Source organism: Bradyrhizobium sp. MOS001, from assembly GCF_004634465.1.
GTDB classification, from domain to species: domain Bacteria; phylum Pseudomonadota; class Alphaproteobacteria; order Rhizobiales; family Xanthobacteraceae; genus Bradyrhizobium; species Bradyrhizobium barranii.
In genome coordinates this window covers 1-55,873 of sequence record NZ_SPVJ01000046.1, presented here as the reverse complement: position 1 = coordinate 55,873, position 55,873 = coordinate 1, and the positions used below count along the sequence as shown (strand labels likewise).

The 55,873-nt window shown below is 64.9% G+C and carries 53 protein-coding genes and 1 pseudogene (1 of these 54 cut by a window edge); 30 read left to right on the top strand and 24 right to left on the bottom strand.

Annotated features, from left to right (window positions below):
• Positions 1-516, bottom strand: partial view of a DUF1036 domain-containing protein gene (locus CT676_RS35335; RefSeq protein ID WP_085400831.1) — the 5' portion only. 84 nt of this gene lie to the left of the window's left edge; 516 of the gene's 600 nt are visible here — the first part of the coding sequence; its start codon is at positions 514-516; its stop codon lies beyond the left edge, outside the window.
• Positions 517-696: 180 nt separating this feature from the next.
• Between CT676_RS35335 and CT676_RS35330 the strand changes: the two genes are divergently transcribed.
• The 3 genes from CT676_RS35330 (at position 697) to CT676_RS35320 (ending at position 2,049) form a co-directional block, all read left to right on the top strand.
• On the top strand, positions 697-999 hold the full coding sequence (locus CT676_RS35330) for a DUF1244 domain-containing protein (RefSeq protein WP_028154102.1): 303 nt from the start codon (positions 697-699) through the stop codon (positions 997-999).
• Between the two features lie 199 nt (positions 1,000-1,198).
• Entirely contained in the window at positions 1,199-1,471 is a 273-nt protein-coding gene (locus CT676_RS35325) for a DUF2312 domain-containing protein (protein ID WP_094976882.1), read from the top strand.
• 152 nt (positions 1,472-1,623) lie between these two features.
• Positions 1,624-2,049 carry a DUF1801 domain-containing protein gene (locus CT676_RS35320; RefSeq protein ID WP_135216423.1) on the top strand — a complete coding sequence of 142 codons (426 nt, stop codon included), beginning with the start codon at positions 1,624-1,626 and terminating at the stop codon, positions 2,047-2,049.
• Positions 2,050-2,994: 945 nt separating this feature from the next.
• Here CT676_RS35320 and CT676_RS35310 read toward each other — a convergent pair.
• From CT676_RS35310 to CT676_RS35300, 3 genes are all read right to left on the bottom strand, one after another.
• Positions 2,995-4,617, bottom strand: coding sequence for a DUF882 domain-containing protein (locus CT676_RS35310; protein WP_244623365.1), 1,623 nt, complete (start codon positions 4,615-4,617; stop codon positions 2,995-2,997).
• Positions 4,618-4,902: 285 nt separating this feature from the next.
• Positions 4,903-7,113 (bottom strand): L,D-transpeptidase family protein, encoded by a 2,211-nt coding sequence (locus tag CT676_RS35305; RefSeq protein ID WP_135216421.1) that lies wholly within the window; start codon positions 7,111-7,113, stop codon positions 4,903-4,905.
• A 366-nt stretch (positions 7,114-7,479) separates the two neighbouring features.
• Positions 7,480-8,976 carry a sigma-54 dependent transcriptional regulator gene (locus CT676_RS35300; RefSeq protein WP_135216420.1) on the bottom strand — a complete coding sequence of 499 codons (1,497 nt, stop codon included), beginning with the start codon at positions 8,974-8,976 and terminating at the stop codon, positions 7,480-7,482.
• A 127-nt stretch (positions 8,977-9,103) separates the two neighbouring features.
• On the opposite strand from CT676_RS35300, the gene CT676_RS35295 reads away from it, so the two are divergent.
• The 10 genes from CT676_RS35295 to CT676_RS35250 all read left to right on the top strand — a co-directional run bounded on the left by CT676_RS35295 (position 9,104) and on the right by CT676_RS35250 (position 21,054).
• Positions 9,104-11,011, top strand: a complete 1,908-nt coding sequence (locus tag CT676_RS35295; RefSeq protein WP_135216419.1) for a M3 family oligoendopeptidase — start codon at positions 9,104-9,106, stop codon at positions 11,009-11,011.
• A gap of 223 nt (positions 11,012-11,234) precedes the next feature.
• Positions 11,235-14,222, top strand: coding sequence for a cell division protein (locus tag CT676_RS35290; protein ID WP_063981114.1), 2,988 nt, complete (start codon positions 11,235-11,237; stop codon positions 14,220-14,222).
• Positions 14,223-14,362: 140 nt separating this feature from the next.
• Positions 14,363-14,515, top strand: coding sequence for an aa3-type cytochrome c oxidase subunit IV (locus CT676_RS35285; protein ID WP_008136857.1), 153 nt, complete (start codon positions 14,363-14,365; stop codon positions 14,513-14,515).
• Positions 14,516-14,653: 138 nt separating this feature from the next.
• On the top strand, positions 14,654-15,781 hold the full coding sequence (locus tag CT676_RS35280) for a Re/Si-specific NAD(P)(+) transhydrogenase subunit alpha (protein WP_135216418.1): 1,128 nt from the start codon (positions 14,654-14,656) through the stop codon (positions 15,779-15,781).
• An 11-nt stretch (positions 15,782-15,792) separates the two neighbouring features.
• The gene (locus tag CT676_RS35275) at positions 15,793-16,110 is read left to right on the top strand and encodes a proton-translocating transhydrogenase family protein (protein WP_014492434.1); all 318 of its coding nucleotides are present in this window, start codon (positions 15,793-15,795) and stop codon (positions 16,108-16,110) included.
• 39 nt (positions 16,111-16,149) lie between these two features.
• Entirely contained in the window at positions 16,150-17,547 is a 1,398-nt protein-coding gene (locus tag CT676_RS35270) for an NAD(P)(+) transhydrogenase (Re/Si-specific) subunit beta (RefSeq protein ID WP_135216417.1), read from the top strand.
• Positions 17,548-17,759: 212 nt separating this feature from the next.
• Complete coding sequence (locus CT676_RS35265; RefSeq protein WP_135216416.1) at positions 17,760-18,560, top strand: alpha/beta hydrolase; 801 nt, start codon at positions 17,760-17,762, stop codon at positions 18,558-18,560.
• A gap of 60 nt (positions 18,561-18,620) precedes the next feature.
• A complete protein-coding gene (locus tag CT676_RS35260; protein WP_063981119.1) occupies positions 18,621-19,718 on the top strand; it encodes an ionic transporter y4hA in 1,098 nt (365 codons plus the stop codon).
• Between the two features lie 13 nt (positions 19,719-19,731).
• A complete protein-coding gene (locus CT676_RS35255; protein WP_038954861.1) occupies positions 19,732-20,016 on the top strand; it encodes a cupin domain-containing protein in 285 nt (94 codons plus the stop codon).
• Positions 20,017-20,109: 93 nt separating this feature from the next.
• Positions 20,110-21,054: a hypothetical protein gene (locus tag CT676_RS35250; protein WP_135216415.1), complete on the top strand. Its 945-nt coding sequence runs from the start codon at positions 20,110-20,112 to the stop codon at positions 21,052-21,054.
• 86 nt (positions 21,055-21,140) lie between these two features.
• On the opposite strand, the gene CT676_RS35245 is transcribed toward CT676_RS35250, so the two are convergent.
• Together CT676_RS35245 and rpsU are read right to left on the bottom strand one after the other, a co-directional pair.
• The gene (locus CT676_RS35245; protein ID WP_135216414.1) at positions 21,141-21,794 is read right to left on the bottom strand and encodes a tetratricopeptide repeat protein; all 654 of its coding nucleotides are present in this window, start codon (positions 21,792-21,794) and stop codon (positions 21,141-21,143) included.
• A gap of 128 nt (positions 21,795-21,922) precedes the next feature.
• Positions 21,923-22,225 (bottom strand): 30S ribosomal protein S21, encoded by a 303-nt coding sequence (gene rpsU, locus CT676_RS35240; protein ID WP_071909764.1) that lies wholly within the window; start codon positions 22,223-22,225, stop codon positions 21,923-21,925.
• Positions 22,226-22,489: 264 nt separating this feature from the next.
• On the opposite strand from rpsU, the gene aqpZ reads away from it, so the two are divergent.
• Positions 22,490-23,212: an aquaporin Z gene (aqpZ, locus tag CT676_RS35235; protein ID WP_071909765.1), complete on the top strand. Its 723-nt coding sequence runs from the start codon at positions 22,490-22,492 to the stop codon at positions 23,210-23,212.
• Positions 23,213-23,248: 36 nt separating this feature from the next.
• On the opposite strand, the gene CT676_RS35230 is transcribed toward aqpZ, so the two are convergent.
• The 3 genes from CT676_RS35230 to CT676_RS45540 form a co-directional block, all read right to left on the bottom strand.
• Positions 23,249-24,355: a 5-(carboxyamino)imidazole ribonucleotide synthase gene (locus tag CT676_RS35230; RefSeq protein ID WP_014492444.1), complete on the bottom strand. Its 1,107-nt coding sequence runs from the start codon at positions 24,353-24,355 to the stop codon at positions 23,249-23,251.
• On the bottom strand, positions 24,352-24,840 hold the full coding sequence (purE, locus tag CT676_RS35225) for a 5-(carboxyamino)imidazole ribonucleotide mutase (protein WP_071909766.1): 489 nt from the start codon (positions 24,838-24,840) through the stop codon (positions 24,352-24,354). Before purE ends, CT676_RS35230 begins: the two co-directional genes overlap by 4 nt.
• Before the next feature lie 92 nt (positions 24,841-24,932).
• Positions 24,933-25,136, bottom strand: coding sequence for a hypothetical protein (locus CT676_RS45540; protein ID WP_244623367.1), 204 nt, complete (start codon positions 25,134-25,136; stop codon positions 24,933-24,935).
• Between CT676_RS45540 and CT676_RS35220 the strand changes: the two genes are divergently transcribed.
• Positions 25,069-25,695, top strand: coding sequence for a GGDEF domain-containing protein (locus CT676_RS35220; protein ID WP_244623366.1), 627 nt, complete (start codon positions 25,069-25,071; stop codon positions 25,693-25,695). The genes CT676_RS45540 and CT676_RS35220 overlap by 68 nt on opposite strands.
• Before the next feature lie 62 nt (positions 25,696-25,757).
• Here CT676_RS35220 and CT676_RS35215 read toward each other — a convergent pair whose 3' ends face one another.
• The 3 genes from CT676_RS35215 to CT676_RS35205 form a co-directional block, all read right to left on the bottom strand.
• Positions 25,758-26,009 (bottom strand): hypothetical protein, encoded by a 252-nt coding sequence (locus CT676_RS35215; RefSeq protein ID WP_063981128.1) that lies wholly within the window; start codon positions 26,007-26,009, stop codon positions 25,758-25,760.
• 21 nt (positions 26,010-26,030) lie between these two features.
• Positions 26,031-26,249 (bottom strand): hypothetical protein, encoded by a 219-nt coding sequence (locus CT676_RS35210; protein ID WP_014492449.1) that lies wholly within the window; start codon positions 26,247-26,249, stop codon positions 26,031-26,033.
• A 127-nt stretch (positions 26,250-26,376) separates the two neighbouring features.
• Positions 26,377-26,583 (bottom strand): DUF465 domain-containing protein, encoded by a 207-nt coding sequence (locus CT676_RS35205; RefSeq protein WP_063986093.1) that lies wholly within the window; start codon positions 26,581-26,583, stop codon positions 26,377-26,379.
• Positions 26,584-26,912: 329 nt separating this feature from the next.
• Between CT676_RS35205 and CT676_RS35200 the strand changes: the two genes are divergently transcribed.
• The gene (locus tag CT676_RS35200; RefSeq protein WP_008131172.1) at positions 26,913-27,095 is read left to right on the top strand and encodes a DUF465 domain-containing protein; all 183 of its coding nucleotides are present in this window, start codon (positions 26,913-26,915) and stop codon (positions 27,093-27,095) included.
• Positions 27,096-27,236: 141 nt separating this feature from the next.
• On the opposite strand, the gene CT676_RS35195 is transcribed toward CT676_RS35200, so the two are convergent.
• The gene (locus CT676_RS35195) at positions 27,237-28,340 is read right to left on the bottom strand and encodes an NAD(P)/FAD-dependent oxidoreductase (protein WP_135216412.1); all 1,104 of its coding nucleotides are present in this window, start codon (positions 28,338-28,340) and stop codon (positions 27,237-27,239) included.
• Positions 28,341-28,542: 202 nt separating this feature from the next.
• Here CT676_RS35195 and CT676_RS35190 point away from each other — a divergent pair, with 202 nt between their 5' ends.
• The 6 genes from CT676_RS35190 (at position 28,543) to CT676_RS35160 (ending at position 36,290) form a co-directional block, all read left to right on the top strand.
• Positions 28,543-31,221 (top strand): EAL domain-containing protein, encoded by a 2,679-nt coding sequence (locus CT676_RS35190; protein ID WP_063981130.1) that lies wholly within the window; start codon positions 28,543-28,545, stop codon positions 31,219-31,221.
• A 136-nt stretch (positions 31,222-31,357) separates the two neighbouring features.
• Positions 31,358-32,818, top strand: a complete 1,461-nt coding sequence (locus tag CT676_RS35180) for a glycerol-3-phosphate dehydrogenase (protein WP_135216411.1) — start codon at positions 31,358-31,360, stop codon at positions 32,816-32,818.
• Between the two features lie 75 nt (positions 32,819-32,893).
• Positions 32,894-34,051, top strand: coding sequence for an ABC transporter ATP-binding protein (locus CT676_RS35175; protein ID WP_135216410.1), 1,158 nt, complete (start codon positions 32,894-32,896; stop codon positions 34,049-34,051).
• Positions 34,048-34,962, top strand: coding sequence for an ABC transporter permease (locus CT676_RS35170; protein ID WP_135216409.1), 915 nt, complete (start codon positions 34,048-34,050; stop codon positions 34,960-34,962). Before CT676_RS35175 ends, CT676_RS35170 begins: the two co-directional genes overlap by 4 nt.
• Before the next feature lie 4 nt (positions 34,963-34,966).
• The gene (locus tag CT676_RS35165) at positions 34,967-35,779 is read left to right on the top strand and encodes an ABC transporter permease subunit (RefSeq protein ID WP_135216408.1); all 813 of its coding nucleotides are present in this window, start codon (positions 34,967-34,969) and stop codon (positions 35,777-35,779) included.
• A 13-nt stretch (positions 35,780-35,792) separates the two neighbouring features.
• On the top strand, positions 35,793-36,290 hold the full coding sequence (locus tag CT676_RS35160; protein WP_135216407.1) for a DUF6622 family protein: 498 nt from the start codon (positions 35,793-35,795) through the stop codon (positions 36,288-36,290).
• Here the strand turns inward: CT676_RS35160 and CT676_RS35155 are convergent, their stop codons facing one another.
• From CT676_RS35155 to CT676_RS35130, 5 genes are all read right to left on the bottom strand, one after another.
• Entirely contained in the window at positions 36,291-37,283 is a 993-nt protein-coding gene (locus CT676_RS35155; RefSeq protein ID WP_135216406.1) for a hypothetical protein, read from the bottom strand. It lies immediately after the preceding gene.
• A 211-nt stretch (positions 37,284-37,494) separates the two neighbouring features.
• A complete protein-coding gene (locus tag CT676_RS35145; protein WP_028151662.1) occupies positions 37,495-38,361 on the bottom strand; it encodes a carbohydrate ABC transporter permease in 867 nt (288 codons plus the stop codon).
• The gene (locus CT676_RS35140; protein ID WP_028151661.1) at positions 38,358-39,230 is read right to left on the bottom strand and encodes a sugar ABC transporter permease; all 873 of its coding nucleotides are present in this window, start codon (positions 39,228-39,230) and stop codon (positions 38,358-38,360) included. Before CT676_RS35140 ends, CT676_RS35145 begins: the two co-directional genes overlap by 4 nt.
• A 97-nt stretch (positions 39,231-39,327) precedes the next feature.
• Positions 39,328-40,713 (bottom strand): ABC transporter substrate-binding protein, encoded by a 1,386-nt coding sequence (locus CT676_RS35135; RefSeq protein WP_071909773.1) that lies wholly within the window; start codon positions 40,711-40,713, stop codon positions 39,328-39,330.
• A gap of 208 nt (positions 40,714-40,921) precedes the next feature.
• Complete coding sequence (locus tag CT676_RS35130) at positions 40,922-42,811, bottom strand: AsmA family protein (protein WP_167768272.1); 1,890 nt, start codon at positions 42,809-42,811, stop codon at positions 40,922-40,924.
• A 272-nt stretch (positions 42,812-43,083) separates the two neighbouring features.
• On the opposite strand from CT676_RS35130, the gene CT676_RS35125 reads away from it, so the two are divergent.
• From CT676_RS35125 to CT676_RS35115, 3 genes are read left to right on the top strand one after another with little or no spacing between them, the layout of a single operon-like run.
• Positions 43,084-43,791 carry a CoA transferase subunit A gene (locus tag CT676_RS35125; protein ID WP_028151658.1) on the top strand — a complete coding sequence of 236 codons (708 nt, stop codon included), beginning with the start codon at positions 43,084-43,086 and terminating at the stop codon, positions 43,789-43,791.
• 15 nt (positions 43,792-43,806) lie between these two features.
• Entirely contained in the window at positions 43,807-44,457 is a 651-nt protein-coding gene (locus tag CT676_RS35120; protein WP_011089829.1) for a 3-oxoacid CoA-transferase subunit B, read from the top strand.
• A 22-nt stretch (positions 44,458-44,479) separates the two neighbouring features.
• Positions 44,480-45,115 carry a GNAT family N-acetyltransferase gene (locus tag CT676_RS35115; protein ID WP_135216403.1) on the top strand — a complete coding sequence of 212 codons (636 nt, stop codon included), beginning with the start codon at positions 44,480-44,482 and terminating at the stop codon, positions 45,113-45,115.
• A 98-nt stretch (positions 45,116-45,213) separates the two neighbouring features.
• Here the strand turns inward: CT676_RS35115 and CT676_RS35110 are convergent, their stop codons facing one another.
• The 3 genes from CT676_RS35110 to CT676_RS35100 form a co-directional block, all read right to left on the bottom strand.
• Positions 45,214-46,092, bottom strand: a complete 879-nt coding sequence (locus CT676_RS35110; protein WP_135216402.1) for an SUMF1/EgtB/PvdO family nonheme iron enzyme — start codon at positions 46,090-46,092, stop codon at positions 45,214-45,216.
• Between the two features lie 53 nt (positions 46,093-46,145).
• Positions 46,146-47,243, bottom strand: a complete 1,098-nt coding sequence (gene nirK, locus CT676_RS35105) for a copper-containing nitrite reductase (RefSeq protein WP_063986094.1) — start codon at positions 47,241-47,243, stop codon at positions 46,146-46,148.
• Positions 47,244-47,480: 237 nt separating this feature from the next.
• Complete coding sequence (locus CT676_RS35100; RefSeq protein WP_135216400.1) at positions 47,481-47,687, bottom strand: hypothetical protein; 207 nt, start codon at positions 47,685-47,687, stop codon at positions 47,481-47,483.
• A 159-nt stretch (positions 47,688-47,846) separates the two neighbouring features.
• On the opposite strand from CT676_RS35100, the gene hemN reads away from it, so the two are divergent.
• Entirely contained in the window at positions 47,847-49,199 is a 1,353-nt protein-coding gene (hemN, locus tag CT676_RS35095) for an oxygen-independent coproporphyrinogen III oxidase (protein ID WP_135216399.1), read from the top strand.
• Between the two features lie 339 nt (positions 49,200-49,538).
• Positions 49,539-49,736: a DUF1858 domain-containing protein gene (locus CT676_RS35090; protein WP_014492467.1), complete on the top strand. Its 198-nt coding sequence runs from the start codon at positions 49,539-49,541 to the stop codon at positions 49,734-49,736.
• 86 nt (positions 49,737-49,822) lie between these two features.
• Here CT676_RS35090 and CT676_RS35085 read toward each other — a convergent pair whose 3' ends face one another.
• Complete coding sequence (locus CT676_RS35085) at positions 49,823-50,533, bottom strand: Crp/Fnr family transcriptional regulator (RefSeq protein ID WP_038954878.1); 711 nt, start codon at positions 50,531-50,533, stop codon at positions 49,823-49,825.
• A gap of 141 nt (positions 50,534-50,674) precedes the next feature.
• On the opposite strand from CT676_RS35085, the gene CT676_RS35080 reads away from it, so the two are divergent.
• Positions 50,675-51,886, top strand: a complete 1,212-nt coding sequence (locus tag CT676_RS35080) for an NnrS family protein (protein ID WP_135216398.1) — start codon at positions 50,675-50,677, stop codon at positions 51,884-51,886.
• A 2-nt stretch (positions 51,887-51,888) separates the two neighbouring features.
• On the opposite strand, the gene CT676_RS35075 is transcribed toward CT676_RS35080, so the two are convergent.
• On the bottom strand, positions 51,889-52,926 hold the full coding sequence (locus tag CT676_RS35075) for an AraC family transcriptional regulator (RefSeq protein ID WP_135216397.1): 1,038 nt from the start codon (positions 52,924-52,926) through the stop codon (positions 51,889-51,891).
• A 202-nt stretch (positions 52,927-53,128) separates the two neighbouring features.
• Here CT676_RS35075 and CT676_RS35070 point away from each other — a divergent pair, with 202 nt between their 5' ends.
• Together CT676_RS35070 and CT676_RS35065 are read left to right on the top strand one after the other, a co-directional pair.
• Positions 53,129-53,749 carry a response regulator gene (locus tag CT676_RS35070; RefSeq protein WP_063986095.1) on the top strand — a complete coding sequence of 207 codons (621 nt, stop codon included), beginning with the start codon at positions 53,129-53,131 and terminating at the stop codon, positions 53,747-53,749.
• Positions 53,750-53,934: 185 nt separating this feature from the next.
• Positions 53,935-55,611: a mucoidy inhibitor MuiA family protein gene (locus tag CT676_RS35065; protein WP_135216396.1), complete on the top strand. Its 1,677-nt coding sequence runs from the start codon at positions 53,935-53,937 to the stop codon at positions 55,609-55,611.
• Between the two features lie 111 nt (positions 55,612-55,722).
• Here CT676_RS35065 and CT676_RS35060 read toward each other — a convergent pair.
• Positions 55,723-55,873, bottom strand: a pseudogene (locus CT676_RS35060) (IS110 family transposase); the annotation flags it as partial.

Sequence of the window (55,873 nt, the reverse complement as noted above, 5' to 3'; positions counted from 1 at the left end):
CAAACCCGGAACGCCACCACCCGGGCCGACAGGGCCCGGCAGGCCGGGCACGCGCTGCTGCTGTGACGGCTGCTCGTTGGCGTCGGTGAGCTGAACCGTCCAGGCCCGCTGCTCGCCGGTATCGACCTCGAAATAGCCGGTCCGGTCGTAGCCGCGCGCGAGGCAATCCTCGGTGCCGCGGATGGTGAATTCCTTGTCGCGCGAGCACATGAAGGCCTGGCCCGACCATTCGCCGCCGCGGTCGTAGTCGATCGCGTAGATGTAATAGTAGCGGGCGACCAGCGTTCCCCGCAGCAGGGTCTCGCAGGAGCGGGACGAGATGTTCCACCAGCCCTCGGTGGTCCAGCCCTCGGCGTCCTTGTAGCCGAGCGCAATGCCGACCCGGCTCGAGGTGTTGTTGCAAAGCCGGAAGTCGGCGGAGGCCGGGCTGGCCCAGAGGCACAGCAGGCCAACCACCAGCACCGGGACCAACCGGGCTAGCAGGCGAAGGGGGACGCGGGGAGATTCGGCGATCATTGTCGCGGAACGTATACCAGATGATTGACGATTTGGCGTAGGGCCGGGGAACCGGCCTTCGGGTTGGCTCTGGCGCCGTTTGCGCCGTGATATGGCAAAATCTGTGACAAGGGCCCACCTGATCCCGTAAGGGTGACCCCCATCGGGGGCAGAACCAATTCAGGCCGAAGGGATCCAGCCATGGCAATCGACGACAAAACCAGAACGGAGCTCGAAGCGGCCGCTTTCCGGCGCCTGGTCGATCATCTGAAGACGCGGACCGACGTCCAGAACATCGATCTGATGAATCTGGCCGGCTTCTGCCGCAACTGCCTGTCGAACTGGCTCAAGGACGCCGCCGACGCGCAGGGCGTGAGCTTAAGCAAGGACGAGAGCCGTGAGGCCGTCTACGGCATGCCCTACGAGACCTGGAAGTCGAAATACCAGGGCACGGCCACGCCCGAGCAGGTCGAGGCGATGAAGAAGGTTCACCCCGGGCACTGAACGGCCTCGCCGGCAGTCCGGCGGTGAGTCGCACCACACAACTTCTTTCTTGGCCTCGCCGCAGGAAGGTGTGGGCGCGCTGTGGACGAGCGCGATGCTTGCTTGAACGCAGTCGGCGCCAACCCTAAGGGTTCTGGCAGCACGCGCGGTGAGGATGCCGGCGTCACCTCGTTTTGCCAGTTCCATTTGGAGTACCAAGATGGCCACCACCGCCGCCGTCCGCGACGACGAGCCCGCGACGAAATTTGCCAAGGACCAGCTCAAATCCATCATCGAGCGCATCGAGCGGCTGGAGGAAGAGAAGAAGGCGATCTCCGACGACATCCGCGACGTCTATGCCGAGAGCAAGGGCAATGGCTACGACGTCAAGGCACTGCGCACCATCGTGCGCATGCGCAAGCAGGACCCGAACGAGCGCGCCGAGGCCGAGACCATCCTCGAGACCTATATGCAGGCGCTGGGGATGCTCTGAGGCGATGCGCCTCTAGCACTGCTGCCGTAGCCCGGATGGAGCGCAGCGAAATCCGGGTTCTCGCAGTATGGAAGTAGTCCCCGGATTACGCTTTCGCTCCATCCGGGCTACAAGCGTGGCGTGTTGCACTTCGTTTGTGAACGGAGACCGTCGTGACTGCGCCGCCGCTGCCGCGCGAGGTGAACCGTGCCTTCGGCGCTCTTCCGGCGCCGATCGGCAAGCGGCTGCTCCAGGTGCGTGCGCTGATCTTCGCGACCGCTGCGGCGCATAAAGCCGTTGGCGAGCTCACCGAGACCCTGAAATGGGGCGAGCCGGCTTACCTGACCGATGAGACCGGCAGCGGCAGCACGATCCGGCTCGGCCGCCTCAAGGACTCCGAGCACGCCGCCATTTTGTTCAACTGCAAGACGACGCTGGTCGATACGTTCCGCGAGCGCTTTCCCGATGAGTTCGAATATCGGCAGACCAGGGCTTTGCTGTTGCCCCTATCCGGCGCGCTGCCGAAGCAGGAGCTCACCGTCTGCCTCTCGCTGGCGTTGACATATCATCTGGATCGGCGGGTCAGGAAAGCGAGATAGAAGCTGCAGGCTTCGACACTGTAGTCTTGGAAGTGGCGAGGACGCCATTGCGCCGGTCCGGCACGCAGCCTCGATCCGCAGGATTGTCGGTCTCGGTCTCAATTGCCGCGTCCGCGTTTGGCGTCTCGTCGGGCCTGCGCCCGCTTGTTGGCCTGCGAGACTCTTCCGATTTTTTCCGGTGGGAGTTTCTTGATCCGGCGACGGCTTTGGATGGACCGCATGCCGTCATGCGAAGTTGGGGTCGTCTGCGGGCGAGAAAACTGACGCGCCCGACGGAGTGCTAACGCCCGTCGCGCCGCTTCCCCGAGCTCCCGTCGTGCTTCAAACTTTCGGATGCGCCTCAGCTCGTTCTTGACGCGCTTGATGGCGGCAGCGAAAACCGATTGGCGCCGGTTTGCATGCTCTGCCGTGCCGGAGAAACTCTTGCCGCGCGGGTCGGCTGTTCCCTTTGTTTCGCGGCGTCGATGCCGCGACAATGTACGCTCCCTGTCGCGCAGATCCCGAAGTCGGGCGCGAAGGCTCTCAAGTCCATCGCGCTCCATCTCTCCGACCACGGGATGGTGCGTACTCAATATGACTTCGCGCTCGTCGTGATTCAGAAGGCTGAGCTCAGACTTGCATGGAACTGACATCGCATGCTCCTACTTCGCTGTGGCGACTTCCCTTGAGATGCGGCGCCGCTGCGGAAACGCGGAACACCAAGGCAAACGCAATCGCGTCCTCGGACTTTGTCATCGCGTCCGTTCTGGGCGCATTGCCACAATGCGCGTTTGGAATGCGTAGCGATACCGAGTGGATTACCCGTTGGAAGTGGGGGAATCTCCCTTAGTGCGGATGCGCACCAGGCCGGGACGACACTTGAGCGTGTGGCGCTGTCGTGCCCCAGGATTGCGCTGCGCTTCATCCCGGCTTGCGGGACTACCGAACGGCGTGAGGGGAAAGATCTCAGCGCAGCGCCGCGGTGCGCATGACGAACGACGTCGTCTCGAGCTTCGCGGTCGCGCTGCCCGTAAAACTGTCGCAGGACAGGCCCTGCATCGGATCGTCGGCAAAGCCCATCGCGATCACGGCCTGCGGTTTGACGAAATAGCCGCGCAGGGCAACGGTATCCAGCTCGCCCATCAGCGTCACCGACATCGCGCGGCTGGCGCTCGGCGACAGCATCACGATCTTGAGCCAGATGCTCTCGCCCCTGGCGGCGGAGAGGCGGGTCGCGGTTGCGATCCTGCCGTCGATGCTCTTGCCGACCACCGTGTTGATCTCGGTCGCGGGCGCAAGGCCGCGCGTCGCGGCAACGGGGCGGCCTGTGCGCGGGAGCGGCGCGGAGGCGGCGACGACGTTGGCGCGGTCGACCGGGGAGGCGGACGCCGGCGCATAGGCCAGCGCCTGATAGGCCGCGCTGGAGACGCTCGCGGTCGCTTGCGGCTCGGTGGCGGCGGCGAGCGCCTGGCGGGCCTTCAGCGCAGCCACTTGAGCTGGCGTCGCCTGCTGCGGGGTCGCAGGGGTATCCCAGAAGCCGCGTGCATTGATGATGTCGGCCGGGGTCTCGGGCTTGCCCTCAACAGATTTGCCGGCTGTCGGCTTGTCAGCCACGGGCGCGGGCTTCGGCTTGGGCGGTGCAACGAGCTGTGCATCGGCCGAAGCGAGCTGGATCGCGGCGGCGATCTGCGGCTTGGCGCGCGGTGTCGGTACCGGATCGGCCGGCTTGACCGCGGCGGCAACCACGGTCGGCGCAACAGGCTTCGCGGCGGGGGCGGGCGCGCCCTCGTCATCCTCGTCGTTGCTCGTGGCGGCCGGAGCCGACTTGCTCTTGAACAGGGCGGCAAAGAAATTCGGCTTGCTGCCGGAATCGTCGCCAGCGCCGCGGCGCTCGATGTCGGCCTTGGCCAGCTCATAGCCCTTCAGCGGCGTGCCGTCGGTCGGAACGTGGACCGTGCGGCCATCCGGGAACACGCGGGCGAGCTGGTCATGCGTCATGCGCGGCCAGTGCCGGATGCTGCCGGTATCCAGATGGACGAAGGGCGAGCCGGAGGTCGGATAGAAGCCGACGCCGCCGCGCTGCAGGCGCAGGCCGGCGAAGCGGATCTGCTCCAGCGGCACGCCCGGAATGTGGAAGTCCATCGCATGCCCGAGCATGTGCTGACTGAAGCGCGCCACGCCCGAGGAGCGGCGGCGGAGCATCGCGTTGGTGGCGGGGGAACGGTAGGAGGAGATGATCTGGATCGGCTGCTTGCCGTCGACGTCGCGGTAGACTTCCCAGAGGATGTCGAACAGGCGACGGTCCATGACCGTCTCGTCTTGGGTCCGCCAGTCGCGCAGGAAGTGGTTGAGCTGCTTTAGCGCGGCCTCGTCGAAGCGGCCATCGCGCTTGAAGGTGACGGTGAGGTCTTCGCCGGAATGGGTGTGGTGGAACGAGAGCGTCTTGGTCTCGTTCAGCGCGGCGGCGTCATGGACCGAGCCCGCGGCAGCAAGCAGCAGTGCGGAAGCGAGGCCAATCCGGGATCCGGCCTTCACTCCCGCATGGGACAACGACAGCACTGCGAATTTGCGTGCGAAACCTGTCAGCACGAATGAGCCCACCCAGTCGACGAGCGTTCAAAATGGACTCTCCCGGCAACCCCGTTAGCGCGCGAAAGAGGATGAACGCTTTCTTAAAGCGAGAAGGTTAATTCGAGGTTGACCTTCTCGACCCCAAACCAAGTCAGAGTACGAACCTAAGCGGTTCAGTGTGGCAAAAAAACGCCCGCTGCCGGAGTTCGGGTGGAGAATGGTTAACGTTAAGCGACCCCATCCAGGGGGATGAGGTCACTGATCTTACTAGAGAATTTCCGACAAAGACCGATCGGGGAGGCCTCAGCGGGTAAACACCCGCTGCTGCTGCGGCCGGCGGCCGACCGGAGCCGGCGGCGGGGTCGGCGCCCCGAACAGCCGCTCGAAGAAGTTCGGACCCGACGAGCCGAAGCCGCCGCCACCGTTGTTGGCGACCGCAACGCCCGAGGGCAGCGTCGTCGCCGGGCGCGAATAGCTCGGCTGGGAGTGTGCGACGACGTTCTCGAGATCCTTGCCGCGGCTGTTCTTCAGGATGTTGATCATGGTCGCGTCACGGCCATAGACGTCCTTGCGGATTTGCAGCTTGCCGCCATCGTCCACGAACGCGGTCTGATAGGTGATGTTGACCGGAATCGGCGTCGGGAATTTCAGGTCGATCTCGCTCTTGCCGTACATGCTGCGCACGCGCTCCGGCGTGTACTTCTCGTTCGGCATGGCGATGTTGAGCAGAACGGAGGCGTACTGATCCGGGTTCTGCACGCGCATGCAGCCATGGCTGAAGGCGCGATCGTCCCTGGCGAACAGGTTCTTGTCCGGCGTGTCGTGCTGATAGACTAGGAACTTGTTCGGGAAGTTGAAGCGGATGCGGCCGAGCGCGTTGGCTTCGCCGGGCGGCTGCGAGATGTGCACGGAGCCGTCGCGGTTCTGCTCGAGCTTGAGGCCCATGCGCTGGAGCACGGTCGGGTCCTGCTGAAGCGCCGGCAGATATTCGTTGTAGACGATCGACGGCGGCACGTTCCAGGTCGGATTGACCGTGATGTACTTCATCGTCTCGGTGAGCAGCGGGGTCGCATGCGTGCCCGGCTTGCCGGTGACGACGCGGGTGGTCCAGACCTGCTGGCCGCGCTGCATCACCTTCAGCGTGTAGTCGGGAATGTTGAGGATGACATAGGCATCGCCCAGCGAGGGAACGCCGAGGTCGCGCGGCAGCCAGCGCCAGCGCTCCATGTTCACCAGCACCGTGTCGATCTGCTTGTCGCGCTTCGGGGTGTTGATCGCCTTGACGGTCTTGTCGTCGAGGATGCCGGTCGCTTTCATCTCGACGCCGCTCTGGAATTTGCGCACGGCTTCGGCGACGGTGGCGTCATAGCGGGTGTCGCTGGCGTTCTCGGCGAGGCCGAGCTTGGCGCGGAGCTGCGGCACGCGCGGATCTTCGACGACGATCTCAGCCTGCTTCTTGCCGGCCGGAGTGTATTTCAGCGCCGGACCGTCGGCGATCTCGATCACCGGGCCGCTGCCCTGGCCGCGCAGCTCGGCGAGCTTGGCCTTCAGCTCCTTGTAGAGCTTCTGCGGCGGGTTGTAGCTGTCGAGCGCTGCGGAGGCATCGGCTGCGGTCGTGACCTTGGCGAGCACGTCGCTCGGATCGACCGGATGCTCGGGATAGAGGATGTCGCCGCTGACCTGCGACCAGTGCATGCGGCCGCTCTGGGCCTGGCGCGCATAGTCGAACATGCTGGCGGTGAGCTTCAGCTCGGCATCGGCGAGCGCATCGGGCGTCGTGGCGGCGGCGAAATCCGGCACCGGGTAGTCGGCGGGATTGAGGCCATCGGAGGCCGCATCCTTCAGCCGCGCGATCACGCCCTTGGCCGCGGCGGTCAGGCTGCCGGCCTGGGTCCAGACCGGCGCGAAGTCGCGTGCACCGTAAAACTTCTCGATCGCGGCGCGCTCGTTCTTGCGGTCGAAATGGCGCGAGGTCTTGGCGCCGATGATGTCCTTGAGCTTGTCGGCGACCGGCTGGTCGGCAGCGGGAACGTTGCTCGCGGCCTTCACGGGCTCGGCGGCCGGAGCCGCAGCGGGGGCCGCAGGCGCGGCCGGCGTTGCCGTCGCGGTGTCGGCCTTTGCCGGTTCGGATTTGGCGGGCTCGGTCTTGGCGGGCTCGATCTTGGCGGTTTCGCTCTTCGGCGCCTCAGGTGCAGGCGTGGTGGCGACGTCGGAAGGCTTGGTCTCGACCTTTTCGGGGGCCGGTGCGGCTTCGGCCTTCACCGGTTCCTTGGTCGGCTCCTTTGCGGAATCCTGAACCGTCGCGGTGGTGTCGAGCTTGATGTCGGATGCGGTCGGGGGCGGGACGTTGGCGGGCTCGGGGCGCGGGATCGCGGCTTCGATCGCGAGTTCGGCGGCGCTGCTGCGCGCCTGATCCTGCGCCAGGGCCGAGCTGGCCGATACCGTGAGGAAGGTCGCCGCGACCGTCATCAAGACGCGGTCAAAGCCCGCACGGTGGTTCAAACAGTCACGCATTGTGTCGCACCCCTCGGGTGAACTGTCCCTCGTGGAACAGCTTCATTATCGCCTAATGAGCTTCGGGCTAAACTGCGCCGGCCGCTCGAAAGTTGCACGCCTGCACGCAACGATTCATACGCGGACGAACGAATCCTACGCAGACGATATACAGGCCCCGTTTGGGCGGCCAGCGCTACCCGGGACAACTCACGACAAACTGACTTCAAGAAAGCCCGTTTGCAACGGATTGTGCGGCTTTGGCAGACGCTTTTCCATGTGTCTGTCACTTCCAAGTCACGGTTCACGTCGCAGCCGGATTTTGCCGTAATGCGAAGGGCTTGCGGCGTCATCGCAACGCCAGGCGAACCTCCGTTCGCATGAGGCTCAGGGCGTCTCCTCACCGCTTTTGCCGCCATGTCCGGGAACCCCGGCTTCGTCGAGCTTGCGGTAGAGCGTGGACCGGCCGATTTTGAGGCGGCGGGCGACCTCGGACATCTGTCCCCGATAATGCGAGATCGCGAAACGGATGATCTCGTTCTCCATGTCGTCCAGCGGGCGGACGTCGCCGGTGGGGGTCAGCATGGAAAGGGTGCCCGCCAGCGGCAGCGGCGCGATCGGTATTTCACCACCCGACACCACCGAGGGCGCCGCGATCGGCTCGAGCATCAGCGGCGCGGTCGGGATGTCGGTCTCGAGATGCGGCTGCGGGGTGAGCAGGGGGAAGTCGGCAAGGTCAAGCTGGTCGCCCTCGCTCATCACCACCGCGCGGTAGACCGCGTTTTCGAGCTGGCGGATGTTGCCGGGCCAGTCGAGCTGGGCGAGGTGCGCCACGGCCTCGCCGCTGATGCCGGTGATGAGGCGGTTCTCCTCGGCGGCAAAGCGCGCCAGGAAATGCCGGAGCAGATGCGGGATGTCCTCACGCCGCGCCCGCAGCGAGGGGATCGTCAGCGGCAGCACGTGGAGCCGATAGAACAGGTCCTCGCGGAAATGGCCCTGCTTCACCCGCTCCAGCAGCCTGCGGTTGGTCGCGGAGATGATCCGGACGTCGACCTTCAACGGCTTGCGCCCGCCGACTGCTTCGACCGCGCCTTCCTGAAGTGCGCGCAGCAGCTTGACCTGCGCGGTGAGCGGCAGCTCGCTGACCTCGTCCAGGAACAGCGTGCCGCCATGAGCCTCGACGAACTTGCCGGTGTGTCGTTCGGTGGCGCCGGTGAAGGCGCCCTTCTCGTGGCCGAACAGGATCGACTCAACCAGATTGTCGGGGATCGCGCCGCAATTGACCGCGACGAACGGCTTGGTCTTGCGCTCGCCGCTGCCATGGATGGCGCGTGCGAACATCTCCTTGCCGACGCCGGACTCGCCTTCGATCAGCACGGGGATCGACGAGCCCGCGGCCTTCTGCGCGGCGCGCATCACGGCCGCCATCGCCTCGGCGCGGGTGATGATGTCGGAGAAAGTCAGCCGGCCCTCGCGGCTGTGACGGATACGCTGCAACTCGCCCTTGAGCGCGGAGGCATTGAGTGCGTTGCGCAGAGAGACCTGGAGCCGTTCCAAGCCAACCGGCTTGACGACGAAATCGGCCGCGCCCGCGCGCATCGCCGAGATCACGTTGTCGATGCCGCCATGGGCGGTCTGCACGATGACGGGGACGCCGAGGCCGGCCTCGCGGATTTTCGCCAGCACGCCCATGCCGTCGAGGCCGGGCATCACGAGATCGAGGATGACGGCGTCGATCGCCGGTGCATCGGGGGCGGTGAGGGCGGCGATCGCGGCGTCGCCGGAGTCCACGACGACCGTCTCATAGCCGCATTTCTGCACCATGTTCTCGACCAGCCGGCGGGCTACTGCGTCGTCGTCGGCGATCAAAATACAGGCAGCCATGGTGTTCCCCGCACGCTACTACTATCTGTCTCGAATCGGGTCACTCTGGCCGAAGCCGATTAACGCACTCTTAAACCTTGATGCCCCCGCCCGCCGTCGCGCTTGTTGAACACAGGTTTCCCACACAATGAATTCGGCCCCCAAATCTGCTCTCAAGAAGTCTGCCTCCAGCAAGCCCGCTCTCCGCAAGCCAAGCACCAGGAAATCCGCCGCCAAGGCAAAGTCCTCCAAATCTTTGCCCGCAAAGCCTGCGGGCAAGACCGGCAGGCTTCCGGAGTGGAACCTCGCCGACCTCTATTCCGGGATCGATGCGCCGGAAGTGGCGCGCGATCTCGAAAGGATGGACGCCGATTGCGTCGCGTTCGAGACCGACTACAAGGGCAAGCTCGCCACAGGGACAGCAAACGAAGATGGCGGAAAATGGCTCGCCGAGGCGGTGCGACGCTATGAGGCGATCGACGATCTCGCCGGGCGTCTCGGCTCCTATGCCGGTCTCGTCCATGCCGGCGACAGCGTTGATCCCAAGATTTCAAAGTTTTACGGCGATGTCTCGGAGCGGCTGACGGCGGCGTCCACGCATCTCCTGTTCTTCGCGCTCGAGCTCAACCGCGTCGATGACGATATTTTGAACCGCGCGATGCAGGCCGCGGAGCTCGCGCATTACCGTCCCTGGATCGAGGATCTGCGCAAGGAGAAGCCGTACCAGCTCGACGACAAGCTCGAGCAGCTCTTCCTCGAGAAGTCACAGACCGGCTATTCCGCCTTCAACCGGCTGTTCGACCAGACCATCTCCGGCCTGCGCTTCAAGGTCGGCGCCAAAGAGCTCGCGATCGAGCCGACGCTCAATTTCCTGCAGGACCGTGACGGCACAAAGCGCAAGGCTGCGGCCGAAGCGTTGGCAAAGACCTTCAAGGCCAATGAGCGCACCTTTGCGCTGATCACCAACACGCTCGCCAAGGACAAGGACATCTCCGACAATTGGCGCGGGTTCAAGGACGTCGCGGATTCTCGGCATCTGAGCAATCGCGTCGAGCGCGAGGTGGTGGACGCGCTGGTCGCCTCGGTGCGCGCGGCCTATCCAAAGCTGTCGCATCGCTATTATGCGTTGAAGGCGAAGTGGTTCGGCAAGAAGCGGCTGGCTTATTGGGACCGCAACGCGCCGCTGCCGTTCGCTGCGACCGACGTCATCGGCTGGCCCGATGCGCGCAACATGGTGCTGACGGCCTATCGCGGCTTCTCGCCAAAAATGGCCGATATCGCCGAGCGCTTCTTCACCGATCGCTGGATCGACGCGCCGGTTCGCCCCGGCAAGGCGCCGGGCGCGTTCTCGCATCCGACCACGCCGTCGGCGCATCCTTACGTGCTGATGAACTACCAGGGCAAGCCGCGCGACGTGATGACGCTCGCGCATGAACTCGGCCATGGCGTGCACCAGGTGCTGGCCGCGAAGAACGGCGCGCTGATGGCGCCGACGCCGCTGACGCTGGCCGAGACCGCGAGCGTGTTCGGCGAGATGCTGACCTTCCGCCGGCTGCTGGCGCAGACCAAGAGCGCCAGGCAGCGCCAGGCGCTGCTGGCCGGCAAGGTCGAGGACATGATCAACACCGTGGTGCGGCAGATCGCGTTCTATTCGTTCGAGCGCGCGGTCCACACCGAGCGCAAGAACGGCGAGCTCACCGCGACGCGGCTTGGCGAGATCTGGCTGTCGGTGCAGGGCGAGAGCCTCGGGCCGGCGATCGAGATCAAGGCGGGCTATGAGAACTACTGGATGTACATCCCGCACTTCATCCACTCGCCGTTCTACGTCTACGCCTATGCCTTCGGCGATTGTCTCGTGAACTCGCTCTACGCCGTCTACGAGAATGCGGCCGGGGGCTTTGCCGAGCGCTACCTCGACATGCTCGCCGCCGGCGGCACCAAGCATTATTCCGAGCTGCTGCGGCCGTTCGGGCTCGATGCCAAGGATCCCAAATTCTGGGACGGCGGTCTCTCGGTCATCGCCGGGATGATCGACGAGCTCGAGGCGATGGGCTGAGGTAAAGCGCGAGTTCCTTCCCGGCGCACGGAATGCGGGTGTCGCAAGTTTTTGTGGCCCCCAGTTCCATCCATGCGCGCGGGCGACCTTCGCGGCGGAGGCCGGCAATTCGCTACTTGCGATTGAACGTTCGCGCGGCCCGCAAGACTAACTCAACAGATACTCGGAAATGATTTTCTACTATTGATTGTGGATTGATCGGTTTCTCCCTGGGGAGGCACCCATGCTCCATCAAGGGCCCGCCACGCCGGTTCCGATGGCGAGAAATGCTGCCGCCGTCGATCAGGAAACGCCCTGGTGCGAGAAGCACCATCAGATCGTTTGCGATGAGATCGAGGCGATCAACACCCGCCGCGAGCCGGAACGGCGCCTCGACGCCGACGGCCTGCAACCCTGCCAGTTGCTCGACGTCGTCGGACTTGCGTTGTCCGGCGGTGGCATTCGCTCGTCGGCCGTTTGCCTCGGCGTGCTCCAGGCACTGAACCACCACAACCTGATCGGCCGGATCGACTATCTCTCCACGGTGTCGGGCGGCGGCTATATCGGCACCTCGCTCAGCGCCACCATGACGACCGCACGGCGCTTTGTGTTCGGCGAGAGACCCGCCGGCGGAACCGTCACGTCCGCCGAGATCAGCGATACGCCGTCGGTCGGACACCTGCGCAACTATTCCAACTATCTGATCCCCGCCGGTGCCCGCGATCTCCTGACCGGAGTTGCGATCGTCGTGCGGGGACTGGTCGCCAATATCGGGTTGACGTTGCCCATCGTGCTGCTGCTTGCCGCCATCACCATCTGGTCAACGCCGCTGCGGAGCTGCCTGACGGATGCGAACATCTTCGGCATCAGTCTCAACAACAGGTCGTTGTGCGAGCTGCATGATTTCAGCGACATCGATCGTTACGGTTTCAGCACATTCGGCCTGGTCGTCGCGCTGGTGATGTTCGCTTGCAGCGGGCTCGCCTATTTCACCTCCCGCTCGGTCCGCGGCAGCGGTCCCAGTGTCGTGTTCGCCTATATTGGCGGGATCGCGCTGTTGCTGGGCGTCGCGTGCGACTTCGCGAGGTTTCTCAAGGTCCAGCATTTTGCGCTGAGCCTGTCGATCGCAATCATCGGCGGCGTCCTGTTCTTCGGATGGGCGCTCAAGCAGTCGCTCGCGAGCCCCGGCAAGCGGCAGGAGTTCCGTTCGCACTGGCCGAGCATGGGCGCGACCTTCCTGGTGCTGCTGGCGGTGATCGCCTTCTTCGAGTTTCAACCCTTCATGCTGGAGCAGATGTTCGATGTCGCCGAGAGCAGCGCAATCGGTGGACCGGCTGCTGCGGTTGCGATCACCTGGATCAAGTCGCTCGCGGCAGTGGCTGCGCCAATCGGTGTCTTCGTCACCGCGTTCAGGCAGCAATTCGTGGAATTGCTGAAGGGCAACAGCGCATCCTCGCAATGGGGTTCGCTTGTGCTCGCGGTCGTGGCCAAGGTCGCGCTATGGATCGCGGGCCTTGCGCTTCCGCTCGTCATCTGGGTCGCATACCTCTATCTATCCTATTGGGGCATCGCCAACGATCTGTTCGAGAGGTGCCCGTCCGTTATGGGCGCAACCTCCCAGCGAGAGTGCCTGGTCAATGCCAAATCGAACGCGCCGTCCGGAAGCCTCGCAGGCAGGATTCAGTTCGATGTCAGCAAGGGGACCTTGTCGGCGGAAATCACGCCGAAAGCCGCACCGCAGGTCGTGGCAGATGCCGAGCAGTTGACGCCGATCTGGCACACGCCCGCCTGGCTCCTGTTCCTGGCTCAGAAAGCGGGGCAGGTGGTTCAGGTTCGTTTTCCCAGCCTGTTCCAGGGCAATGCTTCGGAGCTCGCCTACTCCTACAGCCTGCACATGGTGATCCTCTACACGTTCGCCGGCGCCCTGCTGTTCGCCATCTCGTTCTGCCTGACGCCGAATGCGAACTCGTTGCACCGGCTCTATCGCGATCGCCTGAGCAAGGCCTTCCTGTTCGATCCGACGCGTTCGGCCGACGGGCGCGTCGCGCCCGCCGAAGCCAGTCTCGACCAGGGGCGCGATTTCAAGGCGCTCGATCGCATGAAGCTGACGGATCTCTACGCCGCTCCGGCCGCGACGGCCCGGATTCCAGGGCAGCCGGCTGCGCCGAAGCTGCACGCGCCCTATCAGCTCATCAATACGGCGCTGAATATTCAGGGCTCCGACTTTGCCAACCGGCGCGGGCGCAACGCGGACTTCTTCGTGTTCTCCGCCCTGAACGTCGGCAGCGAGGCGACGGGCTATGCGCCCACCGATCTGGTGCAGGACGACGAGCAAAGTCTCGATCTCGCCACCGCAATGGCGATTTCCGGAGCCGCGGCCTCCTCGAACATGGGTTCGAGCTCGATCAAGGCGCTGACGCCCACGCTTGCGCTCCTCAACGTCCGGCTCGGCTATTGGCTGAAGAACCCGCGTTACGTCGATGAGCGTGTCCGGCCGCAGCGCCGCTCCACGCCGATCTATTTCTGGTCGGAGATCTCGGGGCGCCTGTACGAGAACAGCGACAGCGTCTATCTGACGGACGGCGGTCATATCGAGAATCTCGGCGTCTACGAGCTGTTGCGCCGCCGCTGCAAGGTGATCATCGCGGTCGATGCGGAAGCCGATGCGCCGATGAATTTCGGTTCCCTGATGACGTTGCAGCGTTACGCCCGCATCGATCTCGGCGTCCGCATCGACCTGCCATGGACGCCGATTCGCGAGCGCACGCGTGCGCTGATGGCGCGCAATGCCGACAAGGCGGGTGATCCCGGCGCGGCCGACGAGCGCGACGACATTGCGCGAGACCACGTCCACGTCGCGATCGGCACCATCGACTACGGAGGCGACGAGCAGGGTTATCTCGTTTACGTCAAATCGTCGCTCAATGGCGACGAGAACGACTACATCCGGGACTACGCGCGGCGAAACGACCGCTTCCCGCACGAGACCACGGGTGACCAGTTCTTCTCGGAGGAGCAGTTCGAGGTCTACCGCGCGCTGGGCTTCCACATGGCGCACGGTTTCCTGTCCGGTGACAATCCGGTCGCGGTCGGGTCCGGCGTCGATCCGCATATGGCCCGATTCACTGAAGCGGGCGAGCCGGCGATCGACGCGGTCCGCGAGGCGCTCGGTCTTCCGGTACCTCGGCGGCAAACTGCGAGCGTCACCGCCACGATGATCGATCAGGGCTGAGCAGCGCGACAGCCGGATTCCCGGCAATCGGAATTCCAAATCACCTGATTTGCCCGAAAACCGGCCATCGGTGCCGTTGCCCTGCCCGAAGGTTTGCGGTATCCCAGCCCAAGAATTCGACTTTCGACTGGGGACAATACATGGCTGACCATAGCGAAGTGGCGTACACCACCGCCGACGGCAACGACTACGTTGCCCACGAGCAGACCTATGAGGGCTTCATCAAGCTGGTGAAGTACGGCACGGCCTCGGTCGCGCTCATCGTAATCCTGATGGCGATCTTCCTGACCTGACCTATCGGCAGCTGCACACGCCAGCAGCAGCTGCCGCCTACAAAATTTGCATCCAAGCCGGTCCCAAAACCGGTATCGAACGCTGCGGGAGTAACGCTTAAGTTTGCGCGCGCGCTGTCCCGCGTCGCCGGAGGGCCTATGAAGATCGCCGTTGCCAAGGAAATCGATCCGTCGGAGCCGCGTGTTGCCGCTTCGCCTGATACGGTGAAGAAGTTCAAGGCGTTGGGCGCCGAGATCGCCGTCGAGCCGGGCGCCGGCCTCAAATCGGGGCTGCCGGATTCCGAATTCACCGCCGTGGGCGCCACCGTCAGCGCCGATGCGCTGAAGGACGCCGACATCATCATCAAGGTGAAGCGTCCCGAAGCCTCCGAGCTCGCGCAGTACAAGCGCGGTGCGCTCGTCATCGCCATCATGGACCCCTACGGCAACGAGGCCGCGCTGAAGACGATCGCCGATTCCGGCGTCTCCGCCTTCGCGATGGAACTGATGCCGCGCATCACCCGTGCGCAGGTGATGGACGTGCTGTCGTCGCAGGCGAACCTTGCCGGCTACCGCGCCGTGATCGAGGGGGCCGAGGCCTTCGGCCGTGCCTTCCCGATGATGATGACCGCCGCCGGCACCGTGCCCGCCGCAAAGGTGTTCGTGATGGGCGTCGGCGTTGCCGGCCTGCAGGCGATCGCGACCGCGCGCCGTCTCGGCGCGATCGTCACCGCGACCGACGTGCGGCCCGCAACGAAAGAGCAGGTGGAATCGCTCGGTGCGAAGTTCCTCGCCGTCGAGGACGAGGAGTTCAAGAACGCGCAGACCGCCGGCGGCTACGCCAAGGAAATGTCCAAGGAATACCAGGCCAAGCAGGCCGCGCTCACCGCCGAGCACATCAAGAAGCAGGACATCGTCATCACCACTGCGCTCATTCCGGGCCGGCCGGCGCCGAAGCTCATCAGTGCTGAAATGGTCAAGTCGATGAAGCCGGGGTCGGTGCTGGTCGATCTCGCCGTCGAGCGCGGCGGCAATGTCGAGGGCGCAAGGCCGGGCGAGGTCGCCGACGTCGATGGCATCAAGATCGTCGGCTACACCAACGTCGCCGGTCGTGTCGCAGCCTCGGCCTCCAGCCTCTACGCGCGCAATTTGTTCAATTTCATCGAGACCATGATCGACAAGGGCAGCAAAGCCCTTGCCGTGAATTGGGACGACGAACTCGTGAAGGCGACTGCGCTGACCAAGGACGGCGTCGTGATCCACCCGAACTTCCAGCCGAAGGTTTAAGGAGAGCCGCCATGGAGCATGCAGCACAGGTCGTCGACCCCTTCATCTTCCGGCTGTCGATCTTCGTCCTCGCCGTCTTCGTCGGTTATTTCGTGGTGTGGTCGGTGACGCCGGCGCTGCACACGCCGCTGATGAGCGTGACCAACGCGATCTCCTCGGTGATCGTGGTCGGCGCGCTGCTCGCCGGCGGCGTCGCCAATGTCTCGAGCGGCTCGGGCTGGGCACGCGCCTTCGGCTTCGTCGCGCTGATCTTCGCCTGCATCAACATCTTCGGCGGCTTCCTTGTCACCCAGCGCATGCTGGCGATGTACAAGAAGAAGTCGAAGTAAGCGGCCACCTCGGGCTGATGGGATCAATGGGGACCTGAGATGAGCGCCAACCTCTCTGCATTTTTGTATCTCGTGGCGGGAGTGCTGTTCATCCTGTCGCTACGCGGGCTGTCGAGCCCGGCTTCGTCGCGCCAGGGCAATCTGTTCGGCATGATCGGCATGGCGATCGCGGTCGCCACCACGCTCGCCAACCATCCGCCGGCAGACGGCCTCGCCTGGGTGCTCGTCATCGTCGGCATCGCCATCGGTGCCGCGATCGGTGCGGTGATTGCCCGCCGCGTGCCGATGACCTCGATGCCCGAACTGGTCGCCGCCTTCCACTCGCTGGTCGGCATGGCCGCGGTGCTGGTCGCCGCCGGCGCGTTCTACGCGCCGGAAGCCTTCGACATCGGCACCCCCGGCAACATCCATCCGCAGAGCCTGGTCGAGATGTCGCTCGGCGTCGCCATCGGCGCGCTGACCTTCACCGGCTCGGTGATCGCGTTCCTGAAGCTGTCCGCGCGCATGAGCGGCGCGCCGATCATCCTGCCGTTCCGCCACGTCATCAATATCGTGCTTGCAGTTCTGCTCGTCGTCTTCATCGTCGGGCTGGTGATGTCGGGCAGCGCGCTGGACTTCTGGCTGATCGTCATCATCGCGCTGGCGCTCGGCGTGCTCATGATCATCCCGATCGGCGGCGCCGACATGCCGGTCGTGATCTCGATGCTGAACTCCTATTCCGGCTGGGCCGCGGCTGGCATCGGCTTCACGCTGGGCAATTCCGCGCTGATCATCACCGGCGCGCTGGTCGGCTCGTCCGGTGCGATCCTGTCCTACATCATGTGCCACGCGATGAACCGGTCCTTCATCTCGGTCATCCTCGGCGGCTTCGGCGGCGAGACCGCGGCGGCCGGCGCTGGCGGCGGCGAGCAGAAGCCCGCCAAGCTCGGCTCGGCCGACGACGCCGCCTTTATCATGAAGAACGCGCAGAAGGTCATCATCGTGCCCGGCTACGGCATGGCGGTGGCGCAGGCCCAGCACGCGCTGCGCGAAATGGGCGACATCCTGAAGAAGGAAGGCGTCGAGGTGAAGTACGCCATTCATCCGGTCGCGGGCCGCATGCCCGGGCACATGAACGTGCTGCTCGCCGAAGCCAACGTCCCCTACGACGAGGTGTTCGAGCTCGAGGACATCAACTCCGAATTCGCGCAGGCCGACATCGCCTTCGTGATCGGCGCCAACGACGTCACCAATCCGGCGGCCGAAGAGGACAAGACCTCGCCGATCTACGGCATGCCCGTGCTCCAGGTCTGGAAGGCCGGCACCGTGATGTTCATCAAGCGCTCGCTCGCCTCGGGCTATGCCGGTATCGACAATCCGCTGTTCTATCGCGACAACACCATGATGCTGCTCGGTGACGCCAAGAAGGTCACCGAGAACATCGTCAAGGCGATGTAGGGCGGGTAGGCGAGCGGACCGTGGCCCTGAACAAGGAGTGGCACCGGTCCCATCGCATGCCACCGACGGCGACACGCGAGCAGCGTGTCGCATGGCACGCCGCCCATGCGGCGGCGTGCGGCTGCCGCGAGATTCCCTTGAGCATCCGGCCGGACGTCCTCAAACTGCTCACGAGCCGCCGCAAATCCTGAACTCCGGAATGGCGGGCCGCGATGACATTCCTGAAATGGACCGCCACCATCCTCGCGGCCGGCTACCTCGCCGGTCTCGTCCTGTTGTTTGCCAAACAGCGCGCCATGCTGTTTCCGATTCCGACGGCCGAGCGCACGGCGCCTGCCGCCGCGGGACTTCCAGACGCCGAAGAGCATGTCCTGACGACGTCTGACGGCGAGAAGGTCATCGTCTGGCACGTGCCGCCAAAGCCTGGCCGTGCCGTGGTGCTGTTCTTCCACGGCAACGGCGATTCTCTGGCCGGCCTTGCCGGCCACTTCAAGGCGATCACGGCTGACGGCACCGGTCTCGTCGCGCTGTCCTATCGCGGCTATTCGGGCTCCAGCGGCGCGCCGGGCGAAGATGGCCTGCTGCGCGATGGCGCGGCCGCGTACGCGTTCGCGGTGGCGCGCTATGACGCCCGGCGCCTCGTCGCCTGGGGCTTCTCGCTCGGGACTGGCGTTGCGGTCGCCGTCGCCTCCGAACATCCGGTCGGGAAGCTGATCCTCGAGGCGCCCTATTCGTCGATCGCCGACGTCGCCGCCGCGCATTTCTGGTTCGCTCCGGTTCGCCTCCTGATCCGCGACCCCTTCCACTCGGATGAGCGCATCGCACGCGTCACGGCTCCGCTCCTGATCATGCATGGCGCGCAGGACCAGACCATCCCGATCGCATTCGGCGAGAAATTGTTTGCGCTGGCCCGCGAGCCGAAGCAGTTCGTCCGCATTCCCGGCGGCGGGCACGACGATCTCGGCAGCTTTGGTGCCATCGAGATCGCACGAAACTTCATCAATGGGTCCTGAGGGCTGACGGATGCGATCTTCTCGCGCATAATCGGTCTCCCATTTGAAGGAATCGCCCGCATGAGCGCACACGGACCGATGCCGCGGTCGTCCTGGATCTTCCCCGCTCTGGCGGTGCTGCTGTTCCTGATCGTGACCGCGACCGGCTACAGCTTTACGCTAACGGCGGGCGGAGCCCTGTTCGCGATCGTGCTCCTGGTGATCCTGTTCGGCACCGTGTTCGCGGCCGTTCATCATTCCGAGGTGATCGCGGAGCGCATCGGCGAGCCCTACGGCACGCTGCTGCTGACGCTGGCGGTGACCATCATCGAGGTCGCACTGATCACCACGATCATGCTGGGCGACAAGCCGGCTCCGGAGCTCGCCCGCGATACCGTGTTCGCCGTCGTGATGATCGTCTGCAACGGCCTCGTCGGCCTCTGCGTCTTCATCGGCGGCATGCGCTATCGCGAGCAGGGCTTTCAGGTCTCGGGCGCCAACGTCTATCTCAGCGTGCTGATTGCGATGGCAACCATCACCCTGATCATGCCCAACTACACGCTGACGACGCCGGGCCCGATCTATTCGACGCTCCAGCTCGGCTTCGTCGATCTCGCAACGATCGTGCTCTACGGCGTGTTCCTCTACACCCAGACCGTCCTGCACAAGGACTACTTCGTCCACGAGAGGGCGGACGGCGAGGGCGGCGAGGCGCATTTGTCGGGCAGAATGCTGGTGCTCAGCATCGTGCTGCTGCTGATCTCGCTGCTGGCGGTCGTCCTCCTCGCCAAGAAGTTCTCGCTGGTGGTGGACGCGGTCGCCGTTCAGATCGGCGCCCCGCCGGCGTTCGCGGGCCTCCTCGTCGCCCTCCTGATCCTGATGCCGGAGGGTGTCTCGGCGATTGCGGCGGCGCGCAAGAACGACCTCCAGAAGAGCATCAACCTGGCGCTCGGGTCCTCGCTCGCAACCATCGGCCTGACCATTCCGGCGGTCGGGATCGCCACCTACCTGCTCGACCAGCCGCTCGTGCTGGGCCTGAACCCGGCGAACACCGCACTCCTGTTCCTGACATTCTTGTTGAGCATGCTGACCTTCGGCACCGGCAGGACCAATGTCCTGTTCGGGCTGGTCCATATGGTGGTATTTGCCGTCTACGTGTTCATGGTTTTCGTGCCGTAGAAGGAAATGCCCGATGCTTGCCGCCAAATCCGAGGTTCAGATCGACAACGAGCAGGTCCGGGTGACCGAGTGGCGGCTCGCCCCGGGCAGCGCGACCGGGCATCACACCCACGGCATGGACTATGTCATTGTTCCCGTCGTCGCCGGCGAGATGACCATCGTGGCGCCCGGCGGCGAGCGTTCCAAGGCGCAGCTCGCGGCCGGAAAATCTTACTTTCGCAAGGCCGGCGTCCAACACGACGTACTTAACGAAACCTCAACCGAGATCGTGTTCCTTGAGATCGAGCTGAAGCCGTAAGGCGGGCGAACCCTTTGCCATCGATCCGTCGCAGTTGATCCCTTACAATGCCCCAAAGTTCCCGCATCTGATCGCGCGGGGAGTGGCCGAGAAATGCTGAAATACCTCGCTAAAATCTCGATGGATATTCTCCCCTCGGTGCTCGCGACGATCATCGGGGCGTACATCGTTAACCACTACATCAACGCCAAGCCGGCGGCCGATGCCCCCGCGGCCGTGGTAGCGCCTGCCGATGCCGGCAAGAGCGGCAAGCCCTCCGATGTGGCCAACCTCCCGGCGCCCGGCGTCAAGGCCAAAGGCGTCTCCGAGAAGAGCGTGACCGACAAGGCGGCGGCCGAGAAGCCGGCCGACAAATCCGGCGAACACCCGGCCGAGACCAAGGCCGCGGACGTTGCTCCCGCCGAGGCCGGCCCGCGCGGCCGCAACCCGGCGCGTGAGAAGGCGGCCGCCAAGTCCGCTCCGGCTGTCACGGCTCCCGCCACCACCCCGGTGGTCGAGGCCAATTCGGCACCGGCGTCCCCGGCTGCGACGCCCGACGCCAACGATCTCGCGCGCGCCGCGATCGAGCGCCTGCGCAAGTCGCCTGAGGGCAAGGCCGCCGAGGCCAGATCTTCCGAAACCAAGCCTTCGGAAACCCGGCCGGCTGAAACCAAGTCGGCCGAGAGGTCGCCGGAGCCTGCGGTTCGGGAAGCCTCCCGTACCCCGGAAGCCCCGCGTGTCATTCCTGCGGAGCCGTCCGCGCTCCGTCCGCTGCCGCCGCCGATCACGGTGTCGACGCCTTCGTCCGAAGCCTATGGCAATGGCAGCGCGTCGCCGGTCAATCCGCCCTACACCGCCTCGATCGGGAACGACGATCCGAACCGGATGACGCCGCCGGCCGACATTCCGGTGCCGGTGATCGCCCCGCCACTCGACCTCCGTGCCGATGCCGGCGCGACCATGCCGCGGCCTAAGAAGACCAATGTCGCCGACGAGATGCTGTCGGGCATGAAGTCGATGTTCCACTCCGTCCTGCCGAAGAGCGCCACCCCCGATTAAGGCGGTGGCCGAGAGCGTTTTCGAGCGACGTGGACACCGCTTCGCGTGAAGAAAACGCGTCAAAACAAGAAGCTCTAGCCGCGCTGTCAGCCGCCGACGCGGGCGAGGCCGCTGCGGGCGGTATCGTCGCGTGGACGTAGCACGACCGCCTTGTTGTAGGACGTGGCCGCCTTGGCCTTGTCACCCAGCCGCTCATAGGCCTGTCCCCGCGCGGTCCACACCTGCGCGTTGTGCGGATCGACCTCGGAGGCCTCATCGAGATCGGCCGCCGCTTCCTTGACCTTGCCGATGGCGAGATAGCTGATGGCGCGGCCGAGCAACGGCTCGACCTTTTGCGGATTGAGCCCGTTGGCGGCGCTGAAATCGGCGATGGCGAAATTATGCTCGTTGTTGCCCTGATAGATCAGGGCGCGACCATAAAGTGCCTGTGCGTTGTAGGGATCGAGTGCGACGGCCCGGTTGAACTCGTCCAGCGCGCCAGCCGTCTCCCCCGCCTTTGCCAGGGTCTGGCCTTTTGCGGTGTGAGCCTGGGCCTCGCTGACATTGCCGGCGACGACCGCGCTGTCGGCGGCCGTCGCAGCCGCCTTGGGCGCCTCCTGCGGCTTCTCCTTCTCGGGCATCATGGAGCCGAGGTCGAAGGAGCAGCCGCACAGCACGATCCCCATCAAGCCGAGCGCGAACGGCTGTCGCCAGATCTGGCGTAGCCGCGCCAAGCGGCGTTCGGGGAAACGGGAGGCCATCTACGGTTCGCTCGCGCTGGTGCCGCATCGGTAGTGCCCCCGTCCCAGAGAAGGCACCGCTCACAAAACAATAACGCGGGCCAAGGGCCCGCGTCATCGAAAACTGAAGTCTTGCAAGTCAGGCGGAATCAGCGCGGTCCGCGCGGACCTGCACCTGCACCCGGGCCGCTGCGGCCGCCACGATCACCGCCGGGACCGGCGCCGAACACCGGCTTCGGCTTCATCGGCAGCAGGCCTTCGCGCTGCAGCTTCTTGCGAGCCAGCTTGCGCGCGCGGCGCACGGCCTCGGCCTTTTCACGGGCCTTCTTCTCGGAGGGCTTCTCGTAATGACCGCGGAGCTTCATCTCGCGGAAAATTCCCTCGCGCTGCATCTTCTTCTTCAGCGCCTTGAGGGCTTGATCGACATTGTTATCGCGAACGAGAACCTGCACGCGGCATCCTCTTCAGTGGATCGGATTTGAATTCTGGTAAGTCAAAGGGGATGGCGAAACGCACAAGCCCTTAACCTTGAGGGCGCGGATGTATCAGACAAAACCCGCGATGTCCACCTGCCAAGCAGGTTTTCGGGCCAAGTTCAGCCATTAAATAAGGCGAAAATACCTCCGTGCGGCCCCGATTTGGGTGATTCGGCGCCAAGGGTGGGGCAGTTCCCGGAGCTTTGCTCCGGAAATTCCTGGAATTAGGGGAGACGTCACATGGATATGAAGAAATACGCTGCCGAGGCGATCGGCACATTCTGGCTCACATTCGCAGGCTGCGGCAGCGCGGTGATCGCCGCCGGCTTTCCGCAGGTCGGAATCGGCCTGGTCGGCGTGTCCCTTGCGTTCGGCTTAAGCGTCGTCACCATGGCCTATGCGATCGGGCACATCTCGGGCTGCCACCTCAACCCGGCCGTCACCGTCGGGCTTGCCGCCGGAGGACGCTTCCCGGCGGGACAGATCCTGCCTTACGTGATCGCACAGGTCTGCGGCGCGATCGTTGCCGCCCAGCTGCTTTACATAATCGCCAGCGGTGCTCCCGGATTCGACGTCAGCAAGGGTTTTGCGTCGAACGGATACGACGCGCATTCGCCCGGCCAGTACAGCCTGATCGCCTGCTTCGTCACCGAGGTGGTGATGACCATGATGTTCCTGTTCGTCATCATGGGCGCCACCCATGGCCGCGCGCCCGCAGGCTTCGCCCCGCTCGCGATCGGGCTCGCGCTGGTGATGATCCATCTCGTCAGCATCCCCGTCACCAATACGTCGGTGAACCCGGCGCGCAGCACGGGGCCCGCACTGTTCGTCGGCGGCTGGGCACTGGCGCAGCTCTGGCTGTTCTGGGTCGCGCCGCTGATCGGCGGCGCGCTGGGCGGGGTGCTCTATCGCTGGCTCAGCGAGGAGCCCTCTGGCGTCGTCGCGGGCGTGAAGACGGCCTGATCGAGAGGCGGGATTGCGGCATGCGCCGCGGTCCCGCTACTTGCCCTTCGTCGGCCTGACTTCGGTGACGTGGCCCATCTTGCGGCCGGGGCGCGGTGCGCCCTTGCCGTAGATGTGCACGGTCGCGCCCGGCACGCTCAGCCACTTCTCGTAATCGTTGATCTCGTCGCCGATCAGATTGGTCATGGTGACGATTTCGCCGTGGCGCACGGCCTTGCCGAGCGGCCAGCCGGCAATGGCGCGGATGTGCTGCTCGAACTGCGAGACCGAGGCGCCGTCGAGCGTCCAGTGTCCGGAATTGTGCACGCGCGGGGCGATCTCGTTGACCAGCACCTTCGGCCCGGTTCCGTTGGCGAGCACGAACATCTCGACCGCAAGCACGCCGACATAATCGAGCGCGCCGGCGATCTTGCCGGCGATGCTGCGCGCTTCTTCCGCGAGCGCATCCGGAATCTGTGCGGGCGCGCGGGATATCTTCAGAATGTGGTCGCGGTGCTCGTTCTCGGTGACGTCGAAGCACTCGACCTGGCCGGTCGCCGAGCGCGCCGCAATCACGGAGATCTCGCGCTCGTACGGGATGAAGGCTTCCAGGATCGCCGATTTGGTGGCGAGGCTGGTCCACACCTTGGCGATGTCGTCGCCCTCGCGGATGATGGCCTGGCCCTTGCCGTCATAGCCGAAGCGGCGGGTCTTCAGCACGGCCGGAAGGCCGATCCGGGCGATCGCCTCGCGCAGCGAGGAGACCGAGGTGACGTCGGCATAGGCTGCGGTGCCGATGCCGAGCCGCGTCACGAAATCCTTCTCGGCGAGCCGGTCCTGGGTGGTCTCGAGGATCTTGCGGTTGGGAAGCACCGGGCGGCGCGCGTCCAGCACCATCGCGGCGGCAGACGGCACGTTCTCGAATTCGTAGGTGATGACGTCGACGTCGTTGGCGAACAGCTCGAGCGCTTCGACGTCGGCATATTCGGCGCAGGTCGCGTTCAGCACGACGTCGAAGGCGGGCGAGTCCGGATCGGGCGAGAATACCTGGCAACGCAGGCCGAGCCGCGCCGCAGCCATGGCGAGCATCCGCCCCAATTGTCCGCCGCCGAGGATTCCGATGGTGTCGCCGGGCTTCAGCTTCACCTGCTTTGCGTCAGTCACGCCTTGTCCTCCGGGCGCTCCGCAACCGCCTCGGTCTGTGCCTTGCGCCAGGCGGCGAGGCGGTCGGACAGGGCCGGGTCGGACAATGCGAGCACTGAAGCTGCAAGCAGCGCCGCGTTGATCGCGCCGGCCTTGCCGATGGCGAGGGTGCCGACCGGGATGCCCGCGGGCATCTGCACGATCGAATAGAGCGAATCGATGCCCTTGAGCGTCCTGGATTCGACGGGAACGCCGAACACGGGCAGTTCCGTCAGCGCCGCCGCCATGCCGGGCAGATGCGCAGCGCCACCCGCGCCGGCGATGATGACCTTGTAGCCTGCCGCCTTGGCACCCTTGGCGAATGCAAACAGCCGGTCGGGGGTGCGGTGTGCCGAAACGATGCGGGTATCGGCGGCAACGCCGAGCGCTGCGAGCGTGTCGGCGGCATGCCGCATCGTCTCCCAGTCCGACTGGCTTCCCATGATGATGGCGATCGGCGCGGTCATGACGTCAATTGTGCTCGGAAAACAGAAAGATAGGCCAGATTAACGGTTCCGGCCGGTGGCTCGCAAGGCGGTGGCAAGGAGAAGGGAATGCACTATCCTGTCTTGGTGAATCCCCGCAAGCCTTCATTGAGCAGGATGCCCATGAAGAAATCAAAAAGGGCAAGCGCTGCGAAGGCCAAAAAGGGCCGGAAAGCCAGCGCCAGCCGCTCCAAAGCCGCCCCCAGGCGGCTGGCGAAGCGCTCGGCCAAGCCGGCGCGGCGCGGAGCGCCGGCCGCCGCCGACACCAGGGCGACCATCCGCGGCTTGCGGAGCAAGCTCAAGGAGGCGGCGCGGCGGGTCGCGGAACTGGAAGCTGCGGCCGACACCGATTTCCTGCTCGAGATTCCGAACCGGCGCGGCTTCGAGCGCGAGCTCGCGCGCGCCATCGCCTACATGAAGCGCTACCGCGCCAGCGGCGCGCTGATCGTCCTCGACGTCGATCGCCTGAAGCCGATCAATGATTCCTTCGGCCACGCCGCCGGAGACGAGGTGCTCAAGGCGATTGCGGCCACCCTGACGCGGCAGGTCCGCGCCTCGGACGTGGTCGGCCGGCTTGGCGGCGACGAGTTCGCGCTGCTGCTCTGGAATCTCAGCGAGACCGACGCCAAGGCGAAGGCCGCGACTTTCGAGCAGGCGATCGACGAATTGTCGTTTGCCTTTCGCGGTCAGCGCGTGACCGCGGGCGCCTCCGCAGGTGTCGCGCTGCTGGGGGCACAGTCCGATGCAGGCCGCGCGCTGGAGGAGGCTGATGCCGCCATGTATGTGCGCAAGGCGCACCGGCGGCACGAGCCGCTGATCAGGCTGGTCAGCAACTAGGGCACGATCTTCGCGACAAGCGCGGACCGCGTTGCGCGGAGATCATGCTCAAGCAACAACCCTTACAGCGTGGCCAGATCTTCCGGCACGTTGCCGAATTTGCGCAGCAGCGTGGCGTCGCCGAATTCGCCGGTCATGGGATCGCCGCTGCGGCTGAACGCAACCGCGCCGATATGGCCGGCACCGTGCGCCAGGATCTCGGCGCGCCGCAACGCGGCCGCCGAGCTCTGGCATTCCTCCGCGGCGCCCGCGACAGGCGATCCGTCGGCATCGATCAGGAAGGGCATTGCAACGTAGTAGGTCACATCCGACATGGCGTTGCTCCGATGTTGAACTCAGGCGGCGCTGCTGTTGCTCCGCACCTTGCTGCGTGCGGTCTCGGGAATGCAGCCGGCTGAAATCGCCGCCTGTAATTCTTCCAGCTCTGCTTCCAGATATTCGTTGGCCATGATCAGCGCCTTGATGGTGCTGCGCAGATTGCCGTCGCACATCGCGATCGCCTGGTCGCAGGCCTGTTCATAATGGCTGTTGTCGAGAAGGGCGGTTGCCGACATCTGCGTTGTCCTCGGAGGTTTCCTGGGCGTTTCTTGGGGCGGTGGGATGCCCAAATGTTCCTATTTTGTTCTTTTCGAGTCAAGCGGATTCGGATGCGGCGAGCTGCCACGAAAAGGGCCTCGCGGTTCAGGCGATGATGTCCGGCGTGATCTGGTCTTCGATGAACGCGATACGGTCGCGCAACAACAGCTTGCGCTTCTTCAACCGTTGTAACCGCAACAGGTCGGGGGCAGGCGATTGATGCATCGCATCGATCGCGGCGTCGAGATCTCGGTGTTCTTGCTGCAACCGGGTGAGCTCGGCTTCGAGCTCACGCTCGTCTTCATTGGTCATGTTCGCGGTGGCCGAAAACCCGATGGGCGTGAGATTCAAGGCTGTGGATGCCCTGTGGAAATTATCGTCCTTGCGCGCCGTGATCGCAAGCGATCTCGGGCCGCCGCTCACCGAACTCTCGCAAGATATTTCGACGATTCGTTGCGGCGTTGCGCAAGCACATTGATATCATGGATTTTTCCAGCGTGGTTCCTTACTCACGATTCGTTACATATGAATTTTCAAAAATGACGCTGCGACGACGGATACATATCGACAGAACGAATCGGTGATGTACACTTGTTTGTCCGGATCGAATCCAAGGTTTCCCCCTACCGAGGAGGTTTCGAATGACAATTCAGGCACATCTGGTTGAATTGGAACGGAAGCACAAAACGCTCGAAAACGAATTGCACGAAGCTCTCGTGCACCTTTCAACAGACGACCTGCAAATTGTTGAGTTGAAGCGACGGAAGTTGATGGTCAAGGACCAGATCGAGCGTTTGAAGCACACCGGCGACACGCTCCACTAGTAACCCCTGTAACAGTGTAGAGTTGAACTTACCCTTTCATGCAGGGGTGAGAGCTATTGCGCTCATCCCTGCATGAAGGTGCGCAGCGTGCAAAGTTATTTGCGCGGCGCTTGGAGCCTTTCCGCTCCGATGGAAAATCCCCTAGATGCCTGCGAGCTCGGCGACGTGATCCGCGATCGCGAGCGATGACGTCAGTCCCGGCGATTCGATGCCGAACAGGTTGATCAGGCCTTCGACGCCGTGATCGCGCGGGCCCTGCATCAGAAAATCCTGCGTGGCCACCGCCGGCGGCACGATCTTCGGGCGAATGCCTGAATAGCTCGGCATCAGCGCGCCGTCGGGCAGCGTCGGCCAGTATCTCCGGATCGCCGGATAGAAGCGCTCGGCGCGTGATGGATCGACCTCGTAATTGATCGTCTCGATCCACTCGACGTCGGGGCCGAAGCGTGCCTGCCCGGCCATGTCCAGCGTCAGATGCACGCCGAGCCCGCCTGGCTCGGGCACCGGATAGATCAGGTGCGAGAACGGTGCCCTGGCGTTGCAGCTGAAATAGTTTCCCTTGGCGAGATAGGCCGGCGGAATCCGGTCGATCGGCATGCCGTCGATGTGGCGTGCGACCGTTGTCGCCGAGAGCCCGGCGGCGTTGACGAGCAGGCCGCATTGCAGCGTCATCGGCGCTTCGCCGCCGGCCTCGATCTCGATCACATCGCCGGCTGCCTTGGCGCGGATCAGCGGGGTGTGAAACGCAAAGGCCGCGCCGGCCGCCTCGGCCTCGCCGCGCAGCGAGAGCATGTAGGCGTGGCTGTCGATGATGCCGGTCGATGGCGAGAGCAGCGCGGCATCGCAGGCGAGCGCCGGCTCCAGCGCGCGTGCGGCTTCGCCCGTGAGCAGCTGCATGTCGAGCACGCCATTGGCCTCGGCATGCGCCTTGATCGATTGCAGCTTCTCGGTCTCCTTGGCGCTGGTCGCGACGATCAGCTTGCCGCAGTTCTTGTGCGGGATGCCGCGCTCGCCGCAGTAGCGGTACAGCTCATGCTTGCCGCTGACGCACATGCGCGCCATCCAGCTGCCGGCGAGGTAATAGATCCCGGCATGGATCACCTCGCTGTTGCGCGAGGAGGTGATGGTGCCGATGGCCTCGGCTTCCTCGAGCACGATCACCTCGCGCCCGGCCTGGGCAAGCTTTCGAGCCACCGCGAGCCCGACCACGCCGGCTCCGATGACGACGCAGTCGACCCTATCCATGGTTGTGCAGTGTATCCATTGAAAGCAACGGTGGCATCAGGCCTGAGAACCACGGCACCGGGCCGTTTTCCATTAAGGAAGCATTTATCATGTCAGGGCAATTGCCGTATTTGGCGTCACATTTTTCTGTTGCGCGTACAGGCGTTTACCCGATCCAAACCCGTGAAGCCAGACAATCCGACGTTGAAAGCGCGGGTGGCTGATGGCTGAGAAGAACTGGCACGTGGGCAGCACGCTTCCGATTGCTGTGCAGGCCGTCGTGTGCCTGGGCAGCGCGGTCGCGCCTGCGCGCGCCTTTGCGCTCTCGGACAGCTTCGCGCCGCCAGGCAAGCTCGATCCCAATTTGGTCTGGGAAGCGCTGATCGGCGGCATCGTCGTCTGTGCGTTCCTGGCCGCCATCGCGCTGTGGATCCATTCCTCGCTGCGCCGCACCAAGCGCTTGCAGCTGCGGCGCAACGCCTTCGTCTCCTCCGCCATGAACAATCTCAACCAGGGCGTGGTGATGACGGATGCGCAACGACGCATCATGTTCTGCAACGACCGCTATCTCGAGATCTACGGCCTGGCGCGCTCGGATCTGTGGACCGGGATGACCGGCTACGACATCCTCGAACTCAGGCGCAAGCGCGACGTCCTCGGCGGTGTCTCCGACGATGAGTTCTACGAGAAGGCGGCGAGCCCCAACGGCCTGATCACCGAACTGCCTGATGGCCGCGCCATCCTGGTGAAATATTTCGTGTTGCCGAACGGCGGCTCGGTCGCGACGCATCTGGACGTCAGCGATCAGCGCAAGCTGTCACGGCAGCTCGCCTCCACCAAGCAATTCCTGGAAACCGTGCTGGACCACGTGCCGGCCTGCGTCGCCGCGAAGAACATCGAGGACGGTCGCTACATCTTCGCCAACAGCGCCTATGAACGGTTCTGGGGGTTCTCGCGCGACCACGCCGTCGGCAAGAATGCGCGGGAGCTGTTCGCGCCCATCTCGACGGCCAGCATCGAGGCGGCCGACAAGGCGGCACTGAATTCGCCGGACGGCCAGTTCCGCAATGAATTCGAGGTCGACCGCGCCGGTGAACGGCGCATGGTTGCCTCGATCCGGATCGTGGTCCGCGACGAGAGCAACAAGCCCGAATTCCTGATGCTCGTGTTCGAGGATATCACCGACCGTCGCTCGCTGTCGCAGGAGCTGGAGAGCACGAAGAAGTTCCTGGAGCTTGTGGTCGACAACATTCCGGTGGCGCTGATCGTGGAGCAGGTCAAGGACGGCCGCTACCTGCTCGCCAATCGCAGCGCGGAGACGATCCTCAACCGCCGGCGCGAAGAGGCCACGGGCCTGACCGCCTCCGACATCTTCAATCCCAAGGAAGCCAAGCTGATCATCGCGCGCGACGAGGCCGCGATCAAGAAGCGCGGGATGATTACCGAGGAGCACCCGATCTCCACCAAGGACGGCCTGCGGCTGTTCCTGACCCGGCGGGCGACCGTGCTCAGCGATGCCGGCGAGCCGCAATATCTGATCAAGACCCACGAAGACGTCACCGACCGCCGGCAGACCGAGTCGCGCATGGCGCACATGGCCTATCACGACGGCCTGACCGATTTGCCGAACCGCGCCGCCTTCCTTCAGGCGCTGACCCAGATGATCGAGGCCTGCGAAGGCACCAGCGAGGAGTTCGCCGTGCTCTGCCTCGACCTCGACGGCCTCAAGGAGGTCAACGACGTCTTCGGTCATGCGCTCGGCGACAAGCTCTTGATCGAGGTGGCCCAGCGGCTTCAGGATTCCGCGCGCGGCGGCGTGGTGGCGCGCCTGTCCGGCGACGAGTTCGGCCTCATCATCGACGGCAAGCAGCCGGAGGCGGGCCTTGCGCTGGCGCAGCAGCTCGGCGAGGCCGTTGCCCAGGAATTTCAGATCGACGGCCGGGCGGTCCGCGCCGGCGTCACCACCGGCATGTCGATCTTCCCGCATAATGGTGCCGACGGCGCATCGCTGCTGGCCAATGCCGGCGCGGCGCTGTTCCGCGCCAAGCAGAAGTCGCGCGGCACGATCGGCCTTTACCAGCCGGAGATGGACCAGCAGATCCGCGACCGCCGCGTGCTGCACCAGGACCTGTCGAAAGCGATCAAGAACGGCGAATTGTCGCTCGCGTTCCAGCCGCAGGGCATCGCGCGCCACAGCGTCGCCGAGAGCGAGATTATCGGCTTCGAAGCGCTGGCGCGCTGGCAGCATCCGGTGCGCGGCCAGGTCTCGCCGGCCGAGTTCATCCCGATCGCGGAGGAGAGCGGCCTGATCGTCGAGATGGGCGAGTGGATCCTGCGCGAGGCCTGCCGCGAGGCGGCGTCCTGGCCGAAGCCGCTCCAGGTCGCGGTCAATTTGTCGCCGGCGCAGTTCATGCACGGCGACGTGGTCGGGCTGGTCCATTCAATCCTGATCGAGACGGGCCTGGCACCCGGCCGGCTCGAGCTGGAAATCACCGAGGGGGTGCTGATCGAGGATTTCGACCGCGGCCTCGCCCTGCTGCGCCGGCTGAAGGCACTCGGCGTGCGCATCTCCATGGATGATTTCGGCAGCGGTTACTCTTCGCTGAGCTATCTCCAGGCGTTCCCGTTCGACAAGATCAAGATCGACCGCGCCTTCATCATGAATCTCGGCCGCAACCCGCAATCGGCGGCTATCGTCCGCGCCGTGATCGATCTCGGCCACGGCCTCGAAATGTCGATCATCGCCGAGGGCGTCGAGACCCTCGATCAGCTCGTCTTTCTTGCCAAGGAGGGCTGCGACGGCGTGCAGGGCTACCTGCTCGGCAAGCCGCTGCCGATCGGCAAATATGCCGGCCTCGTCGGCCGCGCCGAGACCATGGAGCTTGCGCTGAAGACCGGCTAGAGCGTTATCGAGCCAAGCGGATACCGGTTCGCGCAAAGAAAACGCGTCAAAACAAGAATCCAAAGCCTCGTTCCGATTTCATCGGAATGGAAATGGCTCTAGTGATGGCGGGCGCTAGCTCCCATTCGACGGCTTCATGGCGGATTACGACCTTGCGATCATCGGCGGTGGCCTGAACGGTGTCAGCCTCGCCCGCGATGCGGCCGGCCGCGGCCTGCGGGTCATTCTGCTGGAGCAGGGCGATCTCGGCGGCGCGGCGTCATCCGCGACGCCACGGCTGATCCATGGCGATCTGTCGGTGCTGGAACGCCGCGGTTTTCGGCGGGTGCGCCGGGCGTTGGCCGAGCGCCGGACGTGGCTTGCCATCGCGCCGCATCTGGTCCGGCCGATGCGCTTCGTGATCCCGGCCCATTCCGAGGAGCGTCCACCCTGGCTGCTGCGCGCCGGCTTATACCTCTATGACGGCCTCACCGGTCGGAGCGGCCTGCCTGCCGCGACGACCCTCGACATCACGCATCATCCGGTCGGCAACGCGCTGAAGCGCCCGTTCGGAACGGCTTTCGAATATTCGGACTGCGTCGTCGATGATTCCCGCCTGGTGGTGCTGACGGCGCTGGACGCCGCCGAACGCGGCGCTGCGATCCGGACCGGGGCGCGCTGTGTCCGCGCCGATCGAACCGACACATGGCGCCTCGCGGTGGTCGATCGTGGCCATCGCCGCGTGGTCACGACCCGGGCGCTGGCCAATGCCACCGGCGGCTGGACGTCGATCGTCGCAGAGACCGTGCTGCGCCAGCCGCAGCCTGCCATGGCGGCCATGCAGATGAGCCAGATCATCGTGCCGCGGCTGTTCGAGTCCGATAACGTCTACGTCTTCCAGAACAGGGATGGGCGGCTGATCTTCGCGAGCCCCTTCGAGCGCGATTTCACGCTGATCGGCACGGTCACTCGTGATTTCACCGGTGATCCCGCGATCGTGGCGATGCCTGGGGCTGACGTCAGCTATCTCTGCGAGGCCGCCAGCCGCTATTTCCGCGAGCGCGTCGCGCCCACCGACGTGGTGCGCGCGGTCTCCGGTGTCAACCTGACGCTGGCGTCCGTGCGGCGGCGCGACGGGACGACGCTGTTCCACGCGCGCCGGCGCAAGGCGCCGCTGATCACGATGTTCGGCGGCGACGTCACCACCTCGCGCCTGCGCGCCGAGCGGGCGGTGACGAGGCTGACGCCGTTCTATCCGATGTCGCCGCCCTGGACGGCTCGCGCCGCGTTGCCCGGCGGAGACTTTGCCTGGGATCGTTTCGACACTGAAGTGGACCTCGCCCGCGACCGCTGGCGCTTTCTGTCGGAGCCGCAGGCCCAGCGTCTGGTCGCGGCCTATGGCTCGCGCTTGCCGGCCGTGCTGGGCGAAGCGAAGACCCGCGACGAGATCGGCCCCGCCTTCGGCCCCGAGCTGACCGGCGCCGAAGTGCGCTATCTGATGACCCGCGAATGGGCGCGTTTTCCCGAGGATATTCTGTGGCGGCGTTCCAAGCTCGGCCTGACGATGCCGGCCGCGGACCGCGACGCGCTGGCCGTGTTCACGGCGAATGTGATGTGAACGACGCGCCCCGAACCGGTTGAGCTGGGGACGATCGGCCGCTAGCGTGCGGCGGAATCGGGGTTGGCAGGGACCATGACGGACGAATTGCCCAAGATAGACGCCGGCGCGGATGCGCTTCCCGCGGCGGGGCAGCCGCTGCTGCGCATTGAGGGCGTCACCAAGACGTTCGGGACGTTCCGGGCCGTGGACGGCGTGTCGCTCGACATCAAGGCCGGCGAGTTCTTCGCGCTGCTCGGACCCAGCGGCTGCGGCAAGACCACGCTGCTGCGCATGCTCGCCGGGTTCGAGGCGCCGGACGAGGGGCGCATCCTGCTCGGCGGCCGGGACATCGCGCAGGCGCTGCCGCATGAGCGGCCGATCAACATGATGTTCCAGAACTACGCGCTGTTTCCGCATCTCTCCGTGCGCGACAACATCGCCTTCGGCCTGAAGCGGGCCGGCATGGCGCGTGCCGACATCGCCACGCGCGTGGCGGAAATGATTGCGCTGGTGAAGCTCGAGGGGCTGGAGAAGCGCAGGCCCGACCAGCTCTCCGGCGGTCAGCGTCAGCGCGTGGCGCTGGCGCGTGCATTGGCGCGCCGGCCGCAGCTTCTGCTGCTCGACGAGCCGCTCGCGGCGCTTGACAAGAAGCTGCGCGAGAGCACGCAGGGCGAGCTGATGGAGCTGCAGCGCCGGCTCGGCATGACCTTCATCATCGTCACTCACGACCAGGAAGAGGCGATGACGATGGCGAGCCGGATCGGCGTGATGAGGGCCGGGAAGCTCGCCCAGGTCGCGAGCCCCCGCGAGCTTTACGAGGCGCCGCGCTCGCGATGGATCGCGGAGTTCGTCGGCGACATCAATCTGTTCGACGGCGAGTCCAAATTGCGCGACGGCCATCGTCTGATCATCGGCACGCGCGATGCGGGTGCGCTGGTGGTGGCCGAGCCGCGCGAAGGCGTCGGCGCGGGAAAACTGTCGGTCGCGATCCGCCCCGAGAAGGTCAAGCTGTCGCGCCGTGGCCCGGTGAGCGAGGCCGGTCGTGAGACGGCGATCAACAGCCTGGACGGCGTGGTCGCCGACATCTGTTATCTCGGCGGCACCACCACCTACAAGGTGAAGCTCGATGCAGGCGGAATCGTGCAGGCGTCGGTCCCCAACAGCGCGCGCCTCGACGTCGACGCCTACAGCCTGAACCAGCGTGTCGTCGCCTGGTTCACGCCCGACGACTGTGTGGTGCTGCAATCATGAGCTCGCGCCGCATCTTCGCAAGGCCGGCGCGCTTTGCCGCGATCGCGCCCTATGTCTGGATGGTGCTGTTCTTCCTGGTGCCGTTCGGCTTCGTGCTCAAGATCAGCCTGTCGCAGACGGCGATCGCGCAGCCGCCCTACGAGCCGGTGTTCGACCTGATGGCGGGATGGGAGGCGCTCAAGGCAGCGTTCGCCGCGCTGTCGATCGACAATTTCAAGCTGCTCGCCTCAGACGACATCTACGTGTTCGCCTATGTGCGCAGCCTCACCGTCGCCGTCACCGCGACTGCGCTATTGCTCGTGATCGGCTATCCCATCGCCTATGGCATGGCGCGGTTGCCGAAGCGCTGGCAGGCGGTGGCGATGGTGCTGGTGATAGTGCCGTTCTGGACCTCGTTCCTGATCCGCATTTACGCCTGGATCAACATCCTCCAGCATGACGGCCTGCTGAACCAGATCCTGCTCGCGCTGCATCTGGTCAGCCAGCCGGTGGTGTGGCTCTCGACCGACACCGCGATGTATATCGGCATCGTCTATTCCTATCTGCCGTTCATGATCCTGCCGCTCTACGCCACGCTCGCGAAAATGGAGCCGGTGCTGGAGGAGGCGGCCTCTGATCTCGGCGCGCCGCCCTGGCAGGTGTTCTGGCTCGTCACCTTTCCGCTGTCGCTGCCCGGCGTCGGCGCGGGCGTGCTGCTGTGCTTCATCCCCATCGTGGGCGAGTTCGTGATCCCGGACCTTCTGGCCGGCTCCAATTCGCTGATGATCGGCCAGACCCTCTGGCTCGAATTCTTCACCAACAAGGACTGGCCGGTGGCCTCCGCTGCGGCGATCGTGCTGCTGGTGGTGCTGCTGGTGCCGCTGCTGCTGTACGAGCGGCTGCAGAAGCGGCAGCTGGAACAGGGGCGCTGAAGCGATGCGCAAGGTCTCCCGCCTGTCCCGCTTCAACATCGCCTCGCTCGCATTGGGCCTGGCATTCCTCTATCTGCCGATCCTCATCCTCGTCATCTACTCCTTCAATGCCTCGCGGCTGGTGACGGTGTGGGGCGGCTGGTCGCTGCGCTGGTACCACGAGTTCTTCAACGACCGCGCCATGATCGAGGCGGCCTGGATGAGCCTGCGGGTCGCGGTCTCCTCAGCGACCATCGCCACGCTGCTCGGCACGCTCGCAGCCGTTGCGCTGTCGCGCGGCGAGCGGTTTCGCGGTCGCACGCTGTTCTCGGGCATGCTCTACGCGCCGCTGGTGATGCCGGAGGTGATCACCGGATTGTCGCTACTGCTGCTGTTCGTCGCGCTCAACGCCGAGCGCGGCTTCTGGACGGTGACGATCGCCCACACCACGCTGACGATGTGCTTCGTCGCGGTGGTCGTGCAGTCCCGCCTCGGCTCGCTCGACCGTTCGCTGGAGGAGGCGGCGATGGATCTCGGCTGCAACCCGGTTCGCGGCTTCGTCGCCGTGACGCTGCCGCTGATCGCGCCCGCGATCGTGGCGGGCTGGATGCTGGCCTTCACGCTGTCGCTCGACGATCTCGTGATCGCGAGTTTCACCACCGGCCCCGGCTCGGCGACGCTGCCGATCCGGATCTATTCGGAGGTGCGGCTTGGCGTGAAGCCCGAGATCAACGCGATCTGCACGCTGGTGATCGCCCTGATCGCGGTGGTCATCGTCATCGCCTCGCTTGCCTCGAAACTCTCGAGCTCGCAGGGCGAGAGCGCGGCGCCGCTGTAGGCGAGGAGCAATCATGACTTTCGCCTACCAGATCCTGATCCACACGCCGGTCTGGGTCTGGATGCTGCTCGCCTATCTGGTGTGGCAGGGCGTTCAGGCGATGCAGCCGCGCACGACGCCGATCTGGCGCGCGCTGATCGTGCCGGTCGTGTTCATCGTCTGGGGGATTTCGCGGCTCGGCTTCGGCCACCAAGACAGCGTTTGGCCGCTGGTCGCATGGATCGCGGCCGCGCTCGCGCTGCTGCCGCTTGGCGTGCTGACGCCGCGCCCGTTCGACGTCGATCACCCGACCGGGCAGATCATCCGTCCGGGCAGTCCATTTGGTCTGGTCCGCAACCTGATTGTCTTCGCCTCGCAATATGCGGTCGGCGTGATCTCGGCGATCGATGCGGGCGACCGCGCGCTGGCGATCGTCGGCGGCCGTGCCATCTCGGGCGCGACCGCCGGCTACTTCATCGGCTCGACGATCGCCCTGCTGGTCGCGTATCGACGCAAGAGCGCGGAGAGATGATCAGCGTGACCGGGTTGCGCGTTTCGCGGCCTTGGTGCCCGTAGAACGCGACCGCGTCGCGGAGGCCGCGATGGGCCCCGCGTATCGCGCGCGCACCGCGCCCTGCATCGCGGCACCGAGCTGCCGCAGCGCAAGGCTGTCGAGCGGAAACTCGAGCAGGATGTGGATCAGGCTCAGCGCCAGCAGGAAGGTGAAGCCGAACGCGTAGTCGTAGAAGTACAGCGCGGTGGAGGCGGCGCTTGCGGCTGCCATCGCCGCCAGCCGCGCCTTGGGCACCTCAGTCCAGCGGATGACGTCGGCTTTGATGAACCAGTTGAGGTAGTGGTAGGTGTAGACGAAAGCGAGCAGGCTCGTCAGCCGGGTGTCGAGGACGAGGCCGGGGACTCCGAACAGCCGGCCCAGCGCCGGACCGACATTGCCGAAATAGTCCTGCCCGACCCGGGCAAAGCTCGAGATCCGGATTTCGGCCGTTGGCGGCAGCAACAGGATCGTGGCGACCGCAAGCAGATAGACGACCACCAGGGCAGCCTGCACGCGGCTGCCCGACCGGTGCGCGCCGAGCACCATGAAGATCAGCGTGAACAGCGAGACGTGGATCAGGGTCGGAATCAGGATGCCGATGACCGCAAGCGACGATCCGCTCGAATACATGATCGCGGACAGGGCGATCGCCACCATGAACAGCAGCATGCTCTCGATCGCGGAGGTGGTGGCTGCCAGCATGGCGCAGACGACCAGCGCGCCCCACATCGCAAGGCCGAACCACGAGGCGTTGTCGATCAGCGCCGCGATCACGGCGATGATCGCGAGGACCGCCGCGATCCCGCGGTGGGGCAGATAATAGCTGCGATCGTGCAGCCACGAGATCTCGGTGAAGTAGTGCGCCGGGCCGAGCACGACATAGGCCAGCAGCAGCAGTTCGAACGGCACCAGATAGGACGCCGCGAACGCCAGCAGCATCAGGCCGAGATGGATCGCGTCGTTGCCGCGCATGGTGACGTGCCCCGTGACAGGGCTGCGAGGTTAGAGCAGGCGTGGACAACCCGCAATTGTCCACGTCGTCGCTCGAACGCCCTGCTTGCGGCAACGCGGTGCGTCCGGGAGCGATTTCGAGCGAAGTGGATACCGGTTCGCGTAAAGAAAACGCGTCAAAACAAGAATCGAGAGCCCCGTTCCGATTCCATCGGAACGAGGCTCTCGATTGTCAGGACTTCACCGCGCCTGCCGTGAGCCCGCCCACCATGTAGCGGCGGAAGGCGTAATAGACCGCGGCCGGCGGCAGCGCGTAAATGAAGCCGGTGGTCATCAACAGCTCCCAGGGCGAATCGTCGGCAGCGAGGAAGTTGCCGAGCGCGACGGGGAGGGTGATCTCGCGGTCATTGGACAGAAGCAGGAACGCGTAGAGATATTCGTTCCAGGCGAGCAGCACCGCATAGGTGCCGATCGCGACCAGCGAGGGCATCATCAGCGGCAGGTAGACCAGGCGGAAGATCTGGAGCGTCGTGGCGCCGTCCATCACCGCGGCCTCGTCCAGCTCGACCGGCAGCTTGTCGGAGGCCTGCTTGAGCACCCAGATCGCGTAGGGGCTGGCGATCGTCACCATGGCCAGGATCAGCGACCAGTGATTGTTGAGCAGGCCGTAATTGCCCATGGTGCGGTACATCGGCACGGCGAGGAACGCCGCGGGGATGAAATAGGTGAAGAGCGCGAGGTTCAACACGGTGCGGCCGCCCGGCACCTTCAATCGCGAGATCGCGAACGCCGCCGCGGTGGCGATGAACAGCGTCAGCACGCCGACGGAGACTGCGATCACCGTCGAGTTCCAGAACTGGATGTAGAAGTCGCGCAGGAAGTAGTGCTGCTGCTTGAACACGATCTCGAAGTTGTGCAGCGTCGGGTGATCCGGCCACAGCTTGCCCGAGAACGCGTCCTCCTTCGGGGAGATCGCGAACAGGAACATGTGGTAGATCGGAATCATCGTCCACAGGAAGACGGGAATACCGATCAGCAGCAGCCGCGCTTCGATCGCGACGTCGCGCCAGGAAAATTCGCTTACGCCGGGAAGCTTCATCGCGACAACCGTTTCATCATAAAGTACACGAGCGGCAGGACGAACGGCATCGCGCAGACGATGGAGGCCATCGCGAGCGAGAGCTGGTCGAGCCGGAGATAGCGGATACCGAGCGTCGCCAGCACGTGCGTGAGGTCAGCCGGGCCACCGCCGGTGAGCAGATAGACGCTGTTGAAATCGCCGAGCGTCCAGATCATCGAGAGCAGCGTGCAGGTGATGTAGAGCGTCTGCATCGACGGCCAGGTGATGTAGCGGAATTTCTGCCACCAGCTCGCGCCATCGACCTCGGCGGCCTCGAACAGATCGTGCGCGATCGCAAGGCGTCCGGTGATCAGGATCAGCGTCCAGAACGGCAGTGATTTCCAGATGTGCACGCCGATGGCCATGCTCAGCGCCACGGCGGGGTCGTTCAGCCAGTTCGGGCCGTCATCGCCGGTGAGGGAGAAGATGAGGTGGTTTACCACGCCCCATTCGGGATTGAACATGAAGCGCACCGACAGGATGGTCGGGATCGACGGCACCGCCCAGGGCAGGATGAAGATCACCGAGAGCCATTTGATCCAGGTGCGCTGCTGCGCGAAGAAGCCGGACAGGAACAACGCGATCAGCATCTTGATGTTGATGCCGATGACCAGGAAGATCAGCGTGTTGACCGCGGCGCGCGCGAAGATCGGATCGTGAAACAGCGCGACATAATTCGACGGGGCCCGCGCCAGCCACAGCCCGTAGCAGACGGGATAGACGACGAAGGCGAGGAAGACGAGCAGATAGGGCGCGAGCAGCACGATGCCCCAGACCTGCGCCGGGGTCAGCCGCGACGACAAGGGCGGAGCGGGCATCGACTGATCGCCAGAGAGCGTAATCGCCATTCTTCAGGACTCTTTGAAAGGACTTCCGGCCGCACGAGGCGGCCGGTATTAGCGTTTCGCCTCTCCCCGCGCCAGCGGGGAGAGGAAGAAAGAAGATTTAGCCTGCAACCTGCTTGATGCGGACGATCAGCTCGTCGACGGCCTTGTCGACCGGGACCTTTTCGCTGACGACCCGGTTCATCGCCTTGGCCCAGACGTTCTCGTTGTTGAGGATCGTGAACTTCCAGTTCTTGGTGAAGTCGAACGCGGCGGTGCCGCCGGTGAACTGGGCGTAGACCGCCTTGCGGTGCTTGTCGGCCTGCCAGAACGGGCTGGCCTGGCTTTCCTTCGTCACCGGGAACCAGCGGCCGAGCGCGCCCTCGATATAGGGACGAACATTCTCTTCCTGGAGCAGGAAGCTGATGAACTGCTTGGCCTCGGCCTTGTTCTTGGCCGCGGTGAACACCAGCCCGGTCTTGACGTCGGAGCGGTAGCGGATGGTCGAACCGTCGGGCGCCTTCGGGAAGGACGCCGTGACGATGTCCTGCTCATAGGCCTTCTTGCCGGCGTCGCGTTGCTCCTGCGTGAGCGCCTGGTTCTGCGAGTCCTCGAACCACTTCGCCGCGATCGAGATCGTGAAGTTGTGGGTCATCACGATGGTCTTGTTGTGGAAGGCGACGTTGTTGTCGGGGTCCTTCCAGGTTGTGGAGGAGGGCGGCGTGCAGCCCTTGATATAGGTGTCGGTGTAATCCTTCAGCGCGCTGATCAGATTCTCACGCACCTTGGGATCGTCGACCAGGAGCTTGCCGTCGTCGTCGACCAGCTTGACGTGATAGGCGTCCATGAAGGTGTAGAACGACTGGAAGGCGTCGGTGGATTCAACGCCCATCGGCTGGCCGACGCCGTAGATGCGCTGGCCGGTGGCTTTACGGATACCCGGCTGCACCTTGTCGCACCAGAACGTCCAGTAGCCCGCCCAGTCGGTCGGGATGTCGGCGAGCTTGAAGCCGGCCTTCTCCAGCATGTCGTTCCAGATCTCGACATGCATGCTCTGCTGCTTCAGCGGGAAGCCGTAATAGGCCTTCTTCTTGGTGACGTCGTTATAGAGGATCGACGCGTCCAGCGTGTTCTGCACGAACCGGCCCTTGATCGGCTCCATGACGTCCGTGAGGTCCTCGAGCTTGCCCTCATAGGCCCACTTGCCCTGCGCCTGCACGTCGTAGGAATCGGAATAGGCGACATCGGGCACAGTGCCGGCATCGAGCGCGGCCACCGTCTTCGGAATCATGTCCTGGATCGCGTACTGCGACAATTCGACCTTGATGCCGGTCTTGGCTTCGAACTTCTTGATCGTCTCGATCAGTGCGTCGTCTTCGGACCGATAGAAGCCCTTGCCCCACCAGACCGTGATCGTTTTCTGCTGCGCAAAGGCGGGTGCAGTGGCCGCAAAAAGCCCAACCGCAGCGACCGCCAATGAAACTGCGCCAATAACCTTGGATCTCACGTTTTTCTCCCTCAAACGGCCGGTGTTTTTAACCGGTCGTATAAAACACTAGCGCATGGCCGTCAGCCGATCTAGCGGCATCTTGTCAGACATAGGTCGTGGGGTGTCGGGCCAGCGGAGATGCTTAATCCGCGCATCGATCCAATCGCCGCATCAATTCGGCCGGATCAATTCGCGATGGTCCGGCAGCGCCGGACGATCGCCGTCCTCAGTTGGACTTCGCGTTGTCCTTGGCGTTATCGGCCGTCGGCGAATCTGTCGGCGCAGGGTGCTTCTCGCCGGTGATCCGCCGCTTCAGGAGGTCCAGGAAGGGGGACGCCGCAGGCGACTGGCGGATCAGGCTTTCAGGGTCGGGGAAGATCAGCGGATCGTCCCAGGGACCCTGCACCATGAAGGGCAACTGAAAGCCGGACGTCGTATTGAGGCTCGCCACGCCCTTCATGTCGTATTCGCGCGTCGGCACCGAGGCAGTGCCCGTCAGCGTGATCTTCGCAGCCGGCCCCTCGATGCGGATGTCCTCGGCAGTGGCGATCCCATCGGAGAACTTCACCGCGACGGTGAGGGTGTCATAAGGGGTCGAGCCGTTGCGGAAATTGCCGCCACCCGACAGCGGCCGCCGCTCCAGCCGCTTCAGGAGCTGCTCGGCGTTGAAGCCCGAGATCGCACCGTCGTGCCCGGTCACGGTGGCAGTGCCGTCGAGCGACTGCACGAGGCCGAACGGGCTGGAGCCGGAGGCCAGCAGCGAGACGTTGATGTTGCCGCGGCCGGACAGCTTGTTGAGGCCGAACAATTCGGAGGCGCAGGCCTGAAGATCGACATCGGTGAACTGGAATTGCGCCTTGACGTCGGCGACGGTGTCGGAGCGCGCGATCCCGAACGAGCCCTTGGCGATGCCGCCATAGACCTGAGCTTCGCCGACCGAGAGCGCCAGCGTGCCGTTGCGCAAGTTGGCGCCGATCGCGGTGCGGCCGAGCTTCGACGACCCGACTGTCAGCCTGGCTGCCGACAGGCGCATGTCGAGGTCGGTGGTCGAAAGCCCGTTGAGATCGAACAGCTGCCTGTTCCAGTCGCGGGCGCCGCTGGCGAGCAGGCGGAAGGTCGAGATATAAGGTGTGAAGTCGAGCGCGTCGGCGGCAAGCGTCGCTTGCAGCGTCTGCCGGCCGTTATTGGCGTAGGTCATCACGCCCTCGGCAGTGTTGCCGTCGAGCTCGACATTGACGTTGGTGAGCGCGATCGAGGCGCCGACGACATTGGCGCGCGCCTTCAGCGCGAAGCGGCCGAAGCCGCCGCTGCCGGGCTGCGGCTGACCGGTCCAGCGCAGCGCGTTGCGCAAGGACGGGCTGTCGATGGTGAGCGTGCCTTCCATCATCGGGCTGGTGCGGTTGGCGACGCTGCCGTCGAAGGCAAGCTTGAGCGGGGCGCTGGCGATCCTCGCCTTCAGCCCGGAGCGGTCGCCGGAGAGGGCGGCGACGAAATCGGCGAAGCTGATCGAGCCGTCGACGCGCTCGCCGCGCCAGTCGAATTGTCCGGTGGCGGCGAAGGACCGCGAGATCGAGGGCCAGGCCAGCGACAGGTCGATGTCCTCGAACTTCTCGGCGGCGTGGGTGGTGGCGTCCTCGTAATTGAGCACACCGTCCTGGATCCTGATCTCGGAGAACGACACCTGGTTCTCGGCGCCCGGCTTCATGGTGCGCGCAATGGTCTGGATGAAGGGCGTCCAGTTGCTTTCGCCATCCTGCTTCAGGCTGACATGGATGCGCGGCCGCAGCAGGGTCAGGTCGGCGATCTCGAACCGCTGCAGCAGCAGCGGCAGCAGCCGGAGGTTGGCGGTGAGCACGTCGACATGGAGCGCGGGATCGCTGGTGCCGCCGCCCTTCAGACCGACGTCATGGAAGGAAATGTAGCTCGCCGGCAGCAGCGAAATGTCGATGCTGCCTGCCACGCTGAGCTCGAGCCCGGTGACGTCGCGGATCTGCGTTTCCACCGCCTTGCGCAGCGCGTCGCGGTTGATGAGCCAGGAGGTCGCGATCAGGGCGATCAGCACGAGGCCGAGCAGCGCCGCGATCGGCGTCCCGAGGCGCTTCATTCCTTGGGCCATGGTCAATGGCATGTCCTGATCGGGTTGGTCGCTGGAGCCAGAAGAGCGGACCGGGAAACCTGCGTGCCCACGCCCAACCCCCGCAACTTGATGGGTTTTCTTGTCGCTTTCAAGGCCGCGGACAGGTCTGCCCACGGCGTGGGCAGCTTCTATCACCGGAGGGCGGAACGGAGAACCCCGTATCATTGACGGCTTTGGAGGATTTCGCCTAATAATCGCCGCCAATGAGGCGCGACGCCTGCCAGCCGAAGGTTCACCCGAAGGTTATTTGCATGAACAAGGTCTATCCCGACGCCAAGTCGGCTCTCGAAGGCGTTCTGAAAGACAATATGATGATCATGTCGGGCGGCTTCGGCCTCTGCGGCATCGCCGAGGAGCTGTCGGACGCGATCCGCGAGTCCGGGGTCAAGGGCCTGACGGTCGTCTCGAACAATGCCGGCGTCGACGGCATCGGCCTCAGCCGCCTGCTCGAAACCCGCCAGATCAAGAAGATGATCTCGTCCTATGTCGGCGAGAACAAGCTGTTCGCCCAGCAATTCCTGGCCGGCGAGCTGGAACTCGAATTCAACCCGCAGGGCACGCTGGCCGAGCGCATCCGCGCCGGCGGCGCCGGTATCCCGGCCTTCTACACCAAGACCGGCGTCGGCACGCTGATCGCCGAAGGCAAGGAAGTGAAGGAGTTCGATGGCGAGAAGTACCTGATGGAGCGCGGCCTGTTCGCTGACCTCGCCATCGTGCACGCCTGGAAGGGCGACACCGCCGGCAACCTCATCTACCGCAAGACCGCGCGCAACTTTAATCCGATGATGGCGACTGCCGCCAAGATCACGGTGGCCGAGGTCGAGCATCTGGTTCCGGCCGGTGAACTCAATCCCGACCACATCCACACGCCCGGCATCTTCGTGAAGCGCATCGTCGAGGTCGGTACGGCCAAGAAGCGCATCGAATTCCGTAACACCCGCCCGCGCACGGCAGCTTGAGATCAGGAGACTAAGATGGCCTGGACCCGTGAACAGATGGCTGCGCGCGCCGCCAAGGAACTGCGCGACGGCTACTACGTCAATCTCGGCATCGGCATTCCGACGCTGGTCTCGAACTTCATCCCCGACGGCGTCGATGTCAGCCTTCAGAGCGAGAACGGCATGCTCGGCATGGGCCCGTTCCCCTATGAGGACGAGGTGGATGCCGACCTCATCAATGCCGGCAAGCAGACCGTGAGCGAGCTGCCCTCGACCTCGTATTTCTCGAGCGCGGATTCCTTCGGCATGATCCGCGGCGGCCACATGGACCTGTCGATCCTCGGCGCCATGCAGGTGGCCCAGAACGGCGATCTCGCCAACTGGATGATCCCCGGCAAGATGGTCAAGGGCATGGGCGGCGCGATGGATCTCGTCGCCGGCGTCAAGCGCGTCGTCGTCGTGATGGAGCATTCGGCCAAAGACGGCTCGAAGCTGCTGAAGAAGTGCAATCTGCCGCTGACCGGCGAGCGCGTGGTCGACATGGTCGTCACCGATCTCGCCGTCTTCACCATCGACAAGCATGGCGACGGCGGCATGGCGCTGATCGAGCTCGCCGACGGCGTCTCGCTCGACGAGGTCAAGGCCAAGACCGAAGCCGAATTCCGCGTCGCGCTGAAGAACACGTAAGGTCGTCGCAACGGGGGCGCGCATGACGATACGGTCTGCGCGTCCCGAAGACGCCGATTTCATCGCACAAATCATCCAGTCGTCGCAGCGCGGCTATCGGCCGCGCGGCTGGTTCGACGTCGCGCTCGGCTTGCCCCAGGCTCAGTGCCGCGATTTCATCACGCGCATCACGACCGCACACGCGGTGTCGATGTGGCATGTCTCGCAATTCCTGATCGCCGAGATCGATGGCAAGCCTGCTGCCGCGTTGTGCGCACTGCCGGCGGCCGGCACGGGACCTGCCGCCTGGCGTGCCATCGAGGAGGTCGGTGCCGCGACCGGGCTTGCCGCGCCGGAGCTGGAAGCCATCCGTCGCCGCGGCGCCTACACGCGCGCCTGCTGGGTTCAGGGCGGCGAGGGCGACTGGATGATCGAGCACGTCGCGACCGATCCTGCCTATGGCGGTCGCGGCCTCGTGCAGGCGTTGCTTGCGCACGCTCTGGATAAGGGACGAGCGGCCGGATTTGCCCGCGCGACGATATCGTTCCTGATCGGCAATCAGCCGGCCGAACGCGCCTACGCCAAGGCAGGATTTGTCTTCGTCGAAGAGAAGCGCGATCCCGCGTTCGAGGCGATCATCGGCGCGCCCGGATTTCGCATGTTTGCGCGAACGATGTGATGCGCCGTAGCCCGGATGGAGCGTAGCGAAATCCGGGGTGCTCGTGGATGGTCCGATCCCGGATTGCGCTGCGCTCCATCCGGGTTACTCGGCGATACCTACGACCTCGCCGCCCACGCCTTGCCCCACCGCGCCGACACGCTCGCGACCCATGACGGCTCCTCGCGCACCAGGCGGAAGCCGAGATTGGCGGGCGGCACGCCCTGTGCGCAGCCACCGGCGCGAGCGTCGCGGATGAAGTCGGTGACGTAGGCGCGGTGCGCACCCTCGGCGACGCGCACGCCGCAATTCACGGTCGGGCGGCCCGCATTGCCGGCTGCGTCGATCCGCGAGCGCACGAAGCAGGTCGAGGTCCATTCCCAGACATTGCCGGCGAGATCTTCGATACCGTGCTCGTTGGTGCCGAACTTGCCGAACGGATAGGCCGTCGTGTCGGAGAGGTCGCGCTCGGATTCACGCTCGTAACGGCTGATCCAGCGCTTTGAAGGATCGTCTGCGTCCACAGGCGCGCCGTCGTCCCTGAACCGGGAGCCGGCCGCAAAGGCCCATTCCGCGTCGCTCGGCAGGCGATAGGTGTGGCCGGTCTTGCGCGACAGCCAGCCCGCATAGGCCTGCGCATCGTGCCAGCTCACCTGGACCGCGGGACGATCGGACGCGATTGCGACGCCACGATCGAGCGCGCGGCACGCGCCATCCTGCACGCAAAGCTGATAGTCGGATGACGAGACCTGGTGCCGCATGATGTGCAGCGGCCGGTTGAAGCGCATCGCGCGCAGCGGCACTTCGGCCTGCAGCCCCGCGCGGGTGAAATCGCCGGCCTCGCGATAGGAGAGACTACCCGGCGCGACCCTGACGATGGCAGGCTCCGTCGCCGTGCCATGGACCGCCATGTCCGAGACCAGCGGCGCCATCGCGATCGGCCCTGCGAGTCCGGCGGCACAGGCGAGCAGCAGTTTCAGCTTGAATGCGATCAGCATGGTCGTCCCCCGAAAGGAAGAGGGGGCCGGTGATCACCGGCCCCCTGTCGCGTCTAGTTGGTGTTGGGAGCCGGTATCTCCGCGGGCGCCTTCACCTGGGTCATCAGATCGTCGTTCCACTTGCCTTCGACCTTGAAGTGCGCGGTGGCGCCGAGGTCGGCGGCCTCGATCAGATTATGCGTGACATAGGCGTAGATGCCGGGCTGCAGGAACTTGTACAGCGCCGCGCCCGCCGAGCCGCCGCGGATGAACCAGGTCTCGAGCCCGGTCTCCGGCGCGTTGGAGAATTTTCCGGTCTCCCAGACATAATCGCCATGGCCGCCGATCAGATGCGGACGGCTGTCGCGATTGGCCTGCGAATGCACGATCAGCACGTTCTCGCCGACCTTGGCCGTCAGCGCGTTCTTGCCGGTGAGCGCGCCGACCTTGCCGTTGAACACGACGTGGGAGGGGATCAGCTTCTTCATCACCTCTTCAGTCTCGGTGAAGGCTTCGCCCGGCGAATCATAGGACTTGAAGTTGCCCTTCTCGTCGCGCGGCACATACATGTCCTGCTCGCCGACATAGTAGACCTTGTCGTATTTCAGCGCGTGGCCCTTGCCGTCGTTCAGTCCGTCGCGCGGCAGCACCATCACGGCGCCGTTCATGCCGGAGACGACATGCCAGGGGATCATCGGGCCGCCCGGGGCGCAGTGATAGACGAACACGCCGGTCCGCGTTGCCTTCCAGCGCAGCACGACCTGCTCGCCGGGATTGACCAGCGTGAGCTCGGCACCACCGAGCGCGCCGGTCGCGGAGTGGAAGTCGATGTTGTGCGGCATGGTGTTGGTCGCGGGATTGACCAGCGTCACCTCGACATAGTCGCCTTCATGCACGACCATCAGCGGGCCCGGCATCGAGCCGTTGAAGGTCATGGCCTGGAACGTGGTGCCCTTGTCGTCGATGACGACCTTCTTCTCCTCGATGTTGAGCTTGAACTCGACGATCTTGGGCCCCTGCGTCGTGGCCTGCTCGTGCGCGTGCACGAAGGGCGGGGCGACCAGCTCGACTTTCTGCCGCGGCAGCTTGAGATCGCCGGCGGCGAACGTGGGTGTCGCGAGCATCAGGGCGGTCGCGGCGGCGCTGATCAATGCGGCTCTGCGGGTGAACATCGGAAGCATCCTTCATCTGAAAGGGTTTTGATGACGGATGCAGTCTGCGCCTGTTACGGCAAGAGTGTTTGCGCTGCGACAAGCTTTTGCCGAATTCGCCTCCGGTAAAATCCTTAGGAGGTTTGCCGAAGCGCGTATCGGCCGTGCGAAGCGCACGACGTCGCGTGGCATCGGCTGCGCAAGCGGCAAATCGTTCGCATGTTCAACTATGCGCGATTGTGAATCTATGGTTGTCGATCAGAGAAGCTGGATCGCAATCCAGACCGTGCCCCAGACCGCGAGCGACAGCGCGGCGAAGATGGCGGCGGTGATCGCCAGCACCCGCACGAGATAACCTGCGCCGACGGTGGGTGCGGCAGGGACGGGACGAAAATCGTCGAAGCGCGGGATATGACCGCGAACGCCGGTGAGCCAGAGAACGAGATCGAGCGCGAGCGACGCCATGGCCTATCTCCAGTGAGTCATGATTGAACGTGATCTTGGCTCCGATCCGGCGCTCGGACTTTGAGCGAGCGCAAGGTGGTCCGCCCGAAAACGGGTCATCCAATGCCATCCGGGATTTGCCGCGCCACCGCGCGGCATCGATTTACGAATGGGTAAGATATGAGGACCGATCTCGCAGCGAGCTACGGCGAAGAGAGATTGCCGCGGTACACGAGCTATCCGACCGCGCCGCATTTCTCGCCGGCGGTCGGCCCGGATACTTATGCCGAATGGCTCGCCGGACTCCCGGCAGGCGCCAGCGCGTCACTCTATCTGCACGTGCCGTTCTGCCGCGAGATGTGCTGGTACTGCGGCTGCCATACCCAGATCGTCCGCCGCGACGGGCTGATCGCCGCCTATCAGCGAACGCTGCGCAGCGAGATCGCGCAGGTGTCTGAGACCATCGGCCGCCGCATCAAAGTCGAGCACATCCATTTCGGCGGCGGCACGCCGACCATCATGGCGCCGGAGGCTTTTGCCGAGTTGATGGCGGCGATGCGCCATTCGTTCTTCGTGCTGCCCTCGGCCGAGATCGCGGTCGAGATCGACCCGCGCACGCTGACATCGGAGATGGTGGAGGCCATGCGGCTCTCCGGCGTCAACCGCGCCAGCCTGGGCGTGCAGAGCTTCGATCCAGTCGTGCAGCGCGCGATCAATCGCGTGCAGAGCTATGAGCAGACGGCTTCCGTCGTCGAGAGGCTGCATCGCGCCGGCATCAACGGGATCAACTTCGACCTCATCTACGGGCTGCCGCACCAGACCGTCGCGTCCTGCCTGGACACCGTTCGGCGCAGCCTCGAGGTCGGGCCCGATCGTTTCTCGGTGTTTGGTTATGCGCATGTGCCTGATTTCAAGAAGCACCAGCGCATGATCAACGAGGCCGTGCTGCCCGACGGCCTCGCGCGTCATGACCAGGCCTGCGCGATCGCGAATGCGCTGAAGGAGGCCGGCTACGTCCAGATCGGGCTCGACCATTTCGCGCGCCCCGACGACGCCATGGCCGTAGCCTTCGAGGAACGGACGCTGCGGCGCAATTTTCAGGGCTACACCACCGACAAGGGCGATGTCCTGCTTGGTTTCGGCGCGAGCGCGATCGGGCATCTGCCGCAGGGCTATGTGCAGAACCAGGTGCAGATCGGCGCCTACGCGCAGAGCGTCGCCGCCGGCCGCCTCGCCACCGCGAAGGGCTACGGGCTCACCGACGACGACCGGCTCCGCGCCGACATCATCGAGCGCATCATGTGCGAGTTCGGCGCCGATCTCGGCGACATCTGTGCGCGCCATGGCGCGGAACCCGAGGCGATGCTGCAATCGGCCGCGCGCCTGAAGCCGTTGATCTCGGACGGCATCGTCAGGCTCGATGGCGACCGTCTCGCGGTCGCAAGCGACTCGCGCTTCCTGGTCCGCAGCGTCGCCGCGGCGTTCGACGCGCATCTGGATCCGGGCAAGCAGTTGCACAGCAGGGCGGTGTAACTCACCTCGCGCCGCCTACGGCAGGGACTTTTGCGTATGAGCTTGGCGGGGTCCGAGCGAGCGCCTCGTCCTTCGAGACGACCGCTTCGCGGTCTCCTCGGGATGAGGCCGAGCGGCAGCTTTGCCTGTCGAAATAGTAACCACGTACTCCGTCCTCATCCTGAGGGCCCGCCGGAGGCGGGCGTCTCGAAGGATGGCCGCGGGCGAGCTTCCCGCCACGTTTTCTCATATGCGATAGCCCTGCCGCTTGCGGGGAGAGGGAGAAGCAACCACCAGCTTGCGCTTCAACAAAGAAGCTCGGAGCCCCTCCGCTATCGTCACTTCGGAACGGAGTTGTCCATGCCCTTCCGATCCGACGATCTGGTCGATGACATCATGCGTGCGGCACCGCACACGATCCGCGTGTTCCTCGCCTTCAGGATGGCTTGCGTCGGCTGTCCGATCGCGACCTTCCATACCGTGGAAGACGCCTGCCGCGAGCATGGCATCGATCGCGACAAATTCCTCGCTGCGCTGTGCGAATGCGTGCCGGCGTGAGGCGGGTTGGAGTTCGCACGGGTCGCGTGCGGATTCCCGGGTGAGGGCGGGCTTGCGCCGTAAGCGGAAGCGCCCTCACCCCTATCTTACGCAGAATTGCCGTCCGCCGTACGCTCCGCCAGCACGACGATCTTGTGCGGATCGCGCAGGATGATGCGCTGGCGGCCGCTCTCGACGAGGCCCTGGCTCTCCCAGCCGCTCAGGATGCGGCTGACGGTGTGCAACGTGGTGCCCGTCATCTGCGCGATGTCCTGTCGGCTGATCGGGAAGTCGATCTCGATGCCGTGGTCGAGCTTCTTGCCGGACTGTTTTGCGAGCCGCAGCAGCGCATGTGCGACGCGCTGCTCGACCTGCTGGGTCGACATTTCCAGGATGCGGGTGTGGCTCTCCTGCAGCCGCGCGCCGACGGTTTGCAGCGTGTTGGCGGCGATTGCCGGAAACCGCTCGATCAGCCGCGGCCAGGCCGAATTCGGCCAGATCAGCACCACGCTGTCGTCGACCGCCATCGCAGTCGCCGGATAGTGCGCGGCTCCAATCGCCATCGCGAGCCCGAAGGTCTCGCCGGGGGCGACATAGCGCACCACGATCTGCTCGCCGGTCGGGGTGGTCTTGGCCGCGCGGACATGGCCGTGCAGCAGCAGGAAGAAGGATTGCGCGTCAGCGCCCTGTTCGAAAATGGCGGCGTTCCTGGGGTACCGCGCCGAGCGGGCCTCGCGCAGGATTTCCTCGAGGTCCTCCGGCTTGACGCCGGAAAACAGCGGCAAATGCGCAACCAGCGATGTGTCGACCTTGGCCATTCTGCCTCCTTGGCGCTCGGGAGTGTGATGGCACCTGTATTCGTCAGGCAGTTTGCGATAGCGCAAAACGGGCCGGCCGGACGGCAGTATTTTTCCAAATGACGATCCAAGTGACCGTCCGAATTCACAGGAGTTGCCCCCATGGCTGGCGCCCGATCCCGTAACTTTGAGGGCTGGCCGCTGTTTGCGAACAGCTTTCGGCCTTTTTTCCTGCTCGCCGCGATTCAGGCGGGGCTTTCGATCCTAGCCTGGCTGCCGATGTTCTATGGCGAGCTCTCCGTCAGTTCGGCCTTCGCGCCGCGCGACTGGCACGTCCACGAAATGCTCTATGGCTTCCTGCCGGCGGTGATCACGGGATTCCTGTTCACGGCGATCCCGAACTGGACCGGGCGGCTGCCGATCCAGGGGACGTCGCTGGGCGCGCTGCTGGTGGTGTGGCTGGCCGGACGTTTTGCAGTGACCCTGTCCGCCGATATCGGTTGGGCGTTCGCGCTCGTCGTCGATGCCGCCTTCCTGGCATTGGTCGTTGCTGCGGCCACGCGCGAGATCATCGCGGGCGGCAATTGGCGCAATCTGCCGGTGGTGGTGCTCGTGCTGGTGCTGCTCGCCGGCAATTTCGCCTTCCATCTCGAAGCGCACTTCGAGGGCGCGGCCGATGTCAGCATCCGCGTCGGCATCGGTGTGGTCGTGCTGCTGATCTCGCTGATCGGTGGCCGCATCATCCCGAGCTTCACCCGCAACTGGCTGGTCAAGTTCAATCCCGGCCGCCTGCCGGTGCCGTTCGGGCGCTTCGACGGCGCGATGATCGGATTGAGCGCGTTCGCGCTCATCGCATGGATCGTGGCGCCGCTGAACACGGTCACCGGCGCGGTGATGGCGCTGGTCGGCGTGCTGCACCTGGTCCGGCTTGCACGCTGGGCCGGCGATCGCACCACGCGCGAGCGGCTGCTGCTGATCCTCCATATCGGTTATGTCTTCGTGCCGCTGGGCTTCCTGCTGCATGCCCTGGCTGTCTTCGGCGCGCTGCCGCCGAGCGCGGGCATTCACGCCTGGATGGCTGGCGCGGCCGGAACCATGACGCTTGCGGTGATGACGCGCGCGAGCCTCGGGCATACCGGACAGGCGTTGACGGCCTCGCCCGCGACGCAGGGGATTTACGCTGCGATCATCGTCGCGGCGCTGGCGCGGGTCGCTGCCGTGGTGTTGCCTGCGCATGGCGATGTCCTGCTGCACATCGCCGCCTGCGGCTGGGTCGTCGCGTTCCTCGGCTTCGCGATCGCGTTCGGCCCGCTGCTCGCCGGCAGCCCCCGGCGCGCCCTTGCCATCATGGGCGTGCCCGCTCCGGCACGCTGAGCCTAGGCCGCGGATGCCGAGGGAGCGCCGCCGGGGTTGGCCAATGGCCGCACGCCTTTGCGCCATGCGGTGATGGTGCAGCCGAAGCGGCCGCGGAACCAGCGCGCCATCGCGCTCTGTGCGGAGAAGCCGAGCTGGGTGGCGATATCGGCCAGCGGCCGGCCGGGGTCGTCGATCAGCTGGGTCACGAGATCGGCGCGCTGCGCGTCGAGGATCGCCGAAAAGCTGGTGCCTGATGCGGCGAGGTGCCGATGGATGGTGCGGCGGGTGCAGGCGAGATGCTCGGCCACGCGCTCGACCGTGCAGTCGCCGCTTGCGAGCAGGATGCGTACCACCTCGTCGACCTTCTCCTCCCAGCTTGCCGGCCGCGTCTCGATCGCCTCGATCCGCTTGCGCAGATAGCTCGCGATCAGCGGATGCGCGCTCGGGATCCGCCGCTCCATGTCATGCGCCGACAACAGGATCGCATCGTCATCGGCATTGAAGGTAACGCGGCAACCGAAGAAATCGCGGTAGCGCTTGCGGTCGTGTGGCGGCGGATAATGCAGATGCACCTCGAGCGGCCGCCAGTCGCTGCTGAACAGCGACTGGATGATGCGGTGGACGCTGCCGAGCGCCATGTCGATCGACTGGCGCGGCGCGGTCGGCTGCCGGCCGCGCAGATGCAGCGCGACCGTCACGGTCTGCTTGTCGCGCGTGACCTCAAGCTTCATGCCGTCGTGATGAACGTGGATGAAGCGCGAGAACGCTTCGATCGCCTCGCTGACGGTCGCCTGCTCGCGCACGATCAAACCGACCGCGCCGAAATTGGTGAGCCCGCCACGCTCGGCGAGCCGCAAGCCGAAATCCTCGGCACCCGACGCCTCTGCCGACAATTCGAGCAGCCGGCGCAGGCTGGTCACGGCAATGGGGGTATCGGGCTTGTCGAGCACGGCCAGCGGCAGCCTGACCTTGCGCATCATCTGTTTCGGGTCGAGTCCGACCGACCGGGCGACATCCGGGTAGTAGCTCAAGCCTGCGCTGCGCATGAGGTCGGTCATGCGACCCGTTCCTGTCAGCCATTCCCGCAGATGTCCCGAAATGTAAAGTTTCTGTCCCGATCCGTCAAATCCGGGAACAGGATGGAACATACATAAGGGAAACCGAAGCACGGGCGTGAATGCCGTGCGTATGACGGCGCGGCGCGACGATGCCCCGCTGCCGTCTCGGGCCATTTGACCAAGACATTGCTGGATCGGGATGATGCCGGGGAACATGCTTTCCAAGGGTGAGGTATTCGTCATTGAAACTGACGCAGCCTCCCGCGAACAACTTTCAATGGCGCTTCAACAGAGCGCCTATGACGTGATCTGCTTTGCCGACGGCGCGTCGCTGCTGTCGGAAGCCAAGGCGCGGATGCCGGCCTGCGTGCTGCTGGAGATGCCGCCGGATCGTTCTGCCCTCGACGTGCTCAAGCGCCTGCGCGAGGAGAACTGCATGGCGCCGGTCCTGGTGACCTCGGCGAACGGCAGCATCGCCATGGCGGTCGACGCGATCAAGAGCGGCGCGGCCGACTTCATCGAGAAGCCGTTCCGCACCCGCGACATCGTCGACCGGATCGATGCTGCCATCGACGAGTTCGCGCAGCCGGGTTCAAACCGGCAACGCTGGCTGCCCGGCTGCGAGCCCCTGACCGGGCGCGAAGTCGATGTGCTCGAGCACCTTGCTGCCGGCCTGACCAACAAGGAGATCGCCCGGCGCATACATCTGAGTGCGCGGACGGTCGAAGGCTACCGCGCAGGCATCCTGAAGAAGGCCGGCGCCCGCAACGTGACCGATCTGCTCCGCCGCATCTTCGGCCAGGGTTCGCCCACCCCGGTTTAGGGACCTGAGTTTAACGGCTTCGCCACGGGACGATGACACGTTCCGCAGCCTTGGTGCCGCCGCGGCGGCGCCCCACGGAAACCCCAATCGAACCAGTTCCTTCGCTGCCGCGTCCAACCATGTTGGCGAGGCATTTGATCGCACGCGTCCGGCTGGCGGCGCGGCGATACGGCAGGAGGGACTTTATGCGCATCACCGCAAGATGTTTGGCAACGACGAGCCTGGTTCTGGTGACCATGGCGACGGCGTCGCCATCATGGGCCGACGACGTGGACGCCACATCGGCCATCGACACCGTCACGGTCTATCCGGACGGCGCCACCGTCACCCGTATCATCGCGCTGGACCTCGCCTCCGGCGACAGCACGCTGGTCGCCAAGGACTTTCCGCTCTCGCTCGATCCGTCCTCGCTGCGTGTCGAGGGCGAGGCGGGCGCAAAACTCACCATCGGGACCATCGACGCGCGGCCGCCGCGCGCGGCACAACCCGCCAATCTGCCCGAGCTCGACAAGCGCATCGAAGCGTTGAAGGATCAGCGCGCCGATCTGCAAGGCGACATCGACGCGGCCAACGCCCGGCGCAAATTCGCGCAGCACTTTGCGGAGGCTTCTCCCGCCGGCCTTGGCGAGAAGGGCGAGGCTCGGCCGATCACCGAATGGCGCGCGGCCTTTACCGCGGTCGCCGAGGAGATCGCGACCGCCGATACCGCGATCCGCGACGCCACGCGAAAGCAGCGCGAGATCGATCGGCAGCTCGCGCAACTTGAAGCGGAGCGTTCGGCCAAGCCGCCGAGCAAGCTTGAGGTTCGCATCGATGTCGCCTCCGCCGCCGCGACGAAGGCGACGCTGCGGGTGACTTATGCAGTCCGCAATGCGCGCTGGCTGCCGCTGTATGACGCCCGGCTCGACACCGGTGCCAAGGACCGCAAGCCGCAGCTCGAGCTGGTTCGCCGCGCCGAGGTCACACAGTCGACCGGCGAAGACTGGTCGAACGTCAGCCTCGGTGTTTCCACCGTTCGCGTCAGCCGCGGCGGTAGCGCACCGGAGCTGAATTCGCTGGTTGTGAGGTATCCGCAACTGCCGAAGCCGCTGGCATTGGGCACAGCGTCGGACATGGCGATGCCCGCGCAGCCGATGGCACGGCAGGCGCAATCTCCGGCGATGGCGAAAGCGGCGGAGCCCGAGCTGCGTGAGCGCGCGGACGAGCAGCAGGCCAATGCCGAGATCGGTGATTTCCAGGCCGTGTATCAGATCAGCGGCCGCGTCAGTCTCGGCGCCAACGAGGGCGCCAAGAGCCTGCTCATCTCCTCCATGACCGTGACGCCCGACCTCGCCATCCGCGCCGCCCCGGTCGCGGATCCCACCGCTTACCTCGAGGCGTCATTCAAGCTTGCCGAGGATACCAATCTGCTGCCCGGCAAGGTCGCGATCTTCCGCGACGGCACGTTCGTCGGTCGCAGCAAATTCTCGACCGCCGCGCGGAACGACGCGATCCGGCTCGGCTTCGGCGCCGACGACAAGATCAAGATCGAGCGCACCGTCATCAGGCAGAACGAAGGCACGGCCGGCGTGATCTCGTCCTCCAAGACCGACACGCGTTCGTTCCGCACCGTCATTCGCAACGGGCACGACTTCCCGATCCGCATCGCGATCGAGGATCAGCTTCCGGTCAGCGAGAACGAGGATATAGGCGTCGAGATGCTGTCCTCGACCACGCCGCCCACGACCACCAATCTGCGCGACAAGCGCGGCGTGCTGGAATGGGCGTTCGACGCAAAACCCGGCGAGATCAAGGAGATCAAGTTCTCCTGGCGCGTCCGCTGGCCCAAGGACAAGGGCATGGTGATCGTGCCGGCGGGGTAATGCGCCCGATCTGAACCGAGGCGCGGCGCCGACCTTCTTACCTCGCCCCGCTTGCGGGGAGAGGTCGGATTGCATCGAAGATGCAATCCGGGTGAGCGACTGTGTTCGCTGTCAAGCGGGTTGCCATGGTGTTTTCGTCCTGATCATGACGTTGAGGATGGTAAGCAGCTTGCGGGCGACGGCGATCAGGGCAACGAGCTTCGGCTTTCCATTGGCCACGAGGCGCTCAAAGAAGGCCTTGAGGACGGGGTTGTGACGTCTG

What these genes read in the sequence shown, in the direction of transcription:
- CT676_RS35255 (WP_038954861.1), top strand. Translation starts at nt 19,732, where the DNA reads ATGCTTGCCGCCAAATCCGAGGTTCAGATCGACAACGAGCAGGTCCGG.
- CT676_RS35130 (WP_167768272.1), bottom strand. Translation starts at nt 42,811, where the DNA reads ATGGCCCAAGGAATGAAGCGCCTCGGGACGCCGATCGCGGCGCTGCTC.
- CT676_RS35270 (WP_135216417.1), top strand. Translation starts at nt 16,150, where the DNA reads ATGAGCGCCAACCTCTCTGCATTTTTGTATCTCGTGGCGGGAGTGCTG.
- CT676_RS35115 (WP_135216403.1), top strand. Translation starts at nt 44,480, where the DNA reads ATGACGATACGGTCTGCGCGTCCCGAAGACGCCGATTTCATCGCACAA.
- nirK (WP_063986094.1), bottom strand. Translation starts at nt 47,243, where the DNA reads ATGTTCACCCGCAGAGCCGCATTGATCAGCGCCGCCGCGACCGCCCTG.
- CT676_RS35145 (WP_028151662.1), bottom strand. Translation starts at nt 38,361, where the DNA reads ATGAAGCTTCCCGGCGTAAGCGAATTTTCCTGGCGCGACGTCGCGATC.
- CT676_RS35175 (WP_135216410.1), top strand. Translation starts at nt 32,894, where the DNA reads ATGACGGACGAATTGCCCAAGATAGACGCCGGCGCGGATGCGCTTCCC.
- CT676_RS35085 (WP_038954878.1), bottom strand. Translation starts at nt 50,533, where the DNA reads ATGGCCAAGGTCGACACATCGCTGGTTGCGCATTTGCCGCTGTTTTCC.
- CT676_RS35250 (WP_135216415.1), top strand. Translation starts at nt 20,110, where the DNA reads ATGCTGAAATACCTCGCTAAAATCTCGATGGATATTCTCCCCTCGGTG.
- CT676_RS35200 (WP_008131172.1), top strand. Translation starts at nt 26,913, where the DNA reads ATGACAATTCAGGCACATCTGGTTGAATTGGAACGGAAGCACAAAACG.
- CT676_RS35125 (WP_028151658.1), top strand. Translation starts at nt 43,084, where the DNA reads ATGAACAAGGTCTATCCCGACGCCAAGTCGGCTCTCGAAGGCGTTCTG.
- CT676_RS35100 (WP_135216400.1), bottom strand. Translation starts at nt 47,687, where the DNA reads ATGGCGTCGCTCGCGCTCGATCTCGTTCTCTGGCTCACCGGCGTTCGC.
- CT676_RS35140 (WP_028151661.1), bottom strand. Translation starts at nt 39,230, where the DNA reads ATGGCGATTACGCTCTCTGGCGATCAGTCGATGCCCGCTCCGCCCTTG.
- CT676_RS35075 (WP_135216397.1), bottom strand. Translation starts at nt 52,926, where the DNA reads ATGACCGACCTCATGCGCAGCGCAGGCTTGAGCTACTACCCGGATGTC.
- hemN (WP_135216399.1), top strand. Translation starts at nt 47,847, where the DNA reads ATGAGGACCGATCTCGCAGCGAGCTACGGCGAAGAGAGATTGCCGCGG.
- CT676_RS35070 (WP_063986095.1), top strand. Translation starts at nt 53,129, where the DNA reads ATGCCGGGGAACATGCTTTCCAAGGGTGAGGTATTCGTCATTGAAACT.
- CT676_RS35275 (WP_014492434.1), top strand. Translation starts at nt 15,793, where the DNA reads ATGGAGCATGCAGCACAGGTCGTCGACCCCTTCATCTTCCGGCTGTCG.
- CT676_RS35160 (WP_135216407.1), top strand. Translation starts at nt 35,793, where the DNA reads ATGACTTTCGCCTACCAGATCCTGATCCACACGCCGGTCTGGGTCTGG.
- CT676_RS35170 (WP_135216409.1), top strand. Translation starts at nt 34,048, where the DNA reads ATGAGCTCGCGCCGCATCTTCGCAAGGCCGGCGCGCTTTGCCGCGATC.
- CT676_RS35280 (WP_135216418.1), top strand. Translation starts at nt 14,654, where the DNA reads ATGAAGATCGCCGTTGCCAAGGAAATCGATCCGTCGGAGCCGCGTGTT.
- aqpZ (WP_071909765.1), top strand. Translation starts at nt 22,490, where the DNA reads ATGGATATGAAGAAATACGCTGCCGAGGCGATCGGCACATTCTGGCTC.
- CT676_RS35110 (WP_135216402.1), bottom strand. Translation starts at nt 46,092, where the DNA reads ATGCTGATCGCATTCAAGCTGAAACTGCTGCTCGCCTGTGCCGCCGGA.
- CT676_RS35285 (WP_008136857.1), top strand. Translation starts at nt 14,363, where the DNA reads ATGGCTGACCATAGCGAAGTGGCGTACACCACCGCCGACGGCAACGAC.
- purE (WP_071909766.1), bottom strand. Translation starts at nt 24,840, where the DNA reads ATGACCGCGCCGATCGCCATCATCATGGGAAGCCAGTCGGACTGGGAG.
- CT676_RS35215 (WP_063981128.1), bottom strand. Translation starts at nt 26,009, where the DNA reads ATGTCGGATGTGACCTACTACGTTGCAATGCCCTTCCTGATCGATGCC.
- CT676_RS35330 (WP_028154102.1), top strand. Translation starts at nt 697, where the DNA reads ATGGCAATCGACGACAAAACCAGAACGGAGCTCGAAGCGGCCGCTTTC.
- CT676_RS35165 (WP_135216408.1), top strand. Translation starts at nt 34,967, where the DNA reads ATGCGCAAGGTCTCCCGCCTGTCCCGCTTCAACATCGCCTCGCTCGCA.
- CT676_RS35300 (WP_135216420.1), bottom strand. Translation starts at nt 8,976, where the DNA reads ATGGCTGCCTGTATTTTGATCGCCGACGACGACGCAGTAGCCCGCCGG.
- CT676_RS35295 (WP_135216419.1), top strand. Translation starts at nt 9,104, where the DNA reads ATGAATTCGGCCCCCAAATCTGCTCTCAAGAAGTCTGCCTCCAGCAAG.
- CT676_RS35205 (WP_063986093.1), bottom strand. Translation starts at nt 26,583, where the DNA reads ATGACCAATGAAGACGAGCGTGAGCTCGAAGCCGAGCTCACCCGGTTG.
- CT676_RS35260 (WP_063981119.1), top strand. Translation starts at nt 18,621, where the DNA reads ATGAGCGCACACGGACCGATGCCGCGGTCGTCCTGGATCTTCCCCGCT.
- CT676_RS35080 (WP_135216398.1), top strand. Translation starts at nt 50,675, where the DNA reads ATGGCTGGCGCCCGATCCCGTAACTTTGAGGGCTGGCCGCTGTTTGCG.
- CT676_RS35190 (WP_063981130.1), top strand. Translation starts at nt 28,543, where the DNA reads ATGGCTGAGAAGAACTGGCACGTGGGCAGCACGCTTCCGATTGCTGTG.
- CT676_RS35325 (WP_094976882.1), top strand. Translation starts at nt 1,199, where the DNA reads ATGGCCACCACCGCCGCCGTCCGCGACGACGAGCCCGCGACGAAATTT.
- CT676_RS35065 (WP_135216396.1), top strand. Translation starts at nt 53,935, where the DNA reads ATGCGCATCACCGCAAGATGTTTGGCAACGACGAGCCTGGTTCTGGTG.
- CT676_RS35265 (WP_135216416.1), top strand. Translation starts at nt 17,760, where the DNA reads ATGACATTCCTGAAATGGACCGCCACCATCCTCGCGGCCGGCTACCTC.
- CT676_RS35305 (WP_135216421.1), bottom strand. Translation starts at nt 7,113, where the DNA reads ATGCGTGACTGTTTGAACCACCGTGCGGGCTTTGACCGCGTCTTGATG.
- CT676_RS35195 (WP_135216412.1), bottom strand. Translation starts at nt 28,340, where the DNA reads ATGGATAGGGTCGACTGCGTCGTCATCGGAGCCGGCGTGGTCGGGCTC.
- CT676_RS35245 (WP_135216414.1), bottom strand. Translation starts at nt 21,794, where the DNA reads ATGGCCTCCCGTTTCCCCGAACGCCGCTTGGCGCGGCTACGCCAGATC.
- CT676_RS35120 (WP_011089829.1), top strand. Translation starts at nt 43,807, where the DNA reads ATGGCCTGGACCCGTGAACAGATGGCTGCGCGCGCCGCCAAGGAACTG.
- CT676_RS35290 (WP_063981114.1), top strand. Translation starts at nt 11,235, where the DNA reads ATGCTCCATCAAGGGCCCGCCACGCCGGTTCCGATGGCGAGAAATGCT.
- CT676_RS35210 (WP_014492449.1), bottom strand. Translation starts at nt 26,249, where the DNA reads ATGTCGGCAACCGCCCTTCTCGACAACAGCCATTATGAACAGGCCTGC.
- CT676_RS45540 (WP_244623367.1), bottom strand. Translation starts at nt 25,136, where the DNA reads ATGGTCGCCCTGGTGTCGGCGGCGGCCGGCGCTCCGCGCCGCGCCGGC.
- CT676_RS35090 (WP_014492467.1), top strand. Translation starts at nt 49,539, where the DNA reads ATGCCCTTCCGATCCGACGATCTGGTCGATGACATCATGCGTGCGGCA.
- CT676_RS35155 (WP_135216406.1), bottom strand. Translation starts at nt 37,283, where the DNA reads ATGCGCGGCAACGACGCGATCCATCTCGGCCTGATGCTGCTGGCGTTC.
- CT676_RS35180 (WP_135216411.1), top strand. Translation starts at nt 31,358, where the DNA reads ATGGCGGATTACGACCTTGCGATCATCGGCGGTGGCCTGAACGGTGTC.